At 72.6% G+C, this 56,954-nt stretch carries 48 protein-coding genes, 1 pseudogene and 4 riboswitches (1 of these 53 running past the window's edge); of the genes and pseudogenes, 29 read left to right on the top strand and 20 right to left on the bottom strand.

The features are described 5' to 3' along the window. From ACSIH6_RS12590 to ACSIH6_RS12605, 4 genes are all read left to right on the top strand, one after another. A partial coding sequence (locus tag ACSIH6_RS12590) for an HNH endonuclease signature motif containing protein (protein WP_435108445.1) occupies positions 1-322 on the top strand: 322 nt, incomplete at its 5' end. A 525-nt stretch (positions 323-847) separates the two neighbouring features. Continuing rightward, complete coding sequence (locus ACSIH6_RS12595; protein ID WP_435108446.1) at positions 848-1,123, top strand: GntR family transcriptional regulator; 276 nt, start codon at positions 848-850, stop codon at positions 1,121-1,123. Continuing rightward, entirely contained in the window at positions 1,120-1,398 is a 279-nt protein-coding gene (locus ACSIH6_RS12600) for a hypothetical protein (RefSeq protein ID WP_435108447.1), read from the top strand. The genes ACSIH6_RS12595 and ACSIH6_RS12600 overlap by 4 nt, the downstream gene beginning before the upstream one ends. Beyond that, a complete protein-coding gene (locus ACSIH6_RS12605) occupies positions 1,383-2,273 on the top strand; it encodes a dihydrodipicolinate synthase family protein (protein WP_435108448.1) in 891 nt (296 codons plus the stop codon). Before ACSIH6_RS12600 ends, ACSIH6_RS12605 begins: the two co-directional genes overlap by 16 nt. A 259-nt stretch (positions 2,274-2,532) precedes the next feature. On the opposite strand, the gene ACSIH6_RS12610 is transcribed toward ACSIH6_RS12605, so the two are convergent. Both ACSIH6_RS12610 and ACSIH6_RS12615 read right to left on the bottom strand, forming a co-directional pair. After that, a complete protein-coding gene (locus ACSIH6_RS12610) occupies positions 2,533-2,874 on the bottom strand; it encodes an AQJ64_40280 family protein (RefSeq protein WP_435108449.1) in 342 nt (113 codons plus the stop codon). 111 nt (positions 2,875-2,985) lie between these two features. Next, positions 2,986-3,750, bottom strand: coding sequence for a DUF1932 domain-containing protein (locus tag ACSIH6_RS12615; protein WP_435108450.1), 765 nt, complete (start codon positions 3,748-3,750; stop codon positions 2,986-2,988). 82 nt (positions 3,751-3,832) lie between these two features. Here ACSIH6_RS12615 and ACSIH6_RS12620 point away from each other — a divergent pair, with 82 nt between their 5' ends. The 8 genes from ACSIH6_RS12620 (at position 3,833) to ligK (ending at position 11,462) form a co-directional block, all read left to right on the top strand. After that, the gene (locus ACSIH6_RS12620) at positions 3,833-4,510 is read left to right on the top strand and encodes a GntR family transcriptional regulator (RefSeq protein WP_435108451.1); all 678 of its coding nucleotides are present in this window, start codon (positions 3,833-3,835) and stop codon (positions 4,508-4,510) included. 108 nt (positions 4,511-4,618) lie between these two features. Further along, positions 4,619-5,590 carry a DUF6282 family protein gene (locus tag ACSIH6_RS12625; protein ID WP_435108452.1) on the top strand — a complete coding sequence of 324 codons (972 nt, stop codon included), beginning with the start codon at positions 4,619-4,621 and terminating at the stop codon, positions 5,588-5,590. Continuing rightward, a complete protein-coding gene (locus ACSIH6_RS12630; protein WP_435108453.1) occupies positions 5,587-6,354 on the top strand; it encodes an ABC transporter ATP-binding protein in 768 nt (255 codons plus the stop codon). Before ACSIH6_RS12625 ends, ACSIH6_RS12630 begins: the two co-directional genes overlap by 4 nt. After that, positions 6,351-7,211 carry an ABC transporter permease gene (locus ACSIH6_RS12635; protein WP_435108454.1) on the top strand — a complete coding sequence of 287 codons (861 nt, stop codon included), beginning with the start codon at positions 6,351-6,353 and terminating at the stop codon, positions 7,209-7,211. Before ACSIH6_RS12630 ends, ACSIH6_RS12635 begins: the two co-directional genes overlap by 4 nt. A gap of 85 nt (positions 7,212-7,296) precedes the next feature. Continuing rightward, positions 7,297-8,322 carry an ABC transporter substrate-binding protein gene (locus ACSIH6_RS12640; RefSeq protein ID WP_435108455.1) on the top strand — a complete coding sequence of 342 codons (1,026 nt, stop codon included), beginning with the start codon at positions 7,297-7,299 and terminating at the stop codon, positions 8,320-8,322. 118 nt (positions 8,323-8,440) lie between these two features. Then, the gene (locus ACSIH6_RS12645; protein ID WP_435108456.1) at positions 8,441-9,721 is read left to right on the top strand and encodes a 4-oxalomesaconate tautomerase; all 1,281 of its coding nucleotides are present in this window, start codon (positions 8,441-8,443) and stop codon (positions 9,719-9,721) included. Further along, entirely contained in the window at positions 9,721-10,737 is a 1,017-nt protein-coding gene (locus ACSIH6_RS12650) for an amidohydrolase family protein (protein ID WP_435108457.1), read from the top strand. Before ACSIH6_RS12645 ends, ACSIH6_RS12650 begins: the two co-directional genes overlap by 1 nt. A gap of 41 nt (positions 10,738-10,778) precedes the next feature. Then, positions 10,779-11,462 (top strand): 4-carboxy-4-hydroxy-2-oxoadipate aldolase/oxaloacetate decarboxylase, encoded by a 684-nt coding sequence (gene ligK, locus ACSIH6_RS12655; RefSeq protein WP_435108458.1) that lies wholly within the window; start codon positions 10,779-10,781, stop codon positions 11,460-11,462. A gap of 171 nt (positions 11,463-11,633) precedes the next feature. Here the strand turns inward: ligK and ACSIH6_RS12660 are convergent, their stop codons facing one another. Then, positions 11,634-12,440, bottom strand: a complete 807-nt coding sequence (locus tag ACSIH6_RS12660; protein WP_435108459.1) for a FadR/GntR family transcriptional regulator — start codon at positions 12,438-12,440, stop codon at positions 11,634-11,636. 360 nt (positions 12,441-12,800) lie between these two features. Here ACSIH6_RS12660 and ACSIH6_RS12665 point away from each other — a divergent pair, with 360 nt between their 5' ends. Both ACSIH6_RS12665 and nhaC read left to right on the top strand, forming a co-directional pair. Beyond that, entirely contained in the window at positions 12,801-13,934 is a 1,134-nt protein-coding gene (locus ACSIH6_RS12665; RefSeq protein ID WP_435108460.1) for a trans-sulfuration enzyme family protein, read from the top strand. A 36-nt stretch (positions 13,935-13,970) separates the two neighbouring features. After that, entirely contained in the window at positions 13,971-15,419 is a 1,449-nt protein-coding gene (gene nhaC, locus ACSIH6_RS12670) for a Na+/H+ antiporter NhaC (protein ID WP_435108461.1), read from the top strand. A gap of 114 nt (positions 15,420-15,533) precedes the next feature. Here the strand turns inward: nhaC and ACSIH6_RS12675 are convergent, their stop codons facing one another. Continuing rightward, positions 15,534-18,866 carry an AAA family ATPase gene (locus tag ACSIH6_RS12675; protein ID WP_435108462.1) on the bottom strand — a complete coding sequence of 1,111 codons (3,333 nt, stop codon included), beginning with the start codon at positions 18,864-18,866 and terminating at the stop codon, positions 15,534-15,536. A gap of 182 nt (positions 18,867-19,048) precedes the next feature. Next, positions 19,049-19,255: riboswitch (cobalamin riboswitch) on the top strand. 54 nt (positions 19,256-19,309) lie between these two features. Between ACSIH6_RS12675 and ACSIH6_RS12680 the strand changes: the two genes are divergently transcribed. Genes ACSIH6_RS12680 through cobM form a run of 4 tightly spaced genes read left to right on the top strand, consistent with a single transcriptional unit; the run spans position 19,310 to position 23,206 of the window. Further along, entirely contained in the window at positions 19,310-20,236 is a 927-nt protein-coding gene (locus ACSIH6_RS12680; RefSeq protein WP_435108463.1) for a ferredoxin-like domain-containing protein, read from the top strand. Next, positions 20,233-20,898 (top strand): precorrin-8X methylmutase, encoded by a 666-nt coding sequence (locus ACSIH6_RS12685; RefSeq protein WP_435108464.1) that lies wholly within the window; start codon positions 20,233-20,235, stop codon positions 20,896-20,898. The genes ACSIH6_RS12680 and ACSIH6_RS12685 overlap by 4 nt, the downstream gene beginning before the upstream one ends. Then, positions 20,895-22,439 (top strand): precorrin-2 C(20)-methyltransferase, encoded by a 1,545-nt coding sequence (locus tag ACSIH6_RS12690; protein ID WP_435108465.1) that lies wholly within the window; start codon positions 20,895-20,897, stop codon positions 22,437-22,439. The genes ACSIH6_RS12685 and ACSIH6_RS12690 overlap by 4 nt, the downstream gene beginning before the upstream one ends. Continuing rightward, a complete protein-coding gene (gene cobM, locus ACSIH6_RS12695; protein ID WP_435108466.1) occupies positions 22,424-23,206 on the top strand; it encodes a precorrin-4 C(11)-methyltransferase in 783 nt (260 codons plus the stop codon). The genes ACSIH6_RS12690 and cobM overlap by 16 nt, the downstream gene beginning before the upstream one ends. Here cobM and ACSIH6_RS39460 read toward each other — a convergent pair. The 3 genes and pseudogenes from ACSIH6_RS39460 to cbiT all read right to left on the bottom strand — a co-directional run. Continuing rightward, positions 23,175-23,297, bottom strand: a pseudogene (locus ACSIH6_RS39460) (hypothetical protein); the annotation flags it as partial. The gene cobM and the pseudogene ACSIH6_RS39460 sit on opposite strands and share 32 nt — an antisense overlap. Positions 23,298-23,339: 42 nt before the next feature. Continuing rightward, positions 23,340-23,942 (bottom strand): Uma2 family endonuclease, encoded by a 603-nt coding sequence (locus ACSIH6_RS12700; RefSeq protein ID WP_435108467.1) that lies wholly within the window; start codon positions 23,940-23,942, stop codon positions 23,340-23,342. 210 nt (positions 23,943-24,152) lie between these two features. Next, a complete protein-coding gene (gene cbiT / locus ACSIH6_RS12705) occupies positions 24,153-25,451 on the bottom strand; it encodes a precorrin-6Y C5,15-methyltransferase (decarboxylating) subunit CbiT (RefSeq protein ID WP_435108468.1) in 1,299 nt (432 codons plus the stop codon). Positions 25,452-25,501: 50 nt separating this feature from the next. Beyond that, positions 25,502-25,643: riboswitch (cobalamin riboswitch) on the top strand. Positions 25,644-25,677: 34 nt separating this feature from the next. On the opposite strand from cbiT, the gene ACSIH6_RS12710 reads away from it, so the two are divergent. The 3 genes from ACSIH6_RS12710 to ACSIH6_RS12720 all read left to right on the top strand — a co-directional run bounded on the left by ACSIH6_RS12710 (position 25,678) and on the right by ACSIH6_RS12720 (position 29,917). After that, a complete protein-coding gene (locus tag ACSIH6_RS12710) occupies positions 25,678-27,777 on the top strand; it encodes a VWA domain-containing protein (protein ID WP_435108542.1) in 2,100 nt (699 codons plus the stop codon). Then, entirely contained in the window at positions 27,777-28,391 is a 615-nt protein-coding gene (cobO, locus tag ACSIH6_RS12715; protein WP_061078750.1) for a cob(I)yrinic acid a,c-diamide adenosyltransferase, read from the top strand. The genes ACSIH6_RS12710 and cobO overlap by 1 nt, the downstream gene beginning before the upstream one ends. A gap of 206 nt (positions 28,392-28,597) precedes the next feature. Continuing rightward, positions 28,598-29,917, top strand: coding sequence for a cobyrinic acid a,c-diamide synthase CobB (locus tag ACSIH6_RS12720; RefSeq protein WP_435108469.1), 1,320 nt, complete (start codon positions 28,598-28,600; stop codon positions 29,915-29,917). Positions 29,918-29,969: 52 nt separating this feature from the next. Here the strand turns inward: ACSIH6_RS12720 and ACSIH6_RS12725 are convergent, their stop codons facing one another. Beyond that, a complete protein-coding gene (locus tag ACSIH6_RS12725) occupies positions 29,970-31,178 on the bottom strand; it encodes an MFS transporter (protein WP_435108470.1) in 1,209 nt (402 codons plus the stop codon). 494 nt (positions 31,179-31,672) lie between these two features. Further along, positions 31,673-32,848 carry a winged helix DNA-binding domain-containing protein gene (locus ACSIH6_RS12730; RefSeq protein ID WP_435108471.1) on the bottom strand — a complete coding sequence of 392 codons (1,176 nt, stop codon included), beginning with the start codon at positions 32,846-32,848 and terminating at the stop codon, positions 31,673-31,675. A 147-nt stretch (positions 32,849-32,995) separates the two neighbouring features. Here ACSIH6_RS12730 and ACSIH6_RS12735 point away from each other — a divergent pair, with 147 nt between their 5' ends. Next, positions 32,996-33,670 (top strand): TetR/AcrR family transcriptional regulator, encoded by a 675-nt coding sequence (locus ACSIH6_RS12735; protein WP_435108472.1) that lies wholly within the window; start codon positions 32,996-32,998, stop codon positions 33,668-33,670. Between the two features lie 58 nt (positions 33,671-33,728). On the opposite strand, the gene ACSIH6_RS12740 is transcribed toward ACSIH6_RS12735, so the two are convergent. Continuing rightward, the gene (locus ACSIH6_RS12740) at positions 33,729-34,082 is read right to left on the bottom strand and encodes a hypothetical protein (RefSeq protein ID WP_435108473.1); all 354 of its coding nucleotides are present in this window, start codon (positions 34,080-34,082) and stop codon (positions 33,729-33,731) included. Positions 34,083-34,291: 209 nt separating this feature from the next. Here ACSIH6_RS12740 and ACSIH6_RS12745 point away from each other — a divergent pair, with 209 nt between their 5' ends. The 4 genes from ACSIH6_RS12745 to ACSIH6_RS12760 all read left to right on the top strand — a co-directional run bounded on the left by ACSIH6_RS12745 (position 34,292) and on the right by ACSIH6_RS12760 (position 37,747). After that, a complete protein-coding gene (locus ACSIH6_RS12745; protein ID WP_435108474.1) occupies positions 34,292-35,146 on the top strand; it encodes a helix-turn-helix domain-containing protein in 855 nt (284 codons plus the stop codon). Beyond that, a complete protein-coding gene (locus ACSIH6_RS12750) occupies positions 35,143-35,334 on the top strand; it encodes a DUF397 domain-containing protein (protein WP_435108475.1) in 192 nt (63 codons plus the stop codon). Before ACSIH6_RS12745 ends, ACSIH6_RS12750 begins: the two co-directional genes overlap by 4 nt. 354 nt (positions 35,335-35,688) lie before the next feature. Then, a complete protein-coding gene (iscB, locus tag ACSIH6_RS12755) occupies positions 35,689-37,125 on the top strand; it encodes an RNA-guided endonuclease IscB (RefSeq protein ID WP_435108476.1) in 1,437 nt (478 codons plus the stop codon). Between the two features lie 28 nt (positions 37,126-37,153). After that, positions 37,154-37,747 (top strand): Uma2 family endonuclease, encoded by a 594-nt coding sequence (locus tag ACSIH6_RS12760; RefSeq protein ID WP_435108477.1) that lies wholly within the window; start codon positions 37,154-37,156, stop codon positions 37,745-37,747. A 52-nt stretch (positions 37,748-37,799) separates the two neighbouring features. Here ACSIH6_RS12760 and ACSIH6_RS12765 read toward each other — a convergent pair whose 3' ends face one another. The 5 genes from ACSIH6_RS12765 to ACSIH6_RS12785 all read right to left on the bottom strand — a co-directional run bounded on the left by ACSIH6_RS12765 (position 37,800) and on the right by ACSIH6_RS12785 (position 45,460). Further along, positions 37,800-38,525 (bottom strand): cobalt-precorrin-6A reductase, encoded by a 726-nt coding sequence (locus ACSIH6_RS12765; protein WP_435108478.1) that lies wholly within the window; start codon positions 38,523-38,525, stop codon positions 37,800-37,802. Next, the gene (locus ACSIH6_RS12770) at positions 38,522-40,120 is read right to left on the bottom strand and encodes a cobyric acid synthase (protein ID WP_435108479.1); all 1,599 of its coding nucleotides are present in this window, start codon (positions 40,118-40,120) and stop codon (positions 38,522-38,524) included. Before ACSIH6_RS12770 ends, ACSIH6_RS12765 begins: the two co-directional genes overlap by 4 nt. Further along, positions 40,117-40,842 carry a precorrin-6A synthase (deacetylating) gene (gene cobF / locus ACSIH6_RS12775; RefSeq protein ID WP_435108480.1) on the bottom strand — a complete coding sequence of 242 codons (726 nt, stop codon included), beginning with the start codon at positions 40,840-40,842 and terminating at the stop codon, positions 40,117-40,119. Before cobF ends, ACSIH6_RS12770 begins: the two co-directional genes overlap by 4 nt. Then, a complete protein-coding gene (locus ACSIH6_RS12780; protein WP_435108481.1) occupies positions 40,839-44,495 on the bottom strand; it encodes a cobaltochelatase subunit CobN in 3,657 nt (1,218 codons plus the stop codon). The genes cobF and ACSIH6_RS12780 overlap by 4 nt, the downstream gene beginning before the upstream one ends. A gap of 35 nt (positions 44,496-44,530) precedes the next feature. Then, a riboswitch (cobalamin riboswitch) is annotated at positions 44,531-44,642 on the bottom strand. A 215-nt stretch (positions 44,643-44,857) separates the two neighbouring features. Beyond that, a complete protein-coding gene (locus tag ACSIH6_RS12785; RefSeq protein ID WP_435108482.1) occupies positions 44,858-45,460 on the bottom strand; it encodes a TetR/AcrR family transcriptional regulator in 603 nt (200 codons plus the stop codon). 297 nt (positions 45,461-45,757) lie between these two features. Here ACSIH6_RS12785 and ACSIH6_RS12790 point away from each other — a divergent pair, with 297 nt between their 5' ends. Beyond that, the gene (locus ACSIH6_RS12790; protein ID WP_435108483.1) at positions 45,758-46,456 is read left to right on the top strand and encodes a DUF998 domain-containing protein; all 699 of its coding nucleotides are present in this window, start codon (positions 45,758-45,760) and stop codon (positions 46,454-46,456) included. 185 nt (positions 46,457-46,641) lie between these two features. On the opposite strand, the gene ACSIH6_RS12795 is transcribed toward ACSIH6_RS12790, so the two are convergent. The 4 genes from ACSIH6_RS12795 to ACSIH6_RS12810 all read right to left on the bottom strand — a co-directional run bounded on the left by ACSIH6_RS12795 (position 46,642) and on the right by ACSIH6_RS12810 (position 50,336). Continuing rightward, positions 46,642-47,553 (bottom strand): ABC transporter ATP-binding protein, encoded by a 912-nt coding sequence (locus ACSIH6_RS12795; RefSeq protein WP_435108484.1) that lies wholly within the window; start codon positions 47,551-47,553, stop codon positions 46,642-46,644. Continuing rightward, the gene (locus tag ACSIH6_RS12800; protein ID WP_435108485.1) at positions 47,550-48,566 is read right to left on the bottom strand and encodes a FecCD family ABC transporter permease; all 1,017 of its coding nucleotides are present in this window, start codon (positions 48,564-48,566) and stop codon (positions 47,550-47,552) included. The genes ACSIH6_RS12795 and ACSIH6_RS12800 overlap by 4 nt, the downstream gene beginning before the upstream one ends. Continuing rightward, positions 48,563-49,600 carry an ABC transporter substrate-binding protein gene (locus tag ACSIH6_RS12805; RefSeq protein WP_435108543.1) on the bottom strand — a complete coding sequence of 346 codons (1,038 nt, stop codon included), beginning with the start codon at positions 49,598-49,600 and terminating at the stop codon, positions 48,563-48,565. Before ACSIH6_RS12805 ends, ACSIH6_RS12800 begins: the two co-directional genes overlap by 4 nt. Before the next feature lie 59 nt (positions 49,601-49,659). Continuing rightward, positions 49,660-49,872, bottom strand: a riboswitch (cobalamin riboswitch). A 62-nt stretch (positions 49,873-49,934) separates the two neighbouring features. After that, complete coding sequence (locus ACSIH6_RS12810) at positions 49,935-50,336, bottom strand: MerR family transcriptional regulator (protein ID WP_435108486.1); 402 nt, start codon at positions 50,334-50,336, stop codon at positions 49,935-49,937. 50 nt (positions 50,337-50,386) lie between these two features. Here ACSIH6_RS12810 and ACSIH6_RS12815 point away from each other — a divergent pair, with 50 nt between their 5' ends. Then, the gene (locus ACSIH6_RS12815; RefSeq protein WP_435108487.1) at positions 50,387-51,325 is read left to right on the top strand and encodes an NAD(P)-dependent oxidoreductase; all 939 of its coding nucleotides are present in this window, start codon (positions 50,387-50,389) and stop codon (positions 51,323-51,325) included. Between the two features lie 64 nt (positions 51,326-51,389). Continuing rightward, a complete protein-coding gene (locus ACSIH6_RS12820) occupies positions 51,390-51,821 on the top strand; it encodes a PPOX class F420-dependent oxidoreductase (protein WP_435108488.1) in 432 nt (143 codons plus the stop codon). Between the two features lie 183 nt (positions 51,822-52,004). On the opposite strand, the gene ACSIH6_RS12825 is transcribed toward ACSIH6_RS12820, so the two are convergent. After that, positions 52,005-56,954 carry the 3' portion of an ATP-binding protein gene (locus ACSIH6_RS12825; RefSeq protein ID WP_435108489.1) on the bottom strand. Its footprint extends 531 nt past the window's final position, so 4,950 of the gene's 5,481 nt are visible here — the last part of the coding sequence; its start codon lies off the right edge, out of view — the gene reads right to left on this strand; it ends in the stop codon at positions 52,005-52,007.

A 56,954-nucleotide genomic window follows, 5' to 3' on the forward strand; every position in this document is an offset into this window, starting at 1 on the left:
GCGGGTGCTGGACGCGGTCCCCAACCGCCGCCTGGCCTCAGCCCGACAGCGCACCGCCGCCTTCCACGGACACACCACATGCGCCCACCCAGGTGGATGCGAAGCACCCGTGACCTGGTGCCAGGCCGACCACATCACCTCGTTCTCCCGGGGAGGGCGCACCGAGGTAGCGAACCTGCAACCGCTGTGCGGGCCGCACAACAGGGCCAAGTACCAACGCGAACTCCGCACCCACCACCGCACCCGCACCGGAGCCGGAACAGGACCCCCGGGACGGGGCCACCCGCCCGGCGGGGGATCAGATCCGCCACCCCGGGAATGACTCCCGGCCGGGCCCGGCCCCGGCATGCCCGCGCCCGGCAAGCAGCCCGGGCCCAACGCCCACCGTCGTCGCCGCCACCGTCGCCCACCCCCACCACCGGGGGTCGGCACCGCTACCCGAGACCAGAGAGCCCGCCTGCCTTTGGTGCCAACGCAGCAAAGCCCCACCACCTACCAACCCCCGCCGTTGACCACCCTCCCGCACCACCACGCGGCAGCTGCCGACGCCACCTCCGGCCACCACCCACAGCCAGAGCGTCAAACGGGGACCCCGGACACCCGCTGCCCTTGGTGCCAACACAGGAGCGAGCAACCACCCGCGAACAGCAAGCGTTGCCCGCCCACCCAAAGCCGCTCCCGACTGAGGCCGCAGCGCCCACCTCACACAAGAGGCTGACCCGCCATACGGGACACCAAGGGCAAGAACCGTGTCCACCGGCTGGCCCCGCCCTGTCGGGAGCCTGATTTGAAGGCCACAGAGCCCTCGGTATTTTGTCCTGGGATATCAGGCCGTATGGTGATGGGCATGTCTGGGCCGCCCATCACCGGGGACTCGGTGTCCGCGATCGCCGACTCGGTGCGCGACCTGGTCGCGCTCGGGAAACTGCGTGCGGGTGACGTACTGCCCCCGGTTCGCGCGTTGGCCGCCCAGCAGGGGGCGAACCGCAACACCGCCGGTGCCGCCTACGCCGCGCTGGCCGCGGCGGGTGTGGTCGAGACCCGCCGCCGCGGGGGCACGGTGGTGCGCGGGATCGTGCCCGTGTCCGGTGAGGGGGCACCGGTTCCCTGCGCGGGCTGTTGACCGAAGCGCTGGACGCGCGGGCTGCCCTGGCCGCGGGGGCCGACGGGGTCAACGTGTGGGTCCCGCTGACCGGCGCCCCGGAGGCGGCGGTGGTCGCGGACCTGGCTGGCCACGGGTGGGCCGTGCGCCCCGGATCGCTGTCCCCCCTCACACACCGCCCGGCCGTCCGCGTCACCACCTCCGCCCTCCTCCCCGAACACGCCGAGGCCTTCGCCGCCCGGCTGACCACCGCCCCTGCCCCGAACACGAAGGAAAGACCATGTTCACCGGCCTGAGCGCCTTCCCCCTGACCCCGCTGGACGACGACCGCTTCGACGAGCGGGCCTACGCCGGACTGATCACCCGTCTGGCCGAGGCGGGCGTCGACTCCATCGGCGCGCTGGGATCGACCGGCTCCTATGCCTACCTGGACCGCGACGAACGCCACCGCGTGGCCCGTGCGGCGGTGCGGCACGCGAACGGCACACCGGTGGTCGTCGGTATCGGCGCGCTGCGCACCTCCCATGTGCGGGCCCTGGCCCAGGACGCCCAGCGGGCCGGCGCGTCCGCCGTGCTGTTGGCCCCGGTGAGCTACCAGCCGCTCACCGAAGAGGACGTGTTCGCGCTCTACGAGAGCGTCACCGCCGAGCTGTCGGTGCCCCTGGTGGTCTACGACAACCCCGGCACGACGCGCTTCACCTTCTCGACCGAGCTGTACGCGCGCATCGCCGCGCTGCCCTCCGTGGCCGCGATCAAGATCCCGCCGGTGCCCTCGGACCCGGTGGCCGCTCGCGAGCGCGTGGCGGCGGTCCGCGCGGCCGTCCCCGACCACGTGAGCATCGGGATCTCCGGCGACAGCGTCGCCGCGACCGGGCTCAACGCCGGCTGCCAGGCCTGGTTCTCCGTGGTGGGCGGGACCCTGCCCGCCACCGCCCTGCCCCTGGTCCGCGCCGCCCTGAGCGGTGACGCCGAGGGGGCCGTGGCCGAGTCGGAGCGGCTGCGCCCGCTGTGGGAGGTGTTCGCCTCCCACGGCAGCCTGCGCGTGAGCGCCGCGATCGCCGAACACCTGGGCCTGGTCGCCCCGCGCTGCCTGCCCCAACCGATCCTGGGGCTGCCCGCAGCCGAGCGGGAGCGGGTGGCCCGTGTGGTCGGGGAACTGGGCCTGGCCTGAGCGGCGCCAGCGCACGCCCCCGGCGGGGTCGGCCCGCCACGCCGCTACCGCCGCGCTGACGCGCTCCGCCGACGTCGGCGGTACGGCGACCACCCGCAGCGCGGCCGGTCCGCTCTTCCCGGTGCTGGTCAGGCCGGGAGTCCGGACCGCGGTCGACGCGATCCTGGCGCCGCCGAGGGAAACGGGCGACCTGACTCCGGTGAGGTGCGCGCACGCGGTGTCGGGGCAGCGGGTCGCGGCGGGTTCCGGTTGCGCCTGTTCAGTCCTGCCCGGTCGCGGCCAGGGCGTCGCGCACCTGGCCGCCGACGATCTGGCGCACGGCCGTTCCGGGAAGGCACGGGTACTCCGCCCAGTGCGTGACCTGCTCCTCCGTGTCGCCGCCGTGGGGCTTGCGCAGCACCCAGTCCGAGTCGACGAAGACGTCCCTGATCTCCTCACCCGTGCTCTCGTCGGGGTGGGTACGGCGAAAGTGCATCGGAAGGACCAGCCAGAACTCCTCCCCGTCCGGATAGCGGCCGGTCACGGCTCCCAGCACGGCGGCGCCGTCGTGCGGAAGGCCCTCCTCGACGCTGACCCAGTCCACCTCGGCCTTCCTCGCCATGCGCGACCTCTCCCCCTCGGTGTCCGGAAGACGGCGAACGCCCCCACGCTACTCATGGGGGCGGGGCACGCGATACCGACGTCGTCCCCGGGACCGCCGCACCGGGCGGCCTCAGGCGCTCAACCTGCGCAGGTGCGCGAGCGTGGCCTCGGTGACGGGGCGCTCCACGCCGAGTTCGGTCAGGTAGTCCGCCGCCGCCTCCATCTCGTGCACGCGCCGTCCGGCGTGCTGACGGGTGCCCTCCACTAGCCGGCCCACCAGATCCCGGCCGTTCTCGCCCAGCTCGGCGGCGATCTGGTCGCGGATCTCCTCCTCCGCTCCGGCGGCGCCCGCGGCGTCGAGCGACTCAATGATCAGCGCGGCCAGCCCTTTCATGAACACGCTGCGCAGCAGCTTTCTGGCCGCGGCGTCACCGGCCTCGCGGGAGACCGCGCGGACGGGCGTGCCCAGGGACGACAGCCGCGCGGTGAAGGCCTCCGCTCCGTTTCCGGCCGCGAGCAGCGGTGTGCGGCTGCCCGCCCGCGGGACGGGGGCCATGACCGCGACGTCGGCGAAGGGCACCCCGAAGTCGGCGGCCAGCGCGCCGATCGCGCCCTTCTCGCCCGGGGAGAGGGTGTTCAGGTCCGCGTAGACGGCCGTGTCGGGCAACAGGGGCAGCACCCGCGCGGCGACCTCCCCCGCGGCGGAGGGGCCGACGAGGCTGATGACGACCTCCGCACCGGCGAGTGCGTCCTCCAGTTCGGAGCGCTGCACGATGGGCGTGTCGGACAACGAGACGAAGGGGTCGTGGCCCTGGACCCGGGCCCCGGCCCGCGCCAGCCCCTCGCCGATGAGCCGGCCCGCCTCGCCCAGGCCGACCATTGTGATGACGGTCATCTCGTCCTCCGGTAACGAAGCCATCTTGGCGTCAACAACATTGTTTACAATAATGCATACCAAGTTGAGCGAAAGGAAGACCATGACCCAGGAGGCAGTGGGCCAGGGGACGCGCCAGGGCGTCAGCGACGCCGAGCGCGTGACGTCACAGCTTCGACAGGCCATCGTCGCCGGCGAGTTCGCGCCCCGGCAGCGGCTCGTGGAAACGGACCTCATCGAGATGTTCGACGCCAGCCGGGGCGCGGTGCGCGCGGCCCTGGCGACGCTCACGGTGGAGGGCCTGGTGGAGAGGGTCCGCAACCGCGGCGCCCGGGTGCGCGCCGTGGATCTGGATGAGGCACTGGAGATCGTCGAGGTGCGCGCGGCCCTGGAGTCGCTGTGCGCGGCCCGAGCCGCCGAGCGCATCGACGAGGCCGGCGTGGCGAGGCTGCGCGCCCTCGGCGAGGTGATGCGCGAGGCCGTGGAGGCGGGCGACGGCGAGGCCTACTCGCAGGCCAACCGCGATCTGCACCAGGAGGTGATGGACATCAGCGGCGCCAAGGTAGCGCCCGACGTCGTCATGCGCCTACGCGCCCAGAACGTCAGGTACCGCATCCGGCTGGCCATGCAGCCCAACCGTCCGGCCACGTCGCTGCCCGAGCACCTGGAGATCGTGGAGGCTGTCTGCGCGAAGGATCCGGACCGTGCCGCGGAGGCCATGCGGGCGCATCTGAACAGCGTTCACCAGGCCACGCGGGACTACTTCGCCGAGCGGGGGTGAGCGCCTGCCCCGGGGGCACCGGCTCTGACCAGATGTTACGTGGGTATTGACTGTCGTCACCAAGATCGTTAACAATGTCGCTGACCAGTTTGTTTGCAAAGGGGCGGCATGTTGCATCATCAAGAACCCAGCGCACACGCCCGCGAGCTCGTCCGGGGCGCCTACGACATCCACGTCCACATCGCCCCCGATGTGATGAAGCGCAGGGTGAGTGACCTCGAACTCGCCCCGCGCTTCCAACAGCTCGGCATGGCGGGCTTCGTACTCAAGTCCCACTACACGCCCACGGCCGAACGGGCCGAGGTGGTCCGCGCCGTCCACCCGGGCGTCGACGTGCTCGGCGCCATCACACTCAACGCCTCCGTGGGCGGGCTCAACCCTGTCGCGGTCGAGATCGCGGCACGCGGCGGCGCCCAGTTCGTCTGGCTGCCGACCGTGGACAGCGACAACCAGCGCAGCTGTCTGGAGGAGACCCCCGACGGGGCCACACCCCCCATGTGGGCCCGCATCCAGCAGGACCTGCGGGACGCGGGGATCGTCAGCCCCGCCGTCGACGTGCTCGACGGGGACGGGGAGGTCACGGCCGCGACCCGCCAGGTCATCGACGTCATCGCCAAGCACGACATGACGCTGGCCACCGGGCACCTGCACGGGGACGAGTCCGCGAAGGTGGTCGCGCTCGCCCGCGAACGCGGAGTCCGGCGCATCGTCGTCACCCACCCCGAGTTCACCTCGCAGCGCATCCCCGCGGAGAACCAGAGGGCGCTCGCCGACCACGGCGCCTACCTGGAGCGCTGTCTGACCACCCCCCTGACCGGCAAGGTGTCCTGGCAGGTGTGGCTGGACAACATCCGGTCGGCGGGTCCCGCGTCCTCCGTCATCAGCTCCGACCTGGGCCAGCCCTTCAACCCCCCGGTGGAGGACGGCCTGGCGCTGGCCGCCGACGTCCTCCTCGACAACGGCTTCACCGATCAGGAGGTGCGCCTGATGGTGGTGCACAACTCGCGTCGGCTCGCGGGCGCGGACCCGCTCCCCGACGCACCGTCTGCCCACCGCGCGGAGGAGGCGGTCTCCCCGTGAGCGTCGTCCTGGAGGTCGAGCACCTCACCAAGGAGTTCCAGCGCGACGACGTCGCCACGGTGGCCCTGCGCGACTTCAACCTCACCATCGAGGAGGGCACCTTCGTCACCATCCTCGGCCGCTCCGGCTGCGGCAAGTCCACCATGCTGAACCTGCTCTCCGGGCTGTCCAAGCCGACCGCGGGGCGGGTGCTGCACCGGGGCAGCCCGCACACCGGCCCCACCCCCGACATCGGCTACCTCACCCAGACCGACACGCTCATGCCGTGGCGGAGCGTGCAGCGCAACGTCGAGATGCCCATGGAGATCACCGGCACCGCCAGGGCCGAGCGCGAGGCCAAGGCCCGCGAGCTCATCGCCACGGTCGGCCTGGCCGACTTCGCCGACAGCTACCCGCGCGAGCTCTCCGGCGGCATGCGCCGCCGCGCCAGCCTGGCCCGCATGCTGGCCAACGGCGCCGAGACCATCCTGATGGACGAGCCCTTCGGCGCCCTGGACGCGCAGCTGCGCTCCGAGCTCCAGCGGGAGCTGCTGCGCCTGTGGGCCACGACCGGGCACACCATCGTGTTCGTCACCCACGACATCGAGGAGGCCCTGCTGCTCGGCGACCGCGTCGTCGTGCTGGGCCCGCTGGGCACCGTCCTGCTGGACCAGGAGGTGGACATCGACCGACCGCGCGACCCCGACGAGACCAAGGTGCTGCCGCGGTTCGTGGAACTGCACACCACACTGGCCTCCGCGCTGAAGAAGGGAGCCCGGCGATGACCACCGGATCGGTTTCCGGCACCCGCCCCAACGACGGCCTGAGCGCGAGCGGCCCCGTCAAGGAGGCCCGCCGACGCAGCTGGTGGCACCGCAACGGCCGCACCACCCTCGTGTGGGGGCTGCGGGCGGGCGCGCTCCTGGTCTTCCTCCTGCTCTGGCAGGTGGCAGGCGGAGCGGTCGCCAACCCCATGTTCGTCTCCAGCCCGGTCGCCGTGGGGGAACAGCTGCGCGACTGGGTCCTGGACGGCACCCTGGGCACGCACACCTGGATCACCATCCAGGAGGTGCTGCTCGGCTACGTCATCGGCGCCGCCGCGGGCGCCCTCGCCGGGTTCGCGCTCGCCTCGGTCCGCCTCGTCTACGACGTGTTCGAGCCGTTCATGATGGCGCTGTACTCGATCCCGAAGGTGGCCCTCGCCCCGCTGTTCATCGTGTGGTTCGGCATCGGGATCGACATGAAGGTCATCCTGGCGGCCGTGAGCGTGTTCTTCCTGGTGTTCCTCAACACCGCCGCCGGCGTCCGCGACGTCGACCGCGGCCTCATCGACGCCGTCCGGCTGATGGGCGGCTCCAACAGGGACATCGCGCTCAAGGTGGTGCTGCCGGGCTCCATGTCCGGCCTGATGACCGGCCTGAAGGTCTCCATCCCGTACGCGCTCATCGGCGCGGTCATCGGTGAACTCGTCGCCTCCAACCGCGGTCTGGGCTACCTCATCAACGACGCCGCCGCGCAGTTCAACACGGCGGGCGTGTTCGCCGCGGTCGTGGTGCTGACCGCGCTGGCCATGGTCCTCAACGCCCTCGTGGGCGTCCTGGCCTCCCGTGCCAACCGCTGGAAGCCGCTCGACGCCGAGTAGGGCCCCGAACGAACGCCGTGCGGTGCATCCCCTGAGGCCGAGGACGCTCCGCGGCCACCCACCACTCAACCGAGAGCCACACACCATGAAACTCAGCACGCACCTCAAGAGGGCGGCCGCGGTCGCGGCGACCCTGAGCCTCGTCGCGACCGCGGGCTGCGCCGGCGGCGCGGCCGACTCCGACCCGGACGTCCTCAACGTGGGCCAGATCAGCGACTCCGTCGCGTTCTTCCCCCTCTACGTCGCCGAGCAGCAGGGCTACTTCGACGACGAGGGCGTCGAACTCGGCGAGCGCCCCCGCCTGGGCACCGGCGCCAAGCTCGCGGCGGCCCTCACCTCAGGTTCCATCGACGTCGCCGCTGGGGTCCTCACGGACGCGTTCAACCTGGCGGAGAACAACCCGGACACGCAGGTCACCGGCTCCCTCGTCACCGAGTACTACGTGGACGTCGTGACGGCCCCGGACTTCGACGGACCGGCGGCCGACGCGCCCCTGGAGGAGAGGATCCGGGCCCTGGAGGGCAGGAACATCGGCATCACCGGCCCGGGGTCGGGCACCGAGGCGCTGCTCGTCTACCTGTTCGAGCAGGTGGGTCTCGACGCCAAGACCGACGCCACCCTGGTGAACCTGGGCGCGGTCCCCTCGTCGGCCATCGGCGCCCTGTCCGGAGGGCAGGTGGACGCCCTGGCCTTCTTCCAGCCGACCGGCCAGATGGCCGAGGCGGAGGAGGCCGGCGAGATCTACATCTCCCCCCAGCGCGGCGACATCCCCGACCTGTCCGGCGCCCTGCACGGCACGCTGTTCAGCACCGGCACGGTGATCGAGCGCAAGGGCGAGCAGATCGACGCCTTCAACCGGGCCGTCGACCGGGCCCTGGATTTCATCGCGACCGACCGGGAAGGGAGCGCGGAGCTGCTCGCGGCCTATCTGGAGGGCACCGACCCCGAAGCGGTGGAGTCCCTCACCACGATCCTCCCGCAGGAGTTCGCCGACTCGACCCTGGTCACGGAGGACGCCTTCGACGTCGCGGTGGACTTCCACCAGGAGTCCCAGCTGGTCGAAGAGGCGCCCGACTACGACTCCCTCGTCTGGTCCGGGGTCCAGGAGTAGCACGACACGGGGCGGACCCCGCCGCCCGGCGCCGCGACGGCGGCGCGCGGCCCGCCCCGACGACCACCACTCCGCGCCGAGCACGCCGGGCTCCGCGCACGACCGCACGAGGACGAGGATGACACGTTCGAAGACACCGCCAGCAGAGGAAGGGCGCGCGGACGAGCACGCGCGGTCGGCACCGGCGGCGACCGGCCCGGCCGCCGCGCACCGGGCCCACGCGCCGCAACGGGCGCACGGCCCGCGCTCCGGGACGCGGGTCCACGGGCACCAGCTGGCGATCCCCTCGGTCCTGATGCGCGGAGGCACCTCCCGCGGACCGTTCTTCGCCCGCGCGGACCTGCCCGCCGACGACGAGGCCCTCGCCCGGGTGCTGCGGGCCGCGCTCGGCTCTCCCCACCCGTTGCAGGTCGACGGCCTGGGCGGCGGGCATCCGCTCACCTCCAAGGCGGGCATCGTCGGCCCGAGCGCGGAGCCCGGCGTCGACCTCGACTTCCGCTTCGCCCAGCTGCGACCCGACGACGACTCCGTGGACATGGACGCCAACTGCGGCAACCTGCTGGCCGCGGTCGTTCCCTTCGCCGTCGAGACCGGAATGATCGTGCCCGTCGCGGACACCACCACCGCACGAGTGCGCACCCTCAACACCGGGGCGGTCGCGGAGATCTCGGTGCGCACACCACGCGACCGCGACGGCGTGCGCGGCGTCGAGTACGCCGGGGACACCCGCATCGACGGCGCCCCCGGCTCCTCCTCGCCGGTGACGATCGGTTTCCTCGACACCGCCGGATCGGTCGCCGGTTCCCTGCTGCCGACGCGGAAGCGCCGCGACACGGTGGAGGTCCCCGGCATGGGGCCGGTCGAGGTCACCTGCATCGACAACGGGCAGCCCCTCGTCATCGTCTCCGCCTCCGCGCTCGGCGCCACCGGGCGGGAGAGCCCCGCCGAGCTCGCCGCGGACTCCGCGCTGCGCGAGCGGGTCGAGGCGCTGCGGCTGGCCGCCGGAACGCTCATGGGCCTCGGCGACGTCTCGGCCCGCAACTACCCGAAGATGACGCTGGTCTCGCCGCCGCGCGACGGGGGCGCCCTGGCCACGCGCAGCTTCATCCCCCGTGTCGTCCACGAGTCGATCGGGGTGCTGGCCGCCGTCACCGCCGCCACCGCCTGCGTGCTCCCGGGAACGGTCGCGCACGAGCTGGCGGACCTGCCGGTCGCGCACGGCGCCGAGGCCGCCCTGTCCATCGAGCATCCGAGCGGGGCCTTCGAGGTGCGGCTCGGCTGGGAGCCCGGCGACCCCGCCCGCATCACCCGTTCCGCCCTCGTGCGCACCGCACGCGCGCTCATGGCCGGAGACCTCCGCGTCCCCCTGAACGCCTGGAACCCGAAGGAAGAACTCTGATGATCATCGACTGCCACGGACACTTCACCACCGCGCCCGCCGCCCTGGGCCAGTGGCGCCAGACCCAGATCGCGGCGCTCGACGGCGGCCCCGAGCCCGGTGAGCTGCGCATCGGCGACGACGAGCTGCGCGAGGCGATCGAGGGCAACCAGCTCGCCCTCATGGACCAACGCGGGATCGACCTGACCGTGTTCTCCCCGCGGGCCTCCTTCATGGCCCACCACGTCGGGGACTCGACCACCTCCTCCCGGTGGGCCAGGATCTGCAACGACCTCATCGCCCGCGTGGCCGAACTCTTCCCGGAGCGCTTCGCCCCCGCCGCCATGCTCCCGCAGTCCCCGGGCGCGGACCCGGCCGGCTGCCTGCCCGAGCTGCGCCGCGCCGTGGAGGAGCTCGGCGCGGTGGCGATCAACCTCAACCCGGACCCCTCGGGCGGGGCCTGGGACTCCCCGCCGCTCACCGACCGCTCTTGGTATCCCGTCTACGAGGCGATGTGCGAGTACGACATCCCCGCGATGGTGCACGTGTCCACGAGCGTCAACCCCGCCTTCCACACCACCGGGGCGCACTACCTCAACGCCGACACCACGGCCTTCATGCAGCTCGTCCAGGGCGACCTCTTCGCCGACTTCCCTGACCTGCGCCTCGTCATCCCCCACGGAGGCGGGGCAGCGCCCTACCACTGGGGGCGCTTCCGCGGTCTCGCGATGGCGCTCGGCAGACCCGAACTGGAGAAGCACGTGCTCGGCAACGTGTACTTCGACACCTGCGTGTACCACCAGCCGGGCATCGACCTGCTGCTCGACGTCGTGCCGCACGAGAACGTCCTGTTCGCCTCGGAGATGATCGGCGCCGTCCGCGACATCGACCCGCGCACGGGACACCACTTCGACGACACCGGCCGCTACCTCCTCGGCGCGGACCTGCCCGAGGCCGCACGCGAGGCGATCCTGGAGGGCAACGCCCGCCGGGTGTACCCGCGGCTCGACGCCAGGCTGAGGGAGCAGGGCCGCTGAGGACCGCCCCGGACCCATCCACCCACCCACGAGGGAGAGTCATGACCGAGCTCGGAGTCGTCCACCGTTCCATCGAGCGCGCCGCGCCGGAGACCGTCGAGGCGCTGTCCCGCTTCGGGGTCGCCACCGTGCACGAGGCGCAGGGCCGCACGGGCCTGCTGCGGCCCTACGTCCGGCCGGTCTACCCGCGGGCCAGACTGTGCGGGACCGCCGTCACCGTGCTGCTCCAGCCCGGCGACAACTGGATGTTCCACGTCGTCGCCGAACAGATCCGGCCCGGCGACGTCGTCGTGGCCGGTTGCACGACGGAGTCCGAGGACGGGTTCTTCGGCGAACTGCTGGCCACCTCGTTCCGGGCACGGGGCGCGGCGGGCCTGGTCATCGACGGCGGCTGCCGGGACGCCGCCGAACTCGCCGAGATGGACTTCCCCGTCTTCAGCCGTGCGATCAACGCCAAGGGCACCGTGAAGGCGACGCTGGGCTCGGTCAACGTGCCCGTCACCGTGGCCAACGCCCTGATCCACCCGGGCGACGTCGTCGTCGCCGACGCCGACGGCGTCGTCGTGGTGCCCCGCGACCGCGCCGCTGGGGTCGCCGAGGCCGCACGGCTGCGCGAGGAGAACGAGGAGGCCAAGCGCGCCCGGTTCCAGAACGGCGAGCTGGGCCTGGACATCTACGGCATGCGCGAGAAGCTGACGACGGCCGGTCTGCGCTACATCGACTGACCGGTCGGCGCGTCCCCTCACGCGGGAGGGTCGGGAGCAACGGCATCCACAGCCCGGTGGATGCCGTTCGCGTAGGGGCAGGACCGCAATCGCCCCGGCCGGGTGCCCACGGGCGCCGACGCGGTCGCCCCGGCAGCGGCGCCAGCGCACGCCCCCGGCGGGGTCGGCCCCTCAGGCCGGGTCCTTCTCCTGTGAGCCCGCCGCCTTGGGGCGGGTCTCGATCTCGCGCAGGGTGACCTGGAGGTGGTCCTCCATCGCCGCCACCGCGCGGGCGGGGTCACCGCTCAGCACCGCCTCCAGGACCTCCTCGTGCTCGGTCGCGGAGACCGCGGGGTCCTCGGCCGTGGCCAGGAAGCGGCGGTGGCTCTGCTCGCGGCTGTCGGCCAGTGACCGTTCGAGCGCGTCCAGGATCTGGGTGAGGCTCCGGTTGCCGGAGGCCGCGATCAGGGCCTGGTGGAAGGCGAAGTCGGTGCGCACGCGGTTGGGCACGTCCAGGGGGGCGGCGCGCATGTCGGCGATGGCCTGACGGGCCCGGGCGATGTCCTCACGGGTCTGCTCCTCCTCCGGCCCGGCGATGCGCTGCGCGGCCAGCCGGGCGCCGTGCACCTCCAGCGCCTTGCGGATCTCGGTGAACTCCATCAGCGCCCGGCGGTCGCGCAGCACCGACAGGGCCACGAAGTTCTCCACCGGCAGGGCGTTGGGCGAGGCGATGACCGCGGGCTTGCCCTGGCGCCGGTGCACCAGGCCCTTGGCCTCCAGGGTGCTCAGGGCCTCACGCAGCACGACCCGGCTCACCCCGAAGCGTTCGGCGAGTTCCTTCTCCGAGGGCAGCTGGGTGCCCGGCTGCGCGTCGGGGCCCACGCACAGCTCCTCGACGAAGGCGACGACCTGCGAGGTCAGCGAGTTCGGGCGGGCGTGCCGCTGCTGGGACCGGCCCGTGAGCCCTTCGCCCTGGGTCCCCGGCGACGCTGATCCCATCGTGTACGCCTCGTCCTTCACTGGAGGGTTGTGCCGACTCCTCAGCGTACAGACGCCGGGGCCCGCGGGCGGACCCGTGTCCACCCATTGACTACTTAGCAGCTTGTACTACAAGATGACCGAACCGGCACGCGCTCCGCGTCGTCTCGACCGCGAAGCCGTGCCGCGAGCACGCGTGCGAGCGGCGGGTCCTACCACGGACGGCCGCCGACCGCACCGACACGAGCGCGGGCGCCGCCCGCGCGCACGGGCCGCGACGGCGGGCGCGGCGGGCCGGAACCATCCGCCGCCGCGTTCGCGCGAGCGCGCCCAGGAACCGACCGGGGGGCAACGGTGGACAGGTCAGACAGGGAAATCTGCATGAGCGCGTGGGAGGGGCCGGAGAACGTCCACGGCGCGGTCGCCCCTCCGGTGTTCCAGACCAGTATCTTCACCAAACCCTCGTTCGAGGCGTTCATCGAGGAACAGGAAAAGGAACACGAGAGGTACGTCTACAGCCGCGGCGCCAATCCCACGGTGGCCTTCCTGGAGGAAAGGCTGGCCCTTCTGGAGCGCGGCGAGGCGTGTAAGTGCTTCGGGTCCGGAATGGGGGCCATCAGCGCCGTTCTGATGAGCCTGCTGCGCGGCGGCGACCACGTTCTCTTCGTCAACAGCACCTACGGCCCGGCCCTGGAACTGGCCGAGCACCTGCGCGGCTTCGGCATCGACCACACCGTGCTCCCCGACGGCACGTCCGACATCGAGGAGCACCTGCGGGAGAACACGGCGCTCGTCTACGTCGAGAGCCCCGGGACCATGCGGATGAAGGTCCTGGACCTGGCCGAGATCACCCGCACCGCCCGGGCCAGGGGAATCTGGACCGCGATGGACAACACCTGGTCCACGCCGCTCTTCCAGAAGCCGATCCTGGCCGGAGTGGACATCGTCATCCACTCGTGCACCAAGTACATCGGCGGCCACAGCGACGTCCTGGGCGGGGCGGTGATCGGCCCGGCCTCCTTCGTGCGCGACCTCTTCTACACGGGGTTCCAGCTCCTGGGCTCGGTCATGTCGGCCGTCGAGGCGTCGATGGTGCTGCGCGGACTGCGGACGCTGCCGATCAGGATGGCCGAGCACGAGCGCAGCGCCGTGCGGGTGATCGACTACCTCGCGACCCGGCCCGAGGTGGCGGCGATCCACCACCCCCACCACGACCACCGGCCCGACGACCCCGTGATCAGGAACCAGTTCAGCGGTTTCTCCGGACTGCTCAGTTTCGACCTGAAGGACGGTTCCTTCGAAAAGGTCGCGGCTTTCATCAACCGTTTGTCGCTGTTTCGGATCGGCGCGAGCTGGGGCGGCTACGAAAGCCTCGTCACCGCCCCCGTCAGGCCCGGAAACGAGGAGGCGATGCGGGATAAGGGATTCTCCCCCGGAATGATCCGCCTCTCCGTGGGCCTGGAGGGGGCCGACAACCAGATCGAGGATCTCGAAAGGGCCTTCACCGCACTGTAGAAGACCGGAAAGCGGTCATCACCGAGAGGAAAGAAGATGACTAACCCCCCGGACGAACACGTTCGCCGACCCAGTGTGGCGGTGGCGTGCGTCCCCGTGGTCATCACCGTCGCCGTTCTCGTCGGCGGCATCGGCGTCCTGAAGTACCCCGCGGAGCTCATGCTCATCTTCGCGGGGGTGGTGTTCGCCCTCTTCGCGCTCTGGCACGGCGTGCGCTGGGAGGACGTGCTGACGAACATGGGCGAGAAGCTCAAGCGCGCCCTGCCCGCGGTCCTGATCCTGCTCAGCATCGGCATGCTCATCGGCTCGTGGATGATCGCCGGGACGATCCCCCTCATGGTCTACTACGGCCTGGAGCTCATCAACCCCTCCTACCTGTACGTGCTGTCCTTCGTGGCCACCGCGCTCGTCGCCACCTTCACCGGCACGTCCTGGGGCGCCGGCGGAACGATCGGCGTCGCCCTGATCGGGGTGGCCCAGACGATGGACGTGTCGCTGGCGATCACGGCGGGCGCGGTCGTGTCCGGCGCCTACTTCGGGGACAAGCTCTCGCCCCTGTCGGACACGACCAACATGAGCTCGCTCGCGGCGGGCGCCAACCTGTACGAGCACATCCGGCACATGCTCTACACGGCCCTGCCCTCGTCGGTGGTGGCCGTCGTCGTCTTCCTCGTCGCGGGCACCACCATCACCACCTCGTCCGCCAGCCTGGGCGGTATCGACGAGGTCGTCACCGAGCTGGACGGGCTGTTCGCCCTCAACCCGCTGCTGCTGATCCCGGCGCTGGTCGTGCTCGCCGGGTCGGTCATGAGGAAGCCGCCGCTGGTCGTGCTGTTCGCGTCGTCCATGACGGCGCTACTGCTCGCCCTGCTGCTCCAGGGGGCGAACGTGGGCGACATGTTCGCCGCGGTCGTCTCCGGGTTCACGACCGACATGCTGCCGCGGGGGGACGGGGTCTCCGAGGTCCTGGCCGAGCTGCTGAACCGGGGCGGGCTGTACTCGATGTACAACTCGGCGTTCTTCGTCTTCTGCGCCTTCTTCTTCGCCTCGGCGCTGGAGAAGTCGAACGTGCTGCGGGTCCTGCTGGAGGGGCTGATCCAGAAACTGCGGTCCACGGGCAGCCTCATCCTCACCACCCTGCTCTCCGGCTTCACGATCATCAACGGCACCTCCAACGCCCTGGTGACGTTCTTCCTGGTCAAGGACGTCTACGGCGACGCCTACCGGGCCAGGAACCTGCACCCGGTCAACCTGTCGCGCAGCATGGAGGACTCGGTCACGATCACCGAGGTGCTGATGCCCTGGACGGTGTCGGGCGTCTTCTTCGCCACGACCCTGGGCGTGGCCAACTTCGAGTTCCTGCCGTGGGCGGTGTTCAACTGGAGCGGCTTCCTGTTCTCCGCCCTGATCGCCTTCCTGGCGCCGCTGACCCGCGGCTTCGGCATCCGCCGCCTCGAACCGGAGCAGGAGCGCTCCACGGCGTGAGCCCCGCCCCCGGCGGTCATGGGAAAGGGGGAGCGGAGCACGTGCTCCGCTCCCCCTTTCCCGAGGAGGCGATCCGGCCGGTGGCCGCGCGGCGGCGGGGTACTCCCGCGAGGCCTACGGGGCTTCGACGACGTCCTCGGGACGCAGGGTCTGCAACTCCGCCATCCCGGGGTCCTCCCCCGCCAGGGCCGCCGCCTCGATCCGCCTCGCCTGACGGATCACGCTCTCCTCGAACAGCTTGCGGACCTCGCGCCCGTTGCCGTCCCCGAACACCCCGGCCCGCTCGGCCACCAACGCGCCCAGCGCCCCACGCGTCTCCTCGGGCACCAGGAAGTCGTTGCCCTCGGCCATCCCGACGAAGATCCGCACCAGATCGTCAGCGGCGTAGGGGGCGAACTCCACCGTCCGGGAGAACCGCGACTCCAGACCCGGGTTGGTCGCCATGAACGCGCGCATCTCCCCGGTGTAACCGGCGGCGATCACCACCACCTCGTCGCGGTGGTCCTCCATCAGCTTCAGGAGCGTGTCGATGGCCTCCTGGCCGAAGTCGTGACCGCTACCGCCCGGCCGGGCGAGCGCGTACGCCTCGTCGACGAACAGCACACCGCCGCGCGCCCGGTCGAACACCTCGCGCGTGCGCTGGGCGGTGTGGCCCACGTACGAGCCCACCAGGTCCGCCCGGCTGGCCTCCACCACCTGCCCCTGGGCGAGCACCCCCAGGGCGGCCAGCAGCTCCCCGTAGACACGCGCGACCGTGGTCTTGCCCGTTCCCGGAGGCCCGGCGAAGACCAGGTGCCGGGAGGGCAGCGGGGCCTCCAGCCCGGCCGCCTGCCGTCGGCGTCCGGCCGAGATCAGGTTCGTCAGGTCGGCCACCTCCCGCTTCACCGCCGCCAGGCCCACCATGGCGTCCAGTCGCCGCATCAGTTCCTCGACCTGCCCGGCGTCCCTGGGCCCCTCCGCGACCCTGGCGGAGAGCCCGCCGTCCACGACCCCGGCGAGGTCCTCGGGCAGGATCAGCGACAGGTCCTCCGCCGAACCGAAGTCCCCGTCGACGATCCGGGTGGCCTGGGTCTGGACGGTCTCCTCGAACACGCGGCGCGCCTCGCGACCGTTGCCGAAGGTCTCGTCGCGCTTCTGTGCCTGGAAGTGCCGGGTGACCAGCTCCCGCACACCCTCCCCCAGCGTGTAGCCCTGCTTGTGCGCCACCCCCGTGAAGATCGTGGTGAGCTGCTCGGGCGAGTAGTTCTCGAAATCGATGGTGCGGGCGACCCGCGACCGCAGCCCGGGGTTGGCGTCGAGGAAGCCGCGCATCTCGCTGGAGTACCCGGCGAAGACGATGACGACCTCCTCGCGCAGGTCCTCCATGAGCTTGATGAGGGTGTCGATGGCCTCCTGGCCGAAGTCGGAGCCGCTGCCGAACGTGCGGGACAGGGCGTAGGCCTCGTCGACGAACAGGACGCCGCCCCGGGCCCGCTCGACCACCTCGGTGACCTTGGCGCTGGTGCCGCCCAGGTGCTCGGCCACGAGGTCGGGGCGGGCGGCCTCCACGAACTGGCCGCTGCCCAGCACACCCAGGGAGCGCAGGATCCGCCCGTAGAGCCGGGCCACGGTCGTCTTGCCGGTTCCGGGCGGCCCGGAGAAGACCAGGTGGCGGCTGACGTTGAGCTCGGGCAGTCCCGCCGCCACACGTTTGACGTTGACCTGCTGGAAGTTGACGAGGGCGCGAACCTCCTTCTTCACCCCGTCCAGGCCCACCATGGAGTCCAGTTCGGCCAGCAGTTCCTCCAGCGGCTGGGCCTCCCCCTCGGGTGCGTCCGGCGCGGCCGCGCCGCCGCCGTCGGCCGTGGCCCGCGCCCTGACCCTGTCACCGCCCTTGTTCCCGGTGATCTCGGTGTCCTCGGCCTGCACGGTCGCGGTGTCGGCGGCGTCCACCCCCTCACCGGCGTTGCCGGAGACCGTGCACCCCACCAGGCGTACCCGGCTGGTGTCGTACACGGCCAGCCCGGAACCGTCCCCGTCACGGACCTCGGTGTCCTCCAACGTGACCACGGCCCCGTTCTCCACGCCGACTCCGGCCGACGCACACCCGCTCACCGTCGACGAGCGCAGGACCAGCCGCGACTCACCTCCCACGTAGGCACCGTGTAGGGCGCAGTCCGAGATCCGGGCGTCGTCGACCTCGACCTCGGACCCGTCCTTGACGGTCAGCGCGTTGAGCCTGCTGTTGGTGATCGCCATTCCGCGCACCGTGACCGTGCTGTCCTCGGTGACGAGGAGACCGCCCCTGACGTCATCCCCGCTCAGGTCGGTCAGGCTTCCCCGCGCGTCGACGATGTGCGTCATCGTCGACGACTGCGAGGCACGCAACCCGGTGACCTCGAACCGCCCCTTCTGCGCGGCGAACACGCTCCGCCTCTCCAGTGCCTCCGGCGTGCTCTCACGCAGTTCGACGTCCGAGAGCGTCGTCCGGCACTCCTCGACGTAGACCCCGTTCCCACCGACACGGGACAGGGACAGCCTCTCGCCGCTGACTCTGGCCTCCTTTCCGTAGAGGCCTGTCAGGGCGGCGTCCTCGACGACCAGGTCGCGGACGGTCAACGCGCCCCCGGTGGTCGCCAGGGCGCTGGCCCTGGCGTTGGTGATACGGCCGTGGGTGATGGTCATCTCGGAGTCGTCCCAGGCGTACACGGAGTCGCCGCCGGCGCGGCCGCCGTCCACTCTGAGGTGGTCGAACTCCGCCCTGGAGCGCCCGGTCACCCGTACCGGCCAGCCCCGGTCCCCGATGACCGTCAGGTTGGTGAACTTCGGAGCCGCCCCGTCCCGTACGTGGACCGCCTGGGTCTCCTCCCCGCCGCAGTCGGTCAGGACGCAGTCGGTGACCGCGGGCGAGGCCTTGGAGATGTACAGGGTGTGCCACGTGTCGTGGCCCCCGCTGAAGGTGGTCCCGCGGATCTCGGGGGAGTCGGGACCCTCGACGATGAGCACGGCGTCGGTGAAACGGCAGCCGTCCACCTTCCCCGTGGAGTCGTCCACGCTCACGCCGCCGCCCTCGAACCCGCAGTTGGTGAACTCGGCTTCGGCGTTCTTCACGTTCACTCGCGTACTCGCGGAGAAGACGCAGTCGACGGCCTTGAGGGAGGCCTTCGGGTGCACGTACACGGGCGGATACTCGGCCGAGGCGTTGCGCACGTGCACACCGTGCAGTTCCAGCCGCCCCTTGTGCACGTTGAACACGTTCGTGTCGCCCACCGAGACCGTCACGGTGCCGGGACCGTGGAGGGGCACCACGATGACGTGCTGGTTCACGCCGAGCACCCGGGATTCCGCGTAGTGGCCCGGTTCGACGTGCAGGTACAGGTCACAGCCCGCGTACATCGGGGCCCGCAGCGCCGCGTCCAGGCTGGAGAAGGCGTAGGGGTCGGTCTGCGAGATTCGGACCGTGTACATCCATCGGCTCCCGGGAGTAGGGCACGGCGGGGCGAACCGTGCGGAGGATACGCGGTACGTACCGTATCGGCCGGATGCGTCACGCACCGCCGACCGCGCTCCCGTGCCCGGGACCGGCCGCCTTCGGCCACGCCGGAGCCGCGTCGGGGCGAAGGCCCCTGGAGCTGCCCCGGAAGGGGGACGGTACCCTCGTCGAGCCAGTCGAACTCCACCTCGTGGGGCAGGGAACCCGGTGCGAATCCGGGACTGACGCGCAGCGGTGAGGGTGACGGGCGGGCACGCCCCGGGGACGCGCTTCCCCGGGACAGCCACTGGAGCGCACGCTCCGGGAAGGCGCTCCGCACCGGTCGATCCCGAGTCCGAAGACCTGCTGGCGCTGGCGGTGACGGGCCGCCAGGTCAACCGCGGACCCCGCGAACGGGTCCCTGACCCGAAGGACGCGCATGTCCCCGATGGGTTCCCCAATCCCATCCTCCACCGTCCGCTCCCGGCGCGACCGCTGCCCGGGCGCCCTGCGGCCCTGGCCCGCCGATGACGGGCTGCTGGTCCGGCTCCGGCTCGTCGGCGGCAGGCTCCCCGCCCGCTCGCTGCGCGCCCTGGCCGCCGTGGCCCAGGAGTACGGCGACGGCCGGATCCACGTCACCGGGCGGGCCAACGTGCAGCTGCGCGCCCTGCCCGGGAGCGACGGGCGGCTGACTCCCGAGGTGCTCCGGGCCCTGGAGGGAACCGGCCTGCTGCCCTCGCCCGCCCACGAACTGGTCCGCAACGTCATGGTCTCCCCGTGCACGGGACTGGCGGGCGGGAAGGCCGACCTGCGCCCCGTGGCCGCCGCGCTGGACGCGCTGCTGTGCGCCGAACCGCACCGCGCAGCCCTTCCCGGCCGCTTCCTCTTCGCCCTGGACGACGGAAGCGGCGACCTGCTGGAGCGCTCCTGCGACCTGGGGCTCGTCGCCCTCGACGCGCACACCGCCCAGCTCAGGGTCGGGGAGCGCTGGGGCCCGCTGACGCCGCTGGACGAGGCCGCGGACTCACTCGTCCACCTCGCCGACCGGTTCCTGGAACGGCGCGGCGACGGCCCCGCAGCGCCCTGGCACGTCGCCGAACTCGCCTCGCCCCTGACCGACCCGGCGCCGCCGGACCCGAGGCTGCCCGACCCCGCGCCGCCGCTGCCGCACGGCTCGCTGCCCGGGATCGGACGGCACGTCCCCGTGCCCGACGACGGCCTGGACCGGGTCGCCGCCGACGCACTCGCCGCCGAAGCGCTCGACGCCCGATCCGGAGAACTCGTCGTCACGCCGTGGCGCGCCGTTCTCGTCCCCAGGAAGCACGGTCCCGGACAGCCCGGTCACGTCCCCGGGGAGGCGCGGTGACCTCCCCCAGACGCCCGAACCGGCACTACGAGTACGTCGACGACGGGCCCGCGATCTACACCGACTCCTTCGCCACCATCCGGCGCGAGGCCCGGCTCGACCACCTGCCCGCCAACGCCGAACGGCTCGCCGTGCGGATGATCCACGGCACCGGCCAGGTCGACCTCGCCGACGACCTCGTCGTCCACCCCGACCTGGTCCCCTCGGCGCGCGCCGCCCTCCGGGCCGGTGCGCCGATCCTGTGCGACGCGCGCATGGTGGCCTCCGGCGTGACCGCGAGCCGCCTGCCCAGCGACAACGAGGTGCTCTGCCTCCTGGGCGACGAGCGGGTCCCCGCCCTGGCCCTGGAGTGGGGCACCACCCGCACCGCGGCCGCGGTGTCCCTGTGGGAGCCGCTGCTCGACGGCGCCGTGGTCGCCGTCGGCAACGCGCCCACCGCCCTGTTCCACCTGCTGGAGATGCTGGTCGACGGCGCTCCGCGCCCGGCCGCCATCGTCGGCTGCCCGGTCGGCTTCGTCGGCGCCGCCGAGTCCAAGCAGGCGCTGACCGAACTCCGCGACCGACACGGCGTCGACGTCCCCTACGTGACCGCGCGCGGTCGCCGCGGGGGTTCGGCGATGACCTCCTCAGCCCTCAACGCACTCGCCAAGGAGGAAGAGTGACCGGCCGTTTCCACGGCGTCGGCGTCGGCCCCGGCGACCCCGAGCTGATCACCCTCAAGGCGGCCAGGCTCATCGCCGCGGCCGACGTCGTCGCCTACCACGCGGGGGTGGGCAAGGAGTCCAACGCCCGCCGCGTCGCCGACGCCCTGATCCCGGACTCCGTGGTCGAGGAACAGCTGACCTACCCGGTGACCACCGGCGCGACCGACCACCCGGGCGGTTACGCGGGCGCGCTGGCCGACTTCTACGAGGAGTCCGCCGCGCGGCTGGCCGCCCACCTGGACGCCGGACGCGACGTCGTCCTGCTCTCCGAGGGGGATCCGCTGTTCTACGGGTCGTACATGTACATGCACGACCGGCTGTCCGAGCGCTACCCCACCGAGATCGTGCCGGGGATCCCGGCGTTCGCCGCCGCCACGGCCGCCGCGGCCGCCCCGCTGGCCCGGCAGACCGACGTGCTCACCGTGCTGCCCGGCACCCTGCCCGAACCGGAGCTGGCCCGCCGCCTGGCCGACACCGACGCGGCCGTGGTCATGAAGCTGGGCCGGACCTTCCCGGCCGTGCGCCGCGCCCTGGCCGCGGCCGGGCGGCTGGAGCACGCGGTGTACGTGGAGCGGGCCTCGATGGGCGGGGAGCGGCGGCTGCCGGTCGCCGAGGTCGACCCGGCGACGGTGCCCTACTTCTCCCTGGTGCTGGTCACCGGGGACAGCCGCAACGGCCGGCGTTCCCGCGAGGTCGGCGCGGCTGCGCGGACGGGGGCTGCCCAGGCGGCCCAGGCGGCGCAGACGGCGGGTCCCGCCGGACCGGCGGCCGAACTGCTGGTCGTGGGTCTGGGCCCCGGCCCCGAACGCTGGCTCACCCCCGAGGCCCGCGCCGCGCTGGCCGAGGTGGACCACGTGGTGGGCTACGGCCCCTACGTCGACCGGGTCCCGCAGCGCCCCGGGCTCACCCGGCACGCCTCCGGCAACACCGTCGAACTCCAGCGCGCCCGGTTCGCCCTCGACCTGGCCGGGCGCGGCGAACGCGTCGCCGTGGTCTCGGGCGGGGACGCCGGTGTCTTCGGCATGGCCACCGCCGTGTTCGAGGCGGCCGAGGACCCCGCCTACCGGGACGTGCCCGTCCGGGTGCTGCCGGGGGTCAGCGCCGTCCAGGCGGTCGCGGCCCGCGCGGGCGCCCCCGTGGGCGGCGACTTCGCGGTGATGAGCCTGTCGGACCGCCTCAAACCGTGGGAGGTGGTCGAGCGGCGGTTGCGCGCCGTCGCCGAGGCCGACCTGGCGCTGGCCGTCTACAACCCCGCATCCCGGTCCCGAACCGAGCAGGTCGTGACCGCGCGCCGGATCCTGCTGGAGCACCGCAAACCCGACACCGTGGTCGTCGTCGGCCGCGACGTGGGCCGCGACGGCGAGTCCCTGACGGTGACCACCCTGGCCGAACTCGACCCGGCCGCCGTCGACATGCGCTGCCTGCTCATCGTCGGCGCCTCGGGGACCCGGGTCACCGAGACGGGCCGCGTGTGGACCCCGCGGTGGGTGAGGCCGTGACCGTGCACTTCGTGGGCGCGGGGCCCGGCGCCGCCGACCTGCTGACCGTCCGCGCCACGCGGATGCTCGCCGGGGCCGACGCGGTGCTCTACCCCGGCACCTACCTGGACCCGCAGGTCCTGACCCACTGCGCGCCCGGCGCCGAACTGGTGGACACCCAGGGCCTGGACCTGGACCGCATCACCGACCACCTGGTCTCCGCGCACGCCGCGGGCCGCGACGTCGTACGGCTCACCTCCGGTGACCCGTCGCTGTACTCGGCGCTGGCCGAACAGACCCGCAGGCTCGACGCGCACGGCGTTCCGTGGGACGTCACGCCCGGGGTGCCCGCGTACGCGGCCGCCTCGGCGCTGGCGGGGCGGGAACTGACCGTGCCGCTGGTGGCCCAGTCGGTGGTGCTGACCCGGACGCGGGCCCGTTCGACCGCCATGCCCGACACCGAGTCGCTGTCCGCGTTCGCGGCGACCCGGGCCACGCTGGTGCTGCACCTGGCGATCCGGCGGGTGCGCGAGCTGATGGCCGAGATCGAACCCGAGTACGGCGGCGACTGCCCGGTGGTCGTCGTGTACCGGGCCAGCCAGCCGGGCGAGGCGGTGCTGCGCGGCACGGTCTCCACCGTCGCCGACGCGGTGGAGGAGGCCGGGTTCCGGCAGGCGGCGGTGATCCTGGTGGGGCGGGCGCTCGATCCCGGGGCGGGTGGTGAGTCCTACCTCTACGACCCGGCCCGTCCCCGGGTCAGCGATCCGCCGCCAGGCACCACTGGGTGACCGTGCGGGCGGGCGTCCAGCCGGTGAACGCGCCGATGGGCCCGGTGGTCTCGACGGCGACACGGGTCAGCTCACCACCGTGGCGCCGGTGAAGGGCGGTCGGGCCGGGCCGCCCTCGCCCGGGTCGTCAGTGTCAGCGGACGAACCGCTTGAGTGCTTCGGTGTCCAACGTGACGTCGGCTCCGGGGATCTGGACGGCTTCACCGTAAGGATGGGTGCTTCGGTCCAGGTACTGGCCGCGGACGGGTCGGCTGTGGACCACGACGGCGTTGGCGTCCCGGTCCACCAACAGGTAGACGCCGATACCGGTCGCCGCGTAGGCGACGGGCTTCTCAACACGGACGCGGGCATGGGTGTCGGCGTCCCAGGAGGTGACCTCGACGACGGCCAGGACACCCTCCGAATCGGCCCATTCCCCCGCCTGGTCGAAGTGACCGATCGGAGCGAGGATGCCGTCGGGGCGGGCGCGTCCGTTGCGGTAGGTGTCGACCTTGATTCCCAGTCCGCTGGTGATGAGGTCCAGGTCAGGGCGGTGAGCGATGAACTCACGCATCAGCCACGCGAGGATCCCCGCGTGTGCTCCGTCGGTCACCTTGTGGACCCAGACCTTCCCGTTGAACATCTCCATACGAACACGGTCGGCCTCAAACGCCTGTCCGGCGAGGTGCTCGAACAGCTCCGGACTCATCGGAAGCGCTGGTGTTTCGGGTGGCGGGTGGTGTTCTACGACGGTCATGAAGCCCCCTGAGTGATGTCCGTGGTGGTGAGCGACGACGCGGACACGGCTTCTGGCCAGAGTAACGCCGAGGAAGGACGGAAGGTATGGCCGAAGCGGAAATCTGAGGAGCCGAAGTCCCACAGGGCACCGAGGAGCGGACCGCACTGTCCCCACGACGCGCCACAGCCGCCCCAGCCGGGAGCGGCTGGCTCCGTTCGAGGCCCGGAGTCACTCTGGTCGTTGCCGGGCAGACATGACCAGGCACCACTGGGTGACCGTGCGGGCGGGCGTCCAGCCGGTGAACGCGCCGATGGGCCCGGTGGTCTCGACGGCGACACGGGTCAGCTCGCCACCGTGGCGCCGGTGGGCGTCGGCGAGCAGGCGCTCGGTCTCCAGCGTCACCCCGTGCACCACGATTCTCCCTCCCGACCGCAGTGCCCCCAGGCAGGCGTCGAGGACGCCCGGCCGGGTCGCGCCGCCGCCGACGAACACCGCGTCGGGCGCGGGCAGCCCGGCCAGCGCGTCCGGCGCGCGCCCGGTGACCACGTCCAGTCCGGGAACGCCGAGGCGGCCCGCGTTGCGGCCGATCCGCGCGGCCCGTTCGGCGTGGGCCTCCACCGCCGTGGCGGTGCAGGAGGGGTGGGCGCGCATCCACTCGATGCCGACCGATCCCGCGCCCGCGCCCACGTCCCACAGGTGCTGGCCCGGCGAGGGCGCCAGTCGGGCCAGCGCCGAGGCGCGCAGGTCCCGCTTGGTGAGCTGCCCGTCGTGTTCGAAGGCGTCGTCGGGCAGGCCCGCGACCAGGCCGTACCCGGGCGGGCCGAGGAGTTCCAGGGCCAGCACGTGCAGCGCGGGCACCGCGCCGGGAGGGTCCGCGAGCCAGTGGTCGGCGGTGGTCTCCAGGCGCGACTCGGAGTCCGCGCCCAGGTCGCCGAGCACGGTCATCCGGCTGGCGCCGTAGCCCGCGCCGACCAGCAGGGCGGCGACCGCCGCGGGAGTGCCGCCGTCCGAGGAGAGCACCAGGACGCGGTGGCCGGGGGCGAGCTGGCGCAGCAGCAGGCGGGGGTCGCGGCCGACCAGGCCCACCACCGCGCAGCGTTCCGCGGGCCAGCCCATGCGGGCGCGGGCCAGGGCGACCGAGGAGACGGCGGGCTCCACCCGTACGGCGTCCGCGCCCAGCAGGTCGATCAGGGTGGTGGCGACGCCGGACACCAGGGGGTCTCCGGAGGCCAGCGCCACGGTGGACGCGCCGTCAGGTGCGGCACTGTCGGGGGAGGCGCTGCCGGGGGAGGCGCAGCCGAGGGAGGCCAGCAGTGGCGGCAGGTTCTCGCGCAGGGGTGAGGGCCAGGCCCGGCGGCGCTGTCCGGGCCGGTCGGGGAGCATCGCCAGGTGCCTGCGGCCGCCCAGCACCGTGTCGGCGGACAGGACGAGCGTGCGCAGCCGCTCGGGCAGGCCGGGCCAGCCGTCGGCGCCGACGCCGACGACGGTGATCCCGGGTTCGAGGGGAGGGGGAGCGTCATCCTTCATTCCCCGGACGCTATCGTGGCGGCAGGCATGAGGTGCCCCAACGGCCCAGCCATCGGAAACGGTGGGGACGGCCGACGGGGAGAATCTGGGAAGCCCGGTGAGACTCCGGCACAGGCCCGCTGCGGTGAACCGAGCCTTCCGTCCAGGAAAGACCCGGCAAGTCCGAAGACCGGCCTCGCGCCCGTCCCTTACCGATGGCGACATGAGCGGGAGCCTCTACATGCCATTGCGGTCACCGCACTACCCCTTTTCCGCGATCGTCGGCTGCGACGCCGAGGAACTCGACGACCTGGGCCTGTCCCTCGTCCTCACCAGCGTCTCCCCGGAGATCGGCGGCGTCCTGGTGCGCGGCGAGAAGGGCACCGCCAAGTCCACCGCCGTCCGGGCCCTGGCCTCCCTCCTGCCGCCCGTCGACGTCTACCAGGGCGACCGGTTCTCCGTGGACCCCGCCGACCCGGCGCAGCACTCCCCCGACGGGCCCTTCGGGTCCGGCGCGGCCGTGGAGAGCCGCCCGGTGCGCCTGGTCGAACTGCCCGTCGGCGCCACCGAGGACCGCGTCCTGGGCTCCCTGCACCTGGAGCAGGCGCTCACCCACGGCAAGGTCGCCTACGAACCCGGCCTGCTGGCCCGGGCCCACCGCGGCATCCTCTACGTCGACGAGGTCAACCTGCTCCACGACCACCTGGTCGACCTGCTCCTGGACGCCGCCGCGACCGGTCAGGTGACCGTGGAGCGCGACGGGTTCTCCGTGGAGCACGCGGCCCGGTTCCTGCTCATCGGCACCATGAACCCCGAGGAGGGCGAGCTGCGCCCGCAGCTCCTGGACCGCTTCGGGCTCACCGTCGAGGTCGCCGCGCCGTCCGACCCCGCGGCCCGCGCCGAGGTGGTGCGCAGGCGCATGTCCCACGACGCCGACCCCGCCGCCTTCGCCGACCGCTACCACGAGGCCGAGAAGGCCCTGGCCGAGCGCATCGCGGCGGCCCGGGAGGCGCTCGGGCGGGTACGGCTGTCCAACGCGGCGCTGCTGAAGATCGCGGAGGTGTGCGCGGCCTACGACGTGGACGGCCTGCGCGCCGACATCGTCACCGCGCGCACGGCGATGGCACACGCGGCCTGGGCGGGCCGGACCTCGGTCACCCGGGCCGACATCCGCCGCGCCGCCACGCTCGCCCTGCCGCACCGGCGTCGACGCAACCCCTTCGACGCGCCGGGGCTCGACGAGGAACTCCTGGACCGGATCCTGGGCGACGAGGAACCGCCGCCCGACCCCCCGCAGCCGCCGGGCCCGGAAGGCAACGACGACCCCGACTGCTCCGACGCCCCGCCGGAACCACAAGACCCGCAGGGCCCCGCCAGCGACAGCGATCCCTCCGACAACGCCAGTCCCCCGGGCGACGCCGGGGACGCCGAGACCTCCGGAGAACAGCCCGACCAGGAGTGCTCCCCCGCCTCCGCCGAGCACGCGCCCGACGGTTCCGAGGGCGACTCCCCCGGGTCCCGTCCCTCCGGCGCCTCCCCGGCCACGGCCAGCGCCGCCGCCCCCTACCGGACCCGGCTGCTCACGGTGCGGGGCTCCGGCGAGGGCGCCGACGGCAGGCGCAGCCGGGCCCTCGGCACGCGGGGCCGACGGATCGGCGCCGCCGCGCCCGGCGGGGGTACGGGCAGTGCGGTCCACCTGGTCGAGACCGTGCGGGCCGCGGCGCTGCGGCCCCGGGGCGGCGGCCGACTGCGGTTGCACCCCCGCGACCTGCGCGTCGCGGTCCGCGAGGGCCAGGAGACCAACCTGGTCCTGTTCTGCGTGGACGCGTCCGGCTCCATGGCGGCGCGCAGGCGCATGACCGAGGTCAAGACCGCGATCCTGTCCCTGCTCCTGGACGCCTACCGGCGTCGCGACAAGGTCGGCCTGGTCACCTTCCGGGGACGCGAGGCCGAACTCACGCTGCCGCCGACCCGTTCGGTGGACGTGGCCGCGGCCCGCCTCGACGACCTGCCCGCCGGAGGGCGTACCCCGCTCGCCGAGGGCCTGGAGGAGGCGTCCCGCGTCCTGCGGCGCGAGCGGCTGCGGGATCCGCGGCTGCGCCCGCTCCTGGTCGTGGTCACCGACGGCCGGGCCACCGGTGGCAAGGGCGCCGTCGGCCGCGCGATGGCCGCCGCCGACCACGTCGCCGGACTGGGCGTCACCACCGTCGTGGTGGACGGCGAGTCCGGGCCGCTGCGCCTGGGCCTGGCCGCCTCCCTGGCCGCCCGCCTGGGCGCCGACCACATGCCCGTCAACGAGGTCAGCGCGGACGCGCTGGGCACCGCCGTACGAGAGAGGGCCGCCTGATGCCCAAGGGACAGCCGCTCGTCGTCCCCGACGACGGGCTCACCACGCGCCAGCGCCGCAACCAGCCCCTGTTCGCCGTGCACACCGGTGACGGCAAGGGCAAGTCGACCGCCGCGTTCGGCCTCGCGCTGCGCGGCTGGAACCAGGGCTGGCGGATCGGGGTGTTCCAGTTCGTCAAGTCGGCGAAGTGGCGCATCGGCGAGCAGACCGTGCTGGAACGCCTGGGCGAACTGCACGAGCAGACCGGTGAGGGAGGCCCGGTCGAGTGGCACAAGATGGGTTCGGGCTGGTCGTGGAGCCGTCGCAAGGGCGACGCCGAGGACCACGCGGCGGACGCCGCCGAGGGTTGGGCGGAGATTCGGCGGCGGCTGGCCGACCAGACGCACGACCTGCTCATCCTCGACGAGTTCACCTACCCGCTGAACTGGGGCTGGGTCGACGTCGAGGACGTCCTGGCCGCCCTGCGGGACCGCCCCGGCCGCCAGCACGTGGTGATCACCGGCCGCCGCGCCGACCCCCGGCTGCTGGAGGCCGCCGACCTGGTCACCGAGATGACGAAGGTCAAGCACCCCATGGACGCCGGACGCAAGGGCCAGCGGGGCATCGAGTGGTGACGTCCCCGGGTGCCTCGGAAGGTTCGCGAAGCCGGACGGCGGGGCCTGCGGGGGCCAGCGGGGAGTGCGCGAGAGCCGGAGAGACGGGGCCCCCGGCACCCGCCGGGAGGTGCGGGGGAGGCTGGAGAACGGGGTCCCCGGAGCCCGCCGGACCGACGCCGCCCCGACCGACGGCACTGCCCCAACCGACGGCACTGCCCCGGCTGATGATCGCCGCCCCCATGACCGGGCAGGGCAAGACCACGGTCGCGACCGGGCTGATGGCGGCGCTGCGCGACGCCGGGCACGCGGTGAGCGGCCACAAGGTGGGCCCCGACTACATCGATCCCGGCTACCACGCCCTGGCCACCGGGCGCCCCGGCCGCAACCTCGACCCCCACCTGGTCGGCGAGGACCGGGTGGCGCCGCTGCTGCTGCACGGGGCGCGCGGCGCGGACGTCGCCGTCATCGAGGGGGTGATGGGCCTGCACGACGGGCGGCTGGGCACCGACGGGTTCGCCTCGTCCGCGCACGTCGCGGCCCTGACGCGGACACCGGTGGTGCTGGTGGTGGACGTGTCTCGAATGTCGCGTTCGGTGGGCGCGCTGGTGGCGGGGATGGCCGCCTACGACCCGGCCGTCGAGGTGGTCGGGGTGATCCTCAACCAGGCGGGTTCGGCGCGCAACGTCGCCGAGATCACCCGGGCCACGCGCCTGCCCGTCCTGGGCGTGGTCCACCGCGACGAGCGGCTCGCCAGCCCGTCCCGGCACCTGGGGCTGGTCCCGGCGTCGGAGCGGGCGGAGTCGGCGCGCGTGGTCGAACGGCTCGGGGAACACGTCGCGCGCCAGGTGGACCTGGACGCGCTGCTCGCGGTGGCCCGCTCCGCGCCCGCCCTGGACGCCCGCCCGTGGGATCCGGCGCGGACAGAGGGACTCCCCGCGTCGCGGCGGCCGGTGGTCGCCGCGGCGGACGGCAGGGCCTTCACCTTCCGCTACGCCGAGACCGAGGAACTGCTCACCGCCGCCGGGTGCGAGGTCGTCGCCTTCGATCCGCTGAGCGACCCCGCGCTGCCCCCGGGCACCCGGGGCGTCTACCTCGGCGGCGGCTTCCCCGAGGTCTACGCCGGTCAGCTCGCCGCCAACCGCGGCCTGCTGACCCAGCTGCGCGAGGCGGTGCGGGACGGGGTGCCGACCGTCGCCGAGTGCGCGGGCCTGCTCTACCTCGCCGAGTCGCTCGACGGCGAACCCATGGCCGGGGCCGTCCCCGCGCACGCCCGGATGACGGGGCGGCTCACCCTGCGCTACCCCGAGGCGGTCTCACCCGGGGACACCCTGCTGACCCGGGCCGGGGAGCGGGTCACCGGACACGAGTTCCACCGCACCGGTCTGACCCCCGGCGCCTGCGGCGACCGACCGGCGTGGGAGATCGAGGGCGCGCCGGAGGGCTTCGCCTCGCCGACGCTGCACGCCTCCTACCTGCACGTCCACTGGGCCGGGCACCCCCGGCTCGCCGCCCGCTTCGCGGACGCCGCACGCGCCGCCGCCTGACCGGGCACCGTGGACAGCGGCATCGGGCCGAGCAACGCCTGCGACGGTCCTCTTACCGAGGCCTGTCAGGGGTGCCTTCCTTCCCGGTGGCGGTGGTCTGTCGGGTGGACCCCGCCGCGAGGAAGGCCAGCAGAAGCGCCGCACAGACCACCAGAATCGCCTGCTGGATACCGTAGAGCCCTCCGAGCAGCCCCAGCAACGGCGGACCCCCGAGGAAGGCCGCGTATCCCAACGAACTGATCACGGACACCCTCGCCGCGGCTCTCGCGGGATCGTCCGCCGCCGCCGCGATGCCGACCGGGAATCCCATCGCGGCCCCCAACCCCCACAGAAGCGCTCCCACGAGAGCCCACACGACCGCGTTGCCGAAAACCATGACGAGTACGCCGCAGAGGGCCAGCCCGACCGATACGCGAAGGACGCTGGCGCGGCCGAAACGGGCCACGAGGGCACCTCCGGTGAGACGCCCCGCCGTCATCGCCGCCACGAAGGCGGCGAACGCCAGGGCTCCCGTGTGCTCGGCAGCGCCATAACCGTCGACCAGGACGTACGCGATCCATTCGTTGGCCGTGCCTTCGGTGAAGGCGAATCCCAGGACGCATATTCCGATGAGAAGGGTTCGCCGCTCACGCCAGGAGGCCAACAGCACGCCCCCGGGCGCGCGCGTGACATCGCCTGTGTCAGGCGTATCCGCGCCTTGGGTGACCCGCCTGAGCAGAAGGGCCATCAGCACCAGCAGGCCCGCCATGCCCAGGTTCTGACTCGGCAGAGGCACCGACACGCTCGACAGGAACGCACCGAGAAGGGCCCCGAACACGGTTCCCAGACTGAGCGCGGCGTGAAGTCGCGGCAACAGGTCCTCGCTGCCGATGAGGTGTGCCGTACGTGAGCCGACGACGTTCATGCTGACTTCCCACAGCCCCATTCCCAACCCGACGAAAAAGAGTGCGGCCGCCGCGACAGGCCACGAGGCGATTCCCAGGCCGAGGGCGAGCAGTAACAGTCCTGCCGCCGCGAGGGAGACACCGGCGGTGATTCCCCGGCTCCCGCCGAGGCGTTGGACCAGGAGGCCTGCCGCGGGGAGCCCGGACACGGCCCCGGCGGACAGCCATAACAGGAGCAGGCCGAGTTCCGCCGTGGACAGACCCAGCTCCGCTCCCAGGGCTGGCACGCGACTCACAAGCGCCGCGTACATCACTCCGTTCGCCGCGAAAGCGCCATAGACAGCCGCCTTGCTGCTGCTTACAGTCGTGCCGGGCATCGCGGTCTCTCGTGTATGGGCACGATGGCGCCGATTAACGGGGTTCGCGCAATTCTTCGCCCGCCGACGCGCCCGGCCACCCCATGCACATCACCGGCGCGGCGGCGTATTCGCAAAGGAATCGCCCATCCAGTCAGCGAAATTCAATTTCCGCATGTACTTGTCGTACATTGACCTCCGGTCACGTTACACGCTCCGATGTGGCGCCGGAAGGGGGGTTTACAGGGCCGACTTCAACCGAACGCGCGTCGGGTGCGCACCAGACGGAACAGGCGCTGTCACCTCGGACGACGGCGGTTATCGGAATCGATCCGGAACTGCCTTCGCCGCCTTTCGGCCACACCGTGCGCGACTGCGAACCCATCGCCTGTCGTTGCCCGGTTCTGACGGGTGTGGTCGGGGGGGCTGGTGTCGGGCGAGCGGGCCTGGCGACTGCCCTCCCGGCAGCCGGGGGAGCCGGCACGCGGCCGAGCCACCGGTCCGCCGGGGCGCCCTCAGCCCCACGCGGTCCGGGCGGCCCTCATCGCGGGCGACACGTAGCCGGTGCCGATGCGGACACCGCCGAGCCACTCGGTCAACCGCGCCGCCTCCTCCCCCAGGGCCCGCCGCGTCGCGGTCGAGACGGATTCGAGCAGGTGCACCCGGACCGCGCCCGAGTCGTCCTGCACCCACGCCCCGACCACGCGGCCGTCCGCCCAGGCCGTCGTGCCCGCGTTGCCGCGGTTGTCGAAGAGCTGCTCGCGGTGCGGGCCCAGGTAGAAGTCCCGGCCGCGCCAGCCCATGACGGTCGGGTCGAGCACCGGCAGCAGCGCGACCCACGCGCCCGGGTCGGCCACCTCACCGAGGTCGTCGGGCAGGAGCCAACCGGTGGCGCCGCCGTCGAGGGAGACCCTGACGGCGCCGAGTTCGGCCAGCGCCGTGCGCACGACCGTCTTCGTCGACCCCAGCCACCAGACGATGTCGTCCTCGGTCCCCGGACCGAAACTGTGCAGCCAGAGGCGGACGAGTTCCCGGTAGCCCTCTGCGGTGCCCCACGGGGCGGGAACGCCGTCGAGCCAGTGCCCGGTCAGGGTCCACCGCGGCTGCGAGACCGCGAAGCGGCCGGTGTTGGCACCGCGCACGATGTCGGCGGCGGCGCCGAGGAGGGTGAGCACCCGCGGCGCCGACCACACCTCACCCGCCGACCCCGCGACCCTGACGTCGATCCTGGGCACCGCCCGGCGCACGTCGGCGGCCACCAGGCCCTCCGGCGCTTCGGCGAGCAGGGCCAGGACCTCGGTCCCGGCCTGGTCGAGCCAGGCGTCGCCGTCGTCGGTGATCCCCGCCCCGACCAGGTCCTTGCGCATGCGGGCGCGCTCCGTGGCGGCGACGCGCGCGGAGGCGCTCGGCCACACGGCGGGCAGCAGTTCGCGCGGGAACACGAAGAGTGTGCGCCGCATCGCCAGCTGCTTCACCAGGCTCCGGTCCCCGTAGAGCGCCCTGTCGAGGTCCGCCACGGTCAGCGAGGGCACGCGCGCCCGGCACGACAGGTAGACCGTGGCCGGTTCGGTGGCGTGCAGCGCGGTCATCGCCCGCGTGGCCGCCTCCGGGGAGTCCGCGTGGAAACCCGGGGCCAGGGCGTGCCGAACGCCGATGCGGGCGCGCCTCTCGTCGTCACTCACGTGGTGCATCGGCTCATCGTGCCACACCGTCCGGACATTTCGATACGCATAAGTTCCGGAACTATTCCGTTCCTGAACTGCTATGTTCCTGAACTACGCTGTTCCGGAACAGGTGTGCAACGTCCTGACCAGCGCTGAGACGAGGAGACGACCGCCATGACGCGAGACAGCGACACCCGTGAGCCCGCCGCGCCCGGCGACGGACCCGCACGGCCCGGCCGCAAACGCGACCGCTCCCGTGACGGCGACATCCTCGACGCGGCCCTGGAGGTCCTGGCCGACGTCGGGTTCGCCCGGCTGACGATGGACGCCGTCGCCGCCCGGGCCGGGGCGGGGAAGGCCACGCTCTACCGCCGCTGGGCCTCCAAGACGGAACTGGTCGTCGACGCGGTGGCGCGCATGAAACGCGACCAGGTCGACGTCGAGCGCCTGCCCGACACCGGCGACCTCCGGGAGGACCTGCTCGGCCTGTTCAGACCCCAGTCGGTCCAGGAGGGCGAGCGCAGGCTGCGGATCATGGCGGGGCTGGCCTCGATGCTCGTCCAGGACCAGGCGTCCGCCAACGCCGTCAGCGCCGCGATCGTCCAGCCCTGGGCCGAGGCCCACCGCGTTCTCATACGGCGCGCCGTCGAGCGCGGTGAGGCCTCGGCGACGGCCGACGTCGACACCCTCTCCCAGGTCGTCGCGTCGATGGCCGCCTACCGGGCGCTCGTCCAGCGCAGGCCCTTCGAACGGGACTTCCTCGTGGCGCTGGTCGACGGCGTCCTGATGCCCGCGCTGCGCGGTCCGCGGGCCGAGGTTCCCCCGACGGAGCCGGAACGCACGTCCTGACACCGTTCCAGAGCTGTCGTGGGGGTGCCCCGGTTTTTCGACCGGAGCACCCCCACGGTCAGTCCTGGCCCGGAGCGAGCAGACAGGCGACCAGTGCGGCGGTCTGGAGCGCGGATGTCCCGGGTTCGGTCTCGTCGTCGGCGCTCAGCGCCCACTCAGCACTGCGGTCCTCGCGCAGGTCGAGTTCGAGGGTGAAGCCGGTGTCCGGGTGGCTCACGTCGAGGTGTCCGTGATCGGTGTCGGAAGCGGTCACGTCCAACCCGCTGGCGCTGACGAGGGCGGCGACGGTGTCGACGTAACGGTCGAACTGGTCCTCGGAGAGCAGTTCGGGGGTCTCGGCGTCGATGGAGGTGTCGACGCCGTTCCACTCCTTCGGGACAATGGGTGCTGGGAGTGCGTGGACTTCGGTCATCAGGGTCCCCTCTCCTGTGTGGGCACTGTCCGGAGCGTCAACGAGGGCCTAATCTCACCTGACCGCTCCGGGCAGTGGTCTGTTCGGAGCAGGCCAGAGGCACCCTCACACCCCTGTCGCTCCGCGTGAGCTTTGCTCACTTGCTGCAATGGTGAGTGATGCCTAAGATGGTGTCAAGCAATCTCACAAATTTGGCACCAGGAGTCCGAATGGCGCGCAAGCGCAAGGCAACCCTGCGGTCCCAGTGGCTGGGCAAGCTCCTGAAGGAACTCCGCTTGGAAAACGAGATGACGCTCAAGGAGGTCGGCGAGCACATACGGCGTGACTTCAGCACGTTGAGCCGGATCGAAGCCGGGACTCAGCCCATTCCCCAGTCCGAACTGGTCTCGCTGATGGACTTGTACGGGGTGGAGGGGCAGCACCAGCGTGAAGCGCTGGTGCAGTTGGGCGCGGAGCAGACCAGGACCGGCTGGTGGGACAAGTATGCCCGCGACGCGACGGACTGGTTTATCGACTACGTGTGGCTGGAGAACCGCGCACGCCGCATCGAAGCCTTCGACAGCACCCCCATCAACGGCCTGCTCCAGACATCCGAGTACGCCGAGGCTCTCATGCGTGCGGTGAACCCCACAGACTCCGCTTCACGGATCGAACGGGGTGTTGAGCTGCGCATGACCCGTCAGCGCATCCTGGAGGGCGACGATCCCACCGAGTTGCATGTCGTCATGGACGAGGGGGTACTCAGACGGATCGTCGGGAGCAGGGATGTGATGCGGGCCCAGCTTCGTCACCTGTTGGAACGGGCCGAGGAGTCCCACATCGAGGTACGGGTTATCCCCTTCGACTATGGCGCCCTCGCGAGCCCCGATGGTCAGTTCGTCCTCATTAGAATGGATGACCCCTTCCCGGTCATCGGTTACTTGGAGTGCCCGGCGGGAGGGCTCTACCTGGAATCCTCAGAGGCGGACCAACTAGCGTCCCGATACGATCGGCTGCGCGCGGCGAGCCTGAGCCCAAAAAAGTCCGCCGATCTGATCGCGTCAATGGAGAAGGAGCTGCGATGAGGAACAACGAATCCGTCGTATCCAACTGGCGGATCAGCAGCTACAGCGCGAACGGCGGCAAGAGCTGTGTGGAGGTCGGCTGGACCCACGACGCCGCCGCCGTCCGCGACTCAACCCAGCGCGACCTCGGATACCTCATCTTCGAGTCCCAGGCGTGGACGTCCCTGACAAGCGCCCTCAAGCTATAGGTCTCAGGGCCACCCATCCCCCCAGGGCGGTCACCCAAGCATCTGCTCACCGCCCTCGCCTGGGACGACATGTGTCCTGCGCCAAGCGTTGGCTTAGGATGCGCGCTGGAGGAGCTCATCGTAACGGGTTCCCCTTCCTGAAGGAGGGGGTTTTCGGTCCATGTGGCTGATGGCCTGCCGTTACCAGCATTAGCCAACACATGAGGAGGTGACTCGTTGGCTACGTTTCACACAGGATCGAAGACCCACCAGGCCGTGCTTCCTCAGCGGCCTGCTCTGGAATCCGCGTCAGCAGACAACCCCGGGAACAGGGACGAAACGGGGCGCGAAGGCCACACTCACGTGGCACCCGGTGTGGAACATGTGCGAGGGGAGACCACCAGTGGTTCACCTACTACTGGTGGCGTCACCCTGGACCGCCCGGTCCGGGAGCAGGCCCGTGAGGGCCACCCACCCAACACCACGCCCCGTCAGGGGCACGGGTGCGTGTTCGTCCTGGACGCCCACGGCACACCACTGCAACCCACCCACCCCGCAAGAGCCCGCCAACTCCTCGCGCGTGGCCGGGCGGTCGTGGCCCGGCACACCCCCTTCGTCATCCGCCTCACGGACCGCACCGCCACCGAGTCCCACATCGACGAAGTCGAAATCGGTATCGACCCTGGGTCCAAGCACACCGGTATCGCCGTGTTCACCGCTCAGGCCGGTGAGCGCCGAGGCCGCTACGCTCTCCAGCTCGACCATCGGGGTGGCCAGATCACCAGGAAGCTGCGCCAACGCGCCGTCTACCGACGCGGTAGGCGTTCGCGTAATCTGCGCTACCGGGCTCCCCGGTTCAGCAACCGCACTCGCCCACGCGGGTGGTTGCCCCCCTCGCTCCAACACCGGGTGGACACCACCCTGACCTGGGCGAACCGCCTGGCCCGGTGGGCGCCAGTACGAGCGGTGCACGTGGAGCGAGTCGCCTTCGACACCCACACCCTCAGCGTCGGGCGGCCTTTGGAGGGAGTGGAATACCAGCACGGCACCCTGCACGGCTACGAGGTGCGTGAGTACCTACTCATCAAGTCGGGGCGCACCTGTTCCTACTGCGGTGCCACCGACACCCCGCTCAACATCGACCACATCCACCCCCGTTCCCGGGGCGGCTCGGACCGGGTGTCCAACCTGACTCTGGCCTGCATCGGGTGCAACCAGGCCAAAGGCAACCGGCCGGTGGAGGAGTTCGTGACCAATCCCCGGACGCTCGCCAGGATCACGACCCAAGCCAAGACCCCGCTGCACGACGCCGCCACGGTCAACGCCACCCGCTGGGCGCTGTGGAAAGCCCTGGACGAGCACCTGCCCACCCACATCGGCTCGGGCGGTCGTACCAAGTGGAACCGCACCCGCAACCACCTGTCCAAGTCCCACACCTTGGACGCGTTGGCCGTCGGCAAGGTCGACACCATCACCACGACTGTCTCCACGGTCCTGGTCGTCGGAGCTACGGGACGCGGTACCTACGCCCGCACCCGCGCTGACAGACACGGGTTTGCCCGGTTGCGTCTGCCCCGGCGTAAGGCGTTCTTCGGGTTTCAGACCGGGGACCTGGCCCGGGCGACCGTGCCTTCTGGCAAGCACGCCGGAAGCCACACAGGCCGGGTCGCAGTACGGAGCAGTGGCAGCCATACTCTGCAAACCCCACACGGTCCCGTCAAGACCTCATGGAAGAACCTGCGCCTGCTCCAGCGGGCGGACGGTTACGGCTACACCACACAGAAGGAGGCTGGGGCTTCCTTTCCCGCCTAAAGACGGGAGTATCCGCCGCACACACCAGATGACCGTCGCGGACCATCATCCACCGCCCACTCATCCGCCCATCACTATCCAACAGTTTGAGCCCATCGCCCTGGCTGCCGAGCGCGAAAACGTCAAACTGGAGTACATCAGCGGGAAGATCTGGGCCGAAGGCGTGACCGACGGCAACCACAACAGCCTCCTGGCGTGGCTGTTCCGCCAGTTCGTGGCACACCGGTCCGACCTGGGCCTCACCCAGGGCCAGGGCCTGAAGGTCGACACCTACCGCAACGGACGCGCCCGCCCCGACGGCATTCTGGCGCCGGTCGGCTACTTCGACGGCCAGGGCGAATGGGCCGAGCCCGACGGGGTTCTCGCCGTCGTCGAGGTGACCTCCTGGGACGCCGACACCCACGCCCGCGACCGGGTCGAGAAGCCCGCTGCCTACGCCGCCACCGAAATCCCCGCATACCTGCTGGTCGACCGCGACGTGAACGCCGTGGTGGTGCACTCCCGTCCCGAACACGGTGAGTACCAGGACCGGTCAAGGCACGTCTACGGCGACAGGGTCGAGATCCCCGGCACCGGGATCATCCTGGACACCGACGAGCTGAAGATCCGGTTCGCCCACTGACGCGGCCCCCGTGCGCCGGTGGCGACGGCCGTGCCCGTCCGACGGCCTCCCCTCACCCCAGGTCGGCCACCCAGGCGAACGCGGCCGCCACGTCGTGGACGGTGGGCACCCCGGCCGGGCCGGGCGGGCGCCGCACCACCACGACCGGAACGCCCAGCATCCGCGCGGCCTCCATCTTGGGCCAGGTGTAGGCGCCGCCGGAGTCCTTGGTGACCAACACGTCCGCGCGGTGCCCGCCCATCAGGTCCAGTTCACCGTCGAGGGTGTACGGCCCCCTGCTGGTCCTCAGCGACCACGTGTCGGGCAGCGTGAGTTCGGGGACGTCCACCACCCGGGCCAGGACCGCCCGCCGCCCCAGCTCCGGAACGAAGCGGGCGAGTTCCTGGCGGCCCACCGTGAGGAAGGGCCGCTCCCCGAGCGCCGCGGCCCGCTCCGCCGCCTCCTCGTGGGTGGCGGCGTGATGCCAGCCTGGATCGGGGTCCCAGCCCGGCCGCTCCAGCCGCAGCAGGGGGGTAACGTCGGCGCGGCAGGCCGCCGCCGCGTTGGCGCTCATGCCCAGGGCGAAGGGGTGGGTGGCGTCCACCACCGCGTCGTAGGAGGCCAGCGCCGCGCGCAGGCCCGGCACTCCCCCGAAGCCGCCGATCCGGACCTTCCCCACCGGCAGACGGGGCCGGGCCACCCGCCCGGCCAGCGACGTGGTCACGTCGACGCCCGCCTCCACCAGGAGGACGGCCAGCTCACGGGCCTCCGAAGTCCCCCCGAGAAGCAGCAGTCTCACCGGGGCACCTCCGTCCCAGGCCTCCGCGGCGGATGGACCGCGGTCAGGGCACCCGGGGCCAGCGCGGGCAGACCCGCCGGGGCGCCCTCGCGGGCCAGGGCGAGCAGCGCGTCGACGTCCAGGTGCTCCTCCGCCAGGTCGGCGAGCAGGTCCAGGCGCCGCTCCCGGGCGGCGGCGAAGCGCACCCCGGAGGGCTCGCAGCCGAGCGCCTCGGCCAGGAAGGCGGCGCGGAAGGCGTCGCCCTCCAGGCTGCCGTGCCACATGGTGCCGAAGACGTTGCCCGCGCGGGCGCCGCCCAGGAACTCCCGCGCGCCGCCGCCCACCGTGACCCGGCCGTGGTGGATCTCGTAGCCGTGCGCGGGCGCCCCGAGCGCCTCCCCGGACGGCAGGCGCAGGGTCTTGTCGGCGGTGAACTCGGTCCGCGCGTCGAGCAGCCCGAGGCCGTCCGCGCGCGCTCCGGGTTCGGCCTCGACCCCGCCGGGGTCGGTGACGGTGCGGCCGAGCATCTGGAACCCGCCGCAGATCCCGAGCAGCGGCCGACCGCGCCGGACGTGCTCGACGATCGCCCGGTCCAGTCCCCGGGAACGCAACCAGTCCAGGTCGGCCAGGGTGGAGCGGGTGCCGGGCAGGACGACCAGGTCGGCGTCGGCGAGGTCGCGCGGGCCGGAGGCGAAGACGACGTCGAGGCCGGGCTCCAGCCCGAGGGCGTCCACGTCGGTGAAGTTGCTGATCCGGGGCAGGCGCACCACGGCCACCCTCAGCCCCGCTCCCCCGCGCGCCCGGCGGCCCTCCAGGTCCAGGGCGTCCTCGGAGTCCAGCCACAGCCCCGGGTCCCAGGGGAGGGTGCCGTAGACCCGGCGGCCGGTGAGCCGTTCGAGGCCCTCCAGGCCGGGCCGGAGCAGTCCGGGATCCCCGCGGAACTTGTTGACCACGAAGCCCGCGACCAGCGCCTGGTCGGCGGCCTCCAGCAGGCCCACCGTTCCGTACATCGCGGCGAGGACACCGCCCCGGTCGATGTCGCCGACGACCACCACGGGCAGGCCCGCGTGCCGGGCCAGGCCCATGTTGACGTAGTCGCCCGCCCTCAGGTTGATCTCGGCGGGGCTGCCCGCGCCCTCGGCGACGACGACGTCGTGGCGGGCCGCGAGGTCGTCGTAGGCCGCGTGCGCGGCCTCGGCCAGGTGGCGGCGGCCCGCCTCCCAGTCGGCCGAGGAGACGTCCCCTGCGGGGTGGCCGAGCAGGACGACGTGGCTGCGCCGGTCGGTGCCCGGTTTGAGGAGCACGGGGTTCATGGCGGGCTCGGGCACGGCGCGGGCGGCCAGCGCCTGCACCCACTGGGCGCGGCCGATCTCCGCCGGGTGGCCGTCGGGTCCGTGGCAGACCATGGAGTTGTTGGACATGTTCTGCGCCTTGTAGGGGGCGACCCGCGCGCCGCGGCGCGCGAAGGCCCGGCACAGGGCGGTGGTGACCACGCTCTTTCCGGCGTCGGAGGTGGTCCCGGCGACCAGCAGTCCTCCTCCCCCGCGTCCGTGCTCCTCTCCGCGCGGGGACGGACCGCCACCCTCGAACGAGGCCTCCGGCCCGGTTCCACTCATGCCGTCCTCCTCAGCAGCGCGACGTCCATGACCCATCCGGCCCGCTCCCGGGCCCGTGCGCGGGCCGCGGCGATCGCGGGCAGCACCTCACCGACCCGTCCGGCGACCAGCTCCTCGGTGTCGGTGCCCAGGTTGGCACCCCACCAGAGCGTCCAGCCCTCCAGCCCCCCGAAGGCGGGCTCTCCCCCGAGCATGACGACGATGTTGTCCTGCCCCGCCGCCACCGCCTCGCCCAGGCGGCGCGCGGGGGTCACGTGCACCGGACGGCCCACCTCGTGCAGCACGATCCGGTGCCGCGCGGCGAGGAGCTGGGGAGCGCTGACGCCGGGGAGCACGTCGTACTCCACGGCGACGATCCCCCGCGCGGCGACGCGCTCCACGATCCGCAGGGTGGAGTCGTACAGGGACGGGTCGCCCCAGACCAGGAACGCCGCGGTGCCGCCGCGCTCGCCCAGCACCCGCTCGTAGGCGGCGACCCGCGCCTCGTGCCAGGCGGCCACCGCGGCCGCGTAGTCCGCCGGGTCGTCGCGGTCGCGCTCGGGGTCGGGCACCGCGACCAGCGGCACGCCGTGCGCCTCGCAGACGGCCAGGCGCAGGGCCAGCAGCCCGTCGTCCCCGCGTTTGCGGGCGGCCACCGCGTAGTCGCAGCCGCGCAGCGCGTCGGCGACCTCCGGGGTGAGGTGCCGCGGCCCCATGCCGATGCCCAGGATGCGCACCCTCACTCGGACCGGTCCTCCAGGTCTCCCTCGACCTCCAGGTAGACCTCCGTCAGGGCCTCCAGCGTCGCCGGGTCCGGCTCGGCCCACAGCCCGCGCCGGGCGGCCTCGTACAGCCGCTCGACGATGCCGTGCAGCGCCCACGGGTTGGAGCGGCGCAGGAACTCCTGGGTGTCGGCGTCGAGCACGTACTCGGCGGCCAGCTTGTCGTACATCCAGTCGTGGACGACACCGGCCGTGGCGTCGAAACCGAAGAGGTAGTCGACGGTGGCCGCCAGTTCGAAGGCGCCCTTGTAGCCGTGGCGGCGCATGGCCGAGATCCAGCGCGGGTTGACCACCCGGGCCCGGAACACGCGTGCGGTCTCCTCGGCCAGGGTGCGGGTGCGCACCGCGTCGGGCGAGGTGGAGTCGCCGACGTAGGCCTTGGGGTCGGCGCCGGTGAGTGCGCGGACGGTGGCGATCATGCCGCCGTGGTACTGGAAGTAGTCGTCGGAGTCGGCGATGTCGTGCTCGGCGCTGTCGACGTTCTTGGCCGCGACCTTGATCCGGCGGTAGTTGGCGCGCATGTCCTCGGCGGCCGCAACGCCGTCCAGGCCCCGCCCGTAGGCGAAGCCGCCCCAGGCCGTGTACACCTCGGCCAGGTCGCGGTCGTCACGCCAGGTGCCCGACTCCACCACCTGGAGGATGCCCGCGCCGTAGGAACCGGGCGCGGAGCCGAAGACGCGGGTGGTGGCGCGGCGCCGGTCGCCGTGCTCCTCCAGGTCGGCGAGGGTGTGGGCGCGCACGAAGTTGCTCTCCTCGGGCTCGTCCAGGTCGGCGACCAGGTTCACGGCGTCGTCCAGCATGGCGACCACGTGGGGGAACGCGTCGCGGAAGAAGCCGGAGATGCGCACCGTGACGTCCACGCGCGGGCGGCCCAGCTCCTCCAGCGGCACCACGTCGAGCCGCGAGACCCGGCGCGAGGCCTCGTCCCACTCCGGGCGCACGCCCAGCAGCGCCAGCACCTCGGCCACGTCGTCGCCGGAGGTGCGCATCGCCGACGTGCCCCACACCGACAGGCCCACCGACTCGGGGTAGGTCCCGGTCTCCTCCAGGTGGCGGCGCAGCAGGGACTCGGCCATCGCCTGCCCGGTCTGCCAGGCCAGCCGGGAGGGGACGGCTCGGGGGTCGACGGTGTAGAAGTTGCGGCCGGTCGGCAGCACGTTGACCAGGCCGCGCAGCGGGGAGCCGGAGGGGCCCGCCGGAACGAAGCCGCCCGCCAGGGCGTGGACGACGTGGTCGAGTTCGTCGGTGGTGCGGGCCAGGCGGGGCGCCACCTGCGCGGCGGCGAACTCCAGGACGGCGCGCACCCCGGGGTCGTCGTGCAGACCGGACGCGGCGGCCGGGTCCCAGCCCGCGGCCTCCATCCGCTCCACGAGGCCGCGGGCGAGGGCCTCCACCTGGTCGACCTCGGTGGTGGGCGCGTCCTCCTTCAGGCCCAGGGCCGAACGCAGCCCGGGTACCGCCGCGCCGACGCCTCCCCACACCTGGGCGGCGCGCAGGACGGCCAGGACCAGGTTCACCCGGGCCTCGCCCCCGGGCGCCTCGCCGAGCACGTGCAGGCCGTCGCGGATCTGCGCGTCCTTGATCTCGCACAGCCAGCCGTCGACGTGGAGCAGGAAGTCGTCGAACTCCTCGTCGTCGGGCCGCTCCTCCAGGCCGAGGTCGCGGTGCAGCTCCGCCGCGCGCATCAGGGACCAGATCTCTCCCCGGACCGCGGGCAGCTTGGCCGGGTCCATGGCCGCGATGTTGGCGTGCTCGTCGAGCAGCTGCTCCAGGCGGGCGATGTCGCCGTAGGACTCCGCGCGGGCCATCGGCGGGATGAGGTGGTCCACGACCGTGGCGTGGGCGCGGCGCTTGGCCTGGGCGCCCTCGCCCGGGTCGTTGACCAGGAACGGGTAGACGAGCGGCAGGTCGCCGAGCACCGCGTCGGTGGCGCAGGCGGCCGAGAGCGCGGCGTTCTTGCCGGGCAGCCACTCCAGCGAGCCATGCTTGCCCAGGTGGACGACGGCGTGGGCGCCGAAGCCGTGCTCCAGCCAGCGGTAGGCGGCCAGGTAGTGGTGGCTGGGGGGCAGGTCGGGGTCGTGGTAGATGGCGATCGGGTTCTCCCCGAAGCCGCGCGGGGGCTGGACCAGGACGACGACGTTGCCCGCGCGCAGCGCGGCGAGGACCAGCTCGCCCGCGTCGTTGACGTAGAGGCTGCCGGGCGCTGCCCCCCACGCCTCGGTCATCGCCTCCCTCAGCGGGGCGGGCAGGCCCTCGGTCCAGGCGGCGTACTCCTCGGGCGTGATCCGCACCTGGGCGTCGGTCAGCTGCACGGAGGTCAGCCAGTCCTCGTCCTGGCCGCCCGCCGCGATCAGGGCGTGGATCAGCGCGTCCCCGGCCTCGGTGTCGTCGGGCAGGTCCAGGCCGGGCAGGGCACCGGGCTCACCCAGGTCGTAGCCCTCGGCGCGCATCCGGCGCAGCAGGCGCACCAGCGAGCGGGGCGTGTCGAGCCCGACGGCGTTGCCGATGCGGGAGTGCTTGGTGGGGTAGGCGGACAGGACGAGGGCGATGCGCTTGTCGGCGGGGGGCACGTGCCGCAGCCGTGCGTGGGCGACGGCGATCCCGGCCAGGCGGGCGCAGCGCTCGGGGTCGGCGACGTAGCGGGGCAGGCCGTCGCGGTCGATCTCCTTGAAGGAGAAGGGCACGGTGATGATGCGGCCGTCGAACTCGGGGATGGCGATCTGGCTCGCCGAGTCCAGCGGGGTGACGCCGTCGTCGGAGGCCTCCCAGTCGGCGCGGGGGCTCGTCAGGCACAGCCCCTGGAGGACGGGAACGTCCAGGGCCGCCATCCGCTCCACGTCCCACGCCTCGTCGTCCCCGCCCGCGCTCGCGGACGCGGGCACGCTGCCGCCCGCCGCCAGGACGGTGACCACCAGGGCGTCGAAGCCGCCGAGCGCCTCGTAGAGCTCGTCGGGCGCCGAGCGCAGCGACCCGGCGAACACGGGCACGCCCACGGCCTGCCCGGTGGCGTCGACGGCGTCGGCCAGGGCGTGCGCGAAGGCGGTGTTGCCGCCCGCCTCGTGCGCCCGGTAGTAGAGGATGCCCACCCTCGGAAGGCCTTCGTCAGAGGAGGGGCCCGCAGCCGAGGGCCGCTCGTCGGTGGCGGTGGCGGACGACGCGAGCGCGGAGTCCTGCGGCCGGTCGCGTTCGGCCAGGCCCCACAGCGGGACGGGCGCGGGCGCCTCGAACCCCTCGCCGGTCAGCAGCACGGTGTCGGACAGGAAGGCGTGCAGGCGCGCGAGGTTGGCGGGGCCGCCCTCGGCCAGGTAGCGGTGGGCATCGGCCGCCACGCCGATCGGGACGGTGGAGTGCTCCATCAGTTCGGCGCTGGGCTGCTGCTCACCGCCCAGGACGACCAGCGGCGTGCCCCGTTCCCGGACGGCGGCCAGGCCCGGCCACAGGTCGTGCGGGGAGCCGAGCAGCCGCACCACCACCAGGTCGACGCCCTCGACGACGCCGGTGAGCTCGGTGTGGTCGGCGCGGGAGGGGTTGGCCCACGCGTAGGCGCGACCGCTGGCCCGCGCGGAGAGCAGGTCGGTGTCGGACGTGGACAGCAGTGCGATCCGTACCGTCATGGTCGGATTCCTCCCTCGGGGTTCTCGCCCCATCGGCGGTCGGACTGCCCGAGGCCAGTGTCTGGCTGCACCCCGATCGGGGTGTCACAGTGGCGGAACCGCCCCGGACTCGCACCGGGTTCCTGTACCACGAGCAAAGAACTCACACTTTAGCCAGGCGTGCCCTTCCCCGTCCCGGCGGGGGAGGGCAGGAACCGTCGACCCGGCTCTGCGGGACGTCCCCGCGGCGCGGGAAGCGGACCACCGGACACCCGGGGCCGGGGCGTCCTCGGCGGTGACGGTGCTCCCGCGCGGTGGCGGGCGCAGTCGCGCATCAGGAGGACCAGCGTCCCCAGCCCTCAGCGGAGGGCCGCTCCCCGTGGTCAGCTCGTCTGGCCGAGCTGCGCCTCCACCCCTCTGACCAGCCCCTCAAGGGCGGCACGCATCGTGTCGAGGACGGCGGAGGCGTCGTCGCGCCCGGTCGGAAGCAGTTCGTACTGAAGGAAGACCCCACTGACGGCTCCGACCGTGAGTCGGACCGCGGCGTGGTCCGAGGGGATACCGAGCTGGAGGCCCAGCAGTCGGGCGGCGGTGCGGGCCAGGGCCTCCGTCTGCCTGCTTCCCGTGACACTCAGTGCCGGATTCGCCTCGAACATCGCCGCGCGAAGCCGCCACTCCTCCTCGTCGACGTGCGCCGCCTCGCCGTGGAGCCACTCCATGAAGGTGTCCACAAGGGGCGTGCCCGAGCCGTGCTCCTCAAGCGCGCGGGTGAGCCGCTCAGCGGCGGCGTTCGTGGAGGAGAGCGCTATGTCGAGCTTCGTGGGGAAGTACATCGGCACGGTCCGTGTCGCCACCTCGGCCTCCGTGGCGATGTCCGCCACCGTCGTGGCGTCGTAACCGCGCTCGGCGAACAAGCGCATCGCGGCGAACTGGATGGCGCGCCTGCGCCGCACCTTCGCCCGCTCTCGGAGGGGGAGTTCTGGCATACCAGCAACATAACAGCAAGCAGCAAACTTGCAGTCTTGTGTAATCTTGCATCAGACAGCAAGCAAACGAGGGTAGACCGTGACTCACGTGGACACCTCGAAGCCGCCGTCGACCTCACGGGGCCGCGTCTCCCCAGCGGCCGCGTCATCGAGCACGAGGGGGAACCCGTGCTGCCCGCATTCCGCACGGAGGGCTCCGACGGCACGTTCCTTGGCGGCATCACCGCCCCCAGCCCCGTGACCGTGCGCGATGGACGCCCGGCACTGGAAATCTCACCCGAGAATCGGAGACAGCACATGACGACCGATCAGTCCCGCACCGGAGTGGGCATCGCAGCGACCCTGATGGGCATCGGGGCGCTGTGGTACCTCGTTATGGAGGCCGTCTCAGCGATCGGCTTTCCCGGGTACAGCTACTCGCACAACTACATCAGCGACCTGGGCGTGCCGGTCCCTGGCGTATTCCAAGGCCGTGCGATCGACTCGCAGCTCGCGAACGTGATGAACGCCGGGTTCCTCGGGCAGGCGCTCATGATCGCCCTGGCCGGCGTGGTCCTCTGGTGGTCGCTGCCCCAGGGACGCAGGAGGAGCGGCGTTCTCGCGCTGGCCCTCATTCACAGCTTCGGCATCTCCTTCGTCGGTCTGGTCCACGGCAGCCCCGCCAACGCCGACGCCGGCCTCGCCGTCTTCCACTTCGGCGGTGCCCTCATGGCCATCGTCGGAGGCAACGCCCTCGTCTTCCTGGCGGGCACACGAACCTTCCGCTCCCTGCTCGCTCCCTGGTTCGGCCGGGTGAGCGCCATGCTCAGCGTCTTCGGGATCGCCAGTCTGGTCGTTCTCGCGGTGACCTCCTCGAACGGAACGATCTTCCTGTTCGACTACGGCGTCTGGGAACGCGCATCCGTGTACACGATCACAGCGTGGCAGCTGATCTTCGCCGTGCTGACGATGTCGAAGCTGAGGCCGACCGCGAACACCGACGCGGAGGGCGTCTGAGCGGTGCTCCCCCACGGATTCATGGCCGCCGAACCCCGCTGGACCGACGACCACAACGAAAAGAAGCCCCGGTTCCCGGCCGGCGTTCCGGAGTGGTCGACAGCGCTGGGAGACCCGGCTGCCGCGGAAGCCTCCGCAGCGGCCGGGCACCCCCGGGCAGCCCGGCTGAGCGAGGAGGTCCCACCTCAGCCGGACACGCGCCCACGTGTACGACCGGGGGACTTCAGGAAGCGGATCACCGGGTGCCCGGGGCCGGGGGCGACCTCGGCCCGGACCCCGTAGACCTCCTCGATGAGGGAGGGGGTCAGGACCTGCGAGGGCGTGCCCTCCGCGACGACGCGCCCGCCCCGCAGCACCAGCAGCCGGTCGCAGTACATCGCGGCCAGGTTGAGGTCGTGCATGGCGATGACGGTGGTGACCGGCAGGCCCGCGACCAGTTCCATGAGGTCGAGCTGGTACTGGATGTCGAGGTGGTTGGTCGGCTCGTCGAGCAGCAGCTCGCTCGGCTCCTGGGCCAGGGCCCGGGCGATCTGGGCGCGCTGGCGCTCCCCGCCGGAGAGCGTGTGCCAGGACCGGTCGGCGGTACCGGTCAGGCCGGTGCGCTCCAGTGCCGCCGTGACGGCGGCCGCGTCGGCCGCGGACATGGGCGTCCAGGCGCGGCGGTGCGGGACGCGCCCCAGGGCCACCACGTCGCGGACGGTCAGCTCGGTCTGGGTGTGCGCGTTCTGTTCGACGGCGGCCACGCGCCGTGCCACCGCCCGGCGCGCGGTCCGGCCGAGCGGCCTGCCGTCGAGGGCGACCACGCCCGCGGAGGGCGTGAGGACGCCCGCGAGCAGCCGCAGCAGTGTGGACTTGCCCGAACCGTTGGGGCCGAGCAGGCCGACGGTCTCACCCGGGCGCGGAGCGAGGGTGACGCCGTCCAGGACGAGCCCTCCGCCGATCAGGCGGCTCACCCGCTCGGCGTGCAGACCGGTCCCGCCTGGCGCTCCGTGCCGCGCCCGGTCCTCCTGCTCGGGTCGTTGGCCGTCCTCGGTCGGGGGCGCCTGGCGCACGGACGGCTCGCCGTCGCGGGCCACCGCCTGGTCGGAATGGGTCACGTGTGCCTCCTGGCGCGGTAGAGCACGGCGATGAAGGCGGGCACCCCGATGAGTGAGGTCACCACCCCCACCGGGATCTCCTGCGGGTCCAGCGCGGTGCGGGCGACCGTGTCCACCCACACCAGGAAGACGGCGCCCGCCAGCGCGGTGACCGGCAAGAGCCTGGCGTGGGCCGCACCGGTGAGCGCGCGGGTCGCGTGCGGCAGGACCAGCCCCACGAAACCGATCGCCCCGGCCGCGCTGACCAGGGCCGCGGTGAGCAGCGCGGTGGCGCACAGCAGCACCAGGCGGGCGCGGGCCACCCGCACGCCCAGGTTCGCCGCGGCCTCCTCACCGAAGGCGAACGCGTCCAGGGTGGTGGTGTGCGCGAGGCACACCGCGAGCACACCGGCCAGCACCACCGCGCACAGCACCACGTCCTCCCACCCCGCGCCGCTGAGGGAGCCCAGCAGCCAGAACAGCACGCCCCGCGTGGTCTCGGCGTCGGCCGAGGTCAGCACGATGAACGAGGTCAGCGCCGAGAACAGCTGCATGGCCGCCACACCGGACAGCACCACGCGGTCCATACTCGCGCCCAGGGTGTGCGCGAGCAGCACCACCAGACCGAAGGAGAGCAGGGCGCCGACGAAGGCGCCCGCCGACAGCGACACCACCGCGCCGCCCCACCCCAGGACCAGCACGGCGACCGCCCCGGTGGAGGCCCCCGAGGACACCCCGAGCACGAAGGGGTCCGCCAGCGGGTTGCGCAGCAGGGACTGCATGACCGCTCCGCACAGGGCCAGCCCCGCCCCGCACACCGCGGCGAGCAGGGTGCGGGGCATGCGCAGGTTCCACACGATGCCCTCGCGCAGCGGCGTCAGGCGGCTCTCGCCCAACCCCAGCCGCGCGGCGACCGACCTCCAGACCTCGGCCGTGGTGATGTCGGCGGGGCCGATGGTCACCGCGACCGAGACCGACACGGCCAAGAGCACCAGTCCACCGCAGGAGAGCAGCGCCAGACGCGCACCGCTCACTGGGTGAGCCCGAGGCCGCGCAGACCGTCGGCGACCTGCTCGATCCCCTCGACCGTGCGGATCGAGGGGTTCATGGCCTGGCCGCTGAGCAGGACGTAGCGCTCCTCGCGCACGGCGGTGAGCTCCCGGGTGGCGGGGTTGGACTCCAGGAACGCGATCTTGGCGTCGGCGCTCTCCGCGGTCTGGGACTCGCGGGTCAGGTCGCCGAGCACGATGACGTCGGGGTCGCGGTCGGCGACGGTCTCCCAGTTGATCTGGGGCCACTCGTCGTGGGTGTCGTCGAAGGCGTTCTGTGCGCCGACCGCACGGGTGATGACGCCGGGGGCGCCGCAGCAGCCCGCGAGGTAGGGCGACTGGGAGTTGGCGAACCAGTACATGAGGGAGACACCGGAGGCGTCCAGGTCCCCGGTGGCCGCCTCCACCCGCCCCTCCAGTTCGGCGATCAGCTCCTCCCCGCGCTCCTCGACCCCGAACAGCAGGGCCAGGTCGCGGATCTCGCCGTGGACCGCGTCGAGGGTGAGCGGTTCGCTGCGCGAGCCGTCTCCCCCGCTGTCGTTGTCCTTGCCCGCGGCGCAGTCGGTCGGGGAGACGTAGGTGGGCACGCCCAGTTCCTGGAACTGCTCACGGGTGGCGACGCCGCCCGTGCCGAGCGTGGAGACGAAGGAGGCGGTCACCAGGTCCGGTTCGGCGTCCAGGACCACCTCGAAGGAGGGGGCGTTGTCGGCCAGGCGGGGGACGGCCTCGTTGGCCTCCTCCAGCCCCTCCATGATCGGGTCGGTCCAGGTGGCGGTGCCGACGAGGCGGTCCGCCAGGCCCAGCGAGAGCAGGATCTCGGTGCTGCCCTGGTTGAGGGAGACGACGCGCTCGGGCGGGGCGTCGACGCTCACCCGGTGTCCGCAGTTGTCGACCGTGCGGGCGTCGTCGGCGGCCTCCCTCCCGCCGCTCCCCCCGTCCGGGGAGGGCGCGCAGGCGGTGAGCAGCAGGAGGGTGGAGGCGAGCAGGAGGGGAAGGGGGCGCGGGGCGTGACGCAGCATGGGCATGCCTTGGATGTCGGGGCTCGAACGCGGAGCCTGGCACGGGACGCCTCCGCGCACTCGACGCGGAGGGGCCAGCAGGTCTTCGGACTCGGGTTCGCCCGGACAGGGTGCCTTCCCAGGTGGGTGCCGCTTCGACGCTGTGGTCGCCGCGGCCCCGCCCCAGTGGCGTGAGTACCCCGCCCGTCCCCCTCACCGCTGCGCGTCAGTTCCGGATTCGCACCGGATTCCCTGACCACGTACGTGGTACGACTGGCCCGGGCAGACTATCAAGGCCCCCTCGGCCCTCCGCGGCCGAGAGGCCCGGTCCGCACCGCACGCCCCCGCGCGCACGTCACACCGGTGCCGGCTCCGGTTCGGCGGCGTCGCACCCGTACCGCGACACCCGCCGCTCGGTGGCCTCGATGTAGTCGCGCAGGGCCCCGCGGGAGCGGGCCAGCGTGTCGATGTGCTCGTCCAGCCCGCGCAGACGCGTCCGCAGGGTGTCCAGCAACTCGGGGCAGGGTTCGAAGTCGGGGGACGCGCCGACGGCGCAGGGCAACAGGAAGGCGATCTCCTGGGTCGAGAGCCCGGCTTCGAGGAGCCTCCTGATCTGCGCCACGGTCAGGACGGCGTCGTCTGCGTACTCGCGGTAACCGTTGGCCCCGCGCGCGGGCTCCAACAGGCCCTGGGCCTCGTAGTAGCGCAGCTGGTGCGTGTGCACGCCCGTCCGTCTGCTCAGCTCACCGATCAGCACGCGCGCTCCCCCTTGACCTTCATACCGGTGTGAACGTCGAGAATTCTGGCATGAGCAACCACCCGCTCCACAAGGGGCACACGACGCACGACCACGACACCGCCCCCGTGCCCACCCCCGTGACGGTCCTCGGCCTGGGCATGATGGGCCGGGCCCTGGCCAGCGCTTTCCTGCGCCAGGGACACCCCACCACCGTGTGGAACCGCACCGCCGCCAGGGCCGAGGACCTCACCGCCCGGGGCGCGAAGCCCGCCGCCTCGGTCGGCGAGGCGGTCGCGGCCAGCCCGGTCGTGGTCGTGTGCGTCTCCGACCACGAGGCCGTGCACGCGCTCCTGGACCCGCTGGACGGGGCCCTGGAGGGCCGGGTCCTGGTCAACCTCACCTCCAGCACCTCCGCGCAGGCCCGGCTGACCGCCGCGTGGGCGCGGCGCGGGGGCGCCGACTACCTCGACGGCGCGATCATGGCCGTCCCCGACACCATCGGCACGGCGGAGGCCGTCATCGTCCACAGCGGATCACGGGAGGCCTTCGACCGACACGAACCGACCCTGGGCAGCCTGGCCGCGAACACGTCCTACCTCGGCGAGGACCCCGGCCTGGCCGCACTGCACGAGACCGCCGTGCTGAGCCTGATGTGGAGCGTCCTCAACGGTTTCCTCCAGGGGGCCGCCCTGCTGGGCGCGGCGGGCGTGGACGCCTCGGCGTTCGCCCCCCTCGCGGCCAGGGGAGTCGCGACCGTGGCCGACTGGCTGCCCGGCTACGCCGGACAGGTCGACGACGGCGCCTACCCGGTCCTGGACTCCACCATCGACACCCACCTGGCCACGATGGAGCACGTCGTCCACGAGAGCGAGGCCCTCGGCGTCAGCGCCGAACTGCCCAGGTTCGTCAGGGACCTCGCCCGGCGGGCCGTGACCGACGGACACGGCGGCGAAGGCTACGCGGCGATGATCGAGCTGTTCCGCGCCCCTTCGGGGATACGATCGTGACCGGCCGCACACGGCCCCGCACCACCGCGCACCGCCCGCACCCGGCAGAGAGGGGTCTTCGGACATGACCGCGACGACGTTCGACCCGCGCGCACTGCTCGCCCAGAGCAGGCTCGGCGTCCTGGCCACCATCAAGGCCGACGGCCGCCCCCAGCTCTCCCCCGTCCAACCCTTCTACGACACCAAGACCGACCTCCTCCACGTCTCCATGACCGAGGGCCGGGCCAAGACGGCGAACCTGCGCCGGGACCCGCGCGCCACACTCCAGGTCACCAGCCCCGACGGCTGGGCCTGGGCCACCGCCGAGGGCGTCGCCACCCTCACCGGCCCCGGCACCGACCCCCACGGCCCCGAGGTCGGGGCGCTGGTGGACTACTACCGCCTCGCCGCAGGCGAACACCCCGACTGGGAGGAGTACCGGTCGGTCATGGTCTCCGACCGCAGGGTGCTCATGACCATGCCGGTCGACCACGTGTACGGCGACAGGATCCGCTGACCGCACCGCCGGAAGACCCGCGCGCCGGGGACGGCCACACCGCCGCCCCTCGGCGGCGCCCTCGGACGACGGACCCGCACACGACGACGGGGCGGGGCCGCGACCTCCCGCCGCGACCCCGCCCCGTCAGCCCGGGTGATCGGCCGCGGTCCACCCGCGGCCGGTCACGCCCGGCCTCAGCGCCTAGCGCTTCATCCCGTGCTCGACGGCCTCGATGATGCGCGGCCGCAGCTCGGCGGCGCTGATGATCGCGTCCACCGAACCCACCTCGACCGCGCGCTGGATGCTGTGCACCCGGTCGAACTCCGCGGCGACCTCGCCGAGCTTCTCCGCCCGCACCGAGGACTGCGTCTCGGCCAGCCGCGCGTTGAGCGCGGCCCGCTCGGCGCCGCTGGCAGCCGACACCCGCTCCTGCAACCCGGTCACCCGCGGGTCGCTCGCGGTGCGGGTGTTGACCTCACCGGCGAACACCACGGCCGCCGCCGGGGCCCCGCCCAGCACCGAGGCGAACGAGCCCTCCAGCGCGAGCACCGTCATGTTCGGGTTGAGCGCCTTGGAGAACACCACGAACGCGCCGCCGTGGTAGCGCGAGATCACGCAGAACACGATCGGGCCGTCGAAGTTGACGATCGCCCGGCCGATCTCGGCCCCGTACTCCAACTGGAGCTTGCGCAGCGACTCCGGCGAGCCGTCGAACCCGGACAGGTTCGCCAGCACCACCAGCGGCCGGTTGCCCGACGCCGCGTTGATCGCCCGCGCCACCTTCTTGGACGAGCGCGGGAACAGCGTGCCCGCGGTGTAGGTGTCGGGGCCGTCGGTGGGCGGGAAGCCGTGCCGCGGCACCGACCGCGACTCGATCCCCACCAGGCACACCGGCCAGCCGCCGATGTGCACGTCCTGCACCGCCGCCGTGTCGGCGTCGGCCATGCCCGCCCAGCGCTCCAGCACCGCGTGGTCCTGGTCCGAGAGCGCCCGCATCACCGTGCGGATGTCGAACGGCTTCTTGCGGTCCGGGTTGTGCTCGGCGGAGAAGATCTCGCCGACGGTGGTGAAGTCGCTGCCCGCCACCGCGTGCGGGAACACCGAGACGTCGCGGTCGACCGGGTCCAGGGTCCTGGCCCGGCGCGGCGTCTCCTCCCCCGGCACGACGTAGGTGTGGTCGTAGTGCGCCATGAGCACCTCGCGGGCCGAGGCCAGGTTCGGCGCCCAGTACTGCGCCTGCCCGTTGGGACCCATCACCCGGTCGTAGCCGCCGATACCGAAGTTGTCCTCGGCCGACACACCGCCGGAGAAGTCCAGCGACTGCTTGCCGGTGAGCACCATCGCCGAGTCCGGCGTCATCACCAGGATGCCCTTGGTGTGCATGAGCATCGTCGCCTCGGCGTTCCAGTACGGCTGAGCGCCGACGTTGATGCCCGCGACGACGATGTTGACCTCGCCGCCGTCCTGGGTGAACTCCACGATCCGCTTGAGCGCGGCCGCGACCCAGTCCATGTTCTCGGTGCCCGAGGACATCGAGATCCGCGCGCCCGCCGACAGCGCGAACCACTCCAGCGGCACCCGCATCGACTCGGCCAGGTCCAGCGCGGCGATCACCCGCGAGCACTCGGGCTCCGAGAGCGCGCCCAGCGCCTTGGTCGGGTCGCCCAGCAGCACCACGCGCGTGACCCCCTCGGGGTGGCGCACGGTCGGCGTCGTGACCACACCGGCCACGATCGCCGCGGAGTTGTGCCCCCGCGGCCGGTCGACGGGGACCAGCACACCGTTGTCGTCCAGGTCGTACTCGGTGAAACCGCCGCCCGGCCCCGACAGCAGACCGGTCAGCTCGTAGGGGTAGACGGTCCCGCGACGGGCCGCGCGCAGCACCTTCTGGCGGTAGTCGTCCAGCGGCAGCACCGGCTCGGTCGAGGGCTCCTCGACGTGGACCCGCGCGTCCTGACCCTGGTCCAGACTGACGCGCACCGCGACCTCGGTCAGCTCACCGGAGGACGTGCGCTGGCGGGCCAGGAACTGCACCTCCTCCAGCCCCGCCCCGGCCGTGGTCGGCAGCAGGCGCTGGACCAGCGTCTCCAGCTCCTCGGGGGTCAGCTCGGTCGACGGCCACACGTACATCATGATGCGGTTGGTGTCGAAGCGCCGGTTGTGCGGACGCTGCGCCTGGATGTTGCGGATCGCGTCCAGGCACCCGGTGAGCGTGTCCTCCAGCGCGGGCAGCGCGATCAGGCGCCCGTCCGCCTCGCGCAGCGGCGTCAGGTCGCGGACCTGGCCCATCGCGAAGAGGCGCTCGTCGGCCGGATTGCTCTTGGCCACCGCCCTGAACAGGTAGATCTCCTCATCGGCCGAGGGCAGCCGGGTGAGGTCGAACTCGCGCAGGCGCTGCAACTGCAAGCGCCGGGCGATCTGCGGGTGCAGGCCGCGGATCAGCCGGTCCTCGGCGAAGCCCGTCCCCTCGGGCCGGAAGGTGAAGTGGTGGTGCATCACCGCGCCGCTGGTACCGGCGACGGTGGCGGTGACCCGGCGCACGCCCGCGGGCAGCGGGTTCTCGGCCAGAAGCCGCCCGAGCCGCACCGCCATCGCGTCGGCGTCGGGCTGGTCCTCCCAGGTGACGTAGAGGTCGGCCGCGAGTCCGTGCTCGGCGACGTCGGCGGCGAGCTCGCCGACCGCGGCGACGGCGTCGGGCAGGGCGGCGATGTCGACGGCGGTCGTGACCAGGCGCGTCAGGCCGCCCGCGCCGTTGTGCTCGGCGGTGACGAACCGGCAGCCCCCGACCTCGCGGGCGGTGACCCGCGACAGTCCGCGGTTGCCGTAGTAGCGGCGGGTCAGCACCTCCAGCAGCGGGGCGTGGTCGCGCCCGGCCCGTCCCATGCGCTGGCCGACCAGCCGCACCAGCGGCTCGGCGCTGGCCACCATGGCCTGGATCCGCTCCGCCCGGTCCGGCGCGTCCGGGTCGCGGTCCAGGTGGCGCAGCTCGTCACGCACCGCGGCGTAGACCCGGGCCCGGTTGCGGCGCAGCAGCGGCTGGGCGAACCAGCGGAAGACCACACCGCGGGCCAGGTCCGACACCGTCGGGAAGCGCACCTGCGTGGCCTCCACCAGGTGCTCCAGGGCGAGCCCGGCGCGCTCGCTGAGCGCCTCCGCGGGCGGCCCGCCCGCCAGCCAGCGGCGCAGCAGCTCCGACACGATCGCCAGCGCCGCGCCCGTGTTCTGCTGGGCCAGGAAGATCCGGAAGACCGCGGCCTCCAGCTCCGGCGTGCGGTCCAGGTCGGTGACCCCGTAGTGGGCCAGGACCCGGGTGAGCTTGTCCCGGAAGCCCTCGCTGACCCCGGCGCGCTCCACGTCCAGGCTCTGTAGGTAGCTGTGGAAGAACTCGCGCGGGCTGTGCACCGAGCTGCGCGGCTCGGTGTCCGGTTCCCCGCCCGGTTTGTTGCGGCTCAGCTCGCACAGGTCGGCGAACACGGTGAACAGGTCCAGCTCGCCCTCGACCGGACGCCCGCCCAGCTCGGCGCGCGCGGCCAGGTAGTCGTCCAGCACCCGCCCGCGGTCGTGCGGGTCGGCGTCGAAGCCCAGCAGCAGGCCGCGCAGACCCTGGAGGCCGCGCTCCACACGCTCGGCCGCGGAGGCCTCCACGGGCTCGGGAAGCTCGATGGCGACGGCCTCCACGTCCGACTCCGCCTCCTCGGCGGCCTCGTCGGACAGCGGCTCCAACCGCATCAGCGGCGCACCGGTCTCGACCTGGCTGCCCACCGACACCGGGCACTCACGCACCCGGGCACGGAACGGCGCGCGCAGCACCGTCTCCATCTTCATGCTCTCCAGCACCAGGACGGGCGCGCCGGAGTCGACCTCGTCGCCGACCGCCAACGGCGTCGCCACCACCAGGGCGGGCGCCGGGGAGCGGACCACACCGCCCTCGTCGCGGCTGATCCGGTGCGTGACGCCGTCGACCTCGACCAGGTGCACCGGCCCGTGCGTGGCCGACACCAGTCGGAACCGGCGGCCGTTGACCACGATCTGGCCGCTGTGCGCGTCGAAGCGCTCGACCTCCACGTCCGCCGGGTGCACGTCGCCGCCGCCGGAGACGCCGACGCGGAACCGCCGGTGCCCGACCCGGGCCACGCTCACCCGGTAGCCCACCCCGCGCAGCTTCAGGTCCAGCGGACGGCCGCTCTCGTGCTGCACCTGCGGGCGGCCGCCGTGCGCGGTGGACAGCAGCCGCTGGCGGCTGACCTCCTCCTCGTCCTGGTAGGCCTCGATCGCGGCCGCGGCCAGGGCGACCGCGGAGTGGCGGTGGCTGACCAGGCGCCCCTGGGCGCGCACGCGGTCGATCCAGCCGGTGTCGGCGCTGGCGTCGATCACCTCGGGCTGGTCGAGCAGGTCGAGCACGAAGCTCTTGTTGGTCGCGCCGCCCTCGATGATCACCGTGGTCTCGGCCATCGCGCGGCGCAGCCTGCCCAGCGCCTGCTCGCGGTCGCGGCCGTAGGCGATGACCTTCGCGATCATCGAGTCGAAGTCGGCCGGGATGGTGTTGCCCTCGCGCACACCGGTGTCCACGCGCACGCCGGGCCCGGTGGGCAGGGCCAGACGCGCGATGCGGCCCGGGGCGGGCGCGAAGTCGCGGTCGGGATCCTCGGCGTTGAGCCGGGCCTCGACGGCGTGGCCGGACTCGACCGGCTGGGGGCCCTCCAGCCTTCCGCCGCCGGCCACGTGCAGCTGGAGCCGGACCAGGTCGGTGCCGGTGGTGAGCTCGGTGATCGGGTGCTCGACCTGGAGGCGGGTGTTGACCTCCAAGAACGCGAACAGCTTCTCACCGGGGTGGTACAGGAACTCGACGGTGCCCGCGCCGCGGTAGTCCACGGCCAGCGCCAGCCGCTCGGCCGACGCCTTGAGCTGCGCGGTCTGCTCCGCGTCCAGGACCGGGGAGGCCGACTCCTCGATGATCTTCTGGTTGCGCCGCTGCACCGAGCAGTCGCGCACGCCCAGCGCCCACGCCGTGCCCTGCCCGTCGGCGATGATCTGGACCTCGACGTGCCGGGCGCCGGTGACCAGGCGCTCCAGGAAGACCACACCGGAGCCGAAGGCGCGCAGCGCCTCCTGGCTGGTGCGCTCGTAGGCCTCGGCCAGGTCCTCGCCCGA

It is taken from the genome of Nocardiopsis synnemataformans, from assembly GCF_965343085.1.
In the GTDB taxonomy this organism is placed as follows: domain Bacteria; phylum Actinomycetota; class Actinomycetes; order Streptosporangiales; family Streptosporangiaceae; genus Nocardiopsis; species Nocardiopsis alborubida.

Coding starts and splice junctions, on each gene's coding strand:
- ACSIH6_RS12650 (WP_435108457.1), top strand. CDS start 9,721: ATGATCATCGACTGCCACGGACACTTCACCACCGCGCCCGCCGCCCTG.
- ACSIH6_RS12595 (WP_435108446.1), top strand. CDS start 848: ATGTCTGGGCCGCCCATCACCGGGGACTCGGTGTCCGCGATCGCCGAC.
- ACSIH6_RS12730 (WP_435108471.1), bottom strand. CDS start 32,848: ATGCACCACGTGAGTGACGACGAGAGGCGCGCCCGCATCGGCGTTCGG.
- nhaC (WP_435108461.1), top strand. CDS start 13,971: ATGACTAACCCCCCGGACGAACACGTTCGCCGACCCAGTGTGGCGGTG.
- ACSIH6_RS12605 (WP_435108448.1), top strand. CDS start 1,383: ATGTTCACCGGCCTGAGCGCCTTCCCCCTGACCCCGCTGGACGACGAC.
- ACSIH6_RS12665 (WP_435108460.1), top strand. CDS start 12,801: ATGAGCGCGTGGGAGGGGCCGGAGAACGTCCACGGCGCGGTCGCCCCT.
- ACSIH6_RS12785 (WP_435108482.1), bottom strand. CDS start 45,460: ATGCCAGAACTCCCCCTCCGAGAGCGGGCGAAGGTGCGGCGCAGGCGC.
- ACSIH6_RS12625 (WP_435108452.1), top strand. CDS start 4,619: ATGTTGCATCATCAAGAACCCAGCGCACACGCCCGCGAGCTCGTCCGG.
- cobO (WP_061078750.1), top strand. CDS start 27,777: ATGCCCAAGGGACAGCCGCTCGTCGTCCCCGACGACGGGCTCACCACG.
- ACSIH6_RS12820 (WP_435108488.1), top strand. CDS start 51,390: ATGACCGCGACGACGTTCGACCCGCGCGCACTGCTCGCCCAGAGCAGG.
- ligK (WP_435108458.1), top strand. CDS start 10,779: ATGACCGAGCTCGGAGTCGTCCACCGTTCCATCGAGCGCGCCGCGCCG.
- ACSIH6_RS12640 (WP_435108455.1), top strand. CDS start 7,297: ATGAAACTCAGCACGCACCTCAAGAGGGCGGCCGCGGTCGCGGCGACC.
- ACSIH6_RS12610 (WP_435108449.1), bottom strand. CDS start 2,874: ATGGCGAGGAAGGCCGAGGTGGACTGGGTCAGCGTCGAGGAGGGCCTT.
- ACSIH6_RS12645 (WP_435108456.1), top strand. CDS start 8,441: ATGACACGTTCGAAGACACCGCCAGCAGAGGAAGGGCGCGCGGACGAG.
- ACSIH6_RS12745 (WP_435108474.1), top strand. CDS start 34,292: ATGGCGCGCAAGCGCAAGGCAACCCTGCGGTCCCAGTGGCTGGGCAAG.
- ACSIH6_RS12660 (WP_435108459.1), bottom strand. CDS start 12,440: ATGGGATCAGCGTCGCCGGGGACCCAGGGCGAAGGGCTCACGGGCCGG.
- ACSIH6_RS12700 (WP_435108467.1), bottom strand. CDS start 23,942: ATGACCGTCGTAGAACACCACCCGCCACCCGAAACACCAGCGCTTCCG.
- ACSIH6_RS12615 (WP_435108450.1), bottom strand. CDS start 3,750: ATGACCGTCATCACAATGGTCGGCCTGGGCGAGGCGGGCCGGCTCATC.
- ACSIH6_RS12620 (WP_435108451.1), top strand. CDS start 3,833: ATGACCCAGGAGGCAGTGGGCCAGGGGACGCGCCAGGGCGTCAGCGAC.
- ACSIH6_RS12760 (WP_435108477.1), top strand. CDS start 37,154: ATGACCGTCGCGGACCATCATCCACCGCCCACTCATCCGCCCATCACT.
- ACSIH6_RS12675 (WP_435108462.1), bottom strand. CDS start 18,866: ATGTACACGGTCCGAATCTCGCAGACCGACCCCTACGCCTTCTCCAGC.
- ACSIH6_RS12740 (WP_435108473.1), bottom strand. CDS start 34,082: ATGACCGAAGTCCACGCACTCCCAGCACCCATTGTCCCGAAGGAGTGG.
- ACSIH6_RS12805 (WP_435108543.1), bottom strand. CDS start 49,600: ATGCTGCGTCACGCCCCGCGCCCCCTTCCCCTCCTGCTCGCCTCCACC.
- ACSIH6_RS12725 (WP_435108470.1), bottom strand. CDS start 31,178: ATGCCCGGCACGACTGTAAGCAGCAGCAAGGCGGCTGTCTATGGCGCT.
- ACSIH6_RS12735 (WP_435108472.1), top strand. CDS start 32,996: ATGACGCGAGACAGCGACACCCGTGAGCCCGCCGCGCCCGGCGACGGA.
- ACSIH6_RS12780 (WP_435108481.1), bottom strand. CDS start 44,495: ATGACGGTACGGATCGCACTGCTGTCCACGTCCGACACCGACCTGCTC.
- ACSIH6_RS12815 (WP_435108487.1), top strand. CDS start 50,387: ATGAGCAACCACCCGCTCCACAAGGGGCACACGACGCACGACCACGAC.
- ACSIH6_RS12635 (WP_435108454.1), top strand. CDS start 6,351: ATGACCACCGGATCGGTTTCCGGCACCCGCCCCAACGACGGCCTGAGC.
- cbiT (WP_435108468.1), bottom strand. CDS start 25,451: ATGAAGGATGACGCTCCCCCTCCCCTCGAACCCGGGATCACCGTCGTC.
- ACSIH6_RS12720 (WP_435108469.1), top strand. CDS start 28,598: ATGATCGCCGCCCCCATGACCGGGCAGGGCAAGACCACGGTCGCGACC.
- ACSIH6_RS12680 (WP_435108463.1), top strand. CDS start 19,310: ATGTCCCCGATGGGTTCCCCAATCCCATCCTCCACCGTCCGCTCCCGG.
- ACSIH6_RS12750 (WP_435108475.1), top strand. CDS start 35,143: ATGAGGAACAACGAATCCGTCGTATCCAACTGGCGGATCAGCAGCTAC.
- ACSIH6_RS12770 (WP_435108479.1), bottom strand. CDS start 40,120: ATGAGTGGAACCGGGCCGGAGGCCTCGTTCGAGGGTGGCGGTCCGTCC.
- ACSIH6_RS12790 (WP_435108483.1), top strand. CDS start 45,758: ATGACGACCGATCAGTCCCGCACCGGAGTGGGCATCGCAGCGACCCTG.